Genomic DNA, 56,410 nt, shown 5'->3' on the forward strand with positions numbered 1-56,410 from the left:
GAGCGAGCCCGGCGAGTTGAAGGACTGGGTCACGGCGACATTGGTGTTGCCCGTGAAGTCCATGGTGCCGCTGTTGCTCAGGTTGGCCACCCGGAACTGGCCTTCGTTCAGCCAGACGGAGCCCATGTTGTTGAACGTGCCGAGGCTGCCAAAGCCGCCGACGCCGCCGTGGGTGCCGCCGGCGCCGTCGACGGTGCCGTTGTTGTCGAACGCGGCCCCGTCCATCCGGAGCATGCTGTTGAGGTTCAGCGTGACGGTGCCGTCGTTCTGCCAGGTCTTGCCGGCGGGCAGGATGACGTTCAGGCGGTTGCCGTTGCCGGGGAAACCCAGCGTGCTGAATTCCACCCGGGCGCCGCTGTCGGTGACGACGTGGGGCCCGGCAGGCAGGGTGGCGGCGTTGGCCTGCAGGTACACGTTGAGCACGCCGGCGTCATTGGTGTCATTGACCAGGAAATGGGTCTGGTACTGGCTGCCCGTGAAGCGGATCTGGCCATCGGCCTCGAGGCGCAGGTCGGTCGTGCCGCTGGAAGTCTTGGAAATCTGGATTCCGCCCAAGCTCGTGTCGAACACGATGTCGCCGTTGTCGCCGCCGCTGCTGGCGGTCGATACGGTCACGCTGGTGCTGTTGTCGATCGCCGTATTGAGCGTGTCTACGCTGAGCTGCGAGGGATTGCCGTCGGCCGAGTGGAAATTCGGACTGGTCCCGAGGTTTTGGCCGTCGAATGGCCCGCCGACGATGAAGATGTCGCTGGGGTCCAGCAGCCAGGTGCCCGCCTGGCCGGCGGCAGCGGAGGCGTCCACTCGCACGCCGTTGGCGTCCAGGTGCCGCTTCCCCGACGTTTCCACGAAGCCACCATCGCCGCCATTCGCGCCGCCCCTGGCCTCGATGCGGCCGTGGGCCCGCGTCGTGTCGTCGGCCCACACGATCACCCGGCCGCCGTCGCCCTTGTCGGTGGCGTTGGCGCGCAACTGCGCATCGGCCGCCACCCAGGTGACCTGCGCATTCGGGACCTCGGCGTTGCCGCCCTTGTAGCCGCCGCCGATGCGGATCTGCCCGCCGCCGGCGGTGTTGGAGGTGTCGATCACCGCGCCGGCCATCACGCCGACGGTGCGGCCCAGCACGTCCACCCGGCCGCCGGCGCCGGCCAGGCCCTGGGCCTGCGTGGTCCCGGCCGCCTCGGCATGGTCGGCGGCCTTGAGCACCACGCGCCCGCCTTCCACGCTCACCGCCTGGGCCTGCACCAGCCCGCTGTGCCGCAGCGTGCCGGCAAACACGCCGACCGCGTCGCCGCGCAGGGTGCCCAGGTTCACGGCCTGGTCGGACGGGGCCTGCACTTCGAACAGGATGCCTTCCAGCCCGCGGCCGGTCAGTTCCACCTTCTGGCCGGCCGCCAGCACCGTGGCGCCCTCCGGGCTCTGGATGACGGCCTGCGCGCCGGCCTGCACGTCGGTGCCGATCAGCACCACGTCACCGCCGCGGGCCAGCACCTGGCCGTCCACCCGCAGCGGGCCGGCCGTGCTGCCGTCGCCGAACCGCAGGCGGCCGGCGATGGCGTCGGCATCGCTCATGCGCAGGGTGGAGGCGGTGAAGCCCGCAGTGTCGACCACCGCACCGGCGCCCACCGCGATGCCGGCCGGGTTCACCAGCACCAGCCGGCCGTTGGACGACAGCGTGCCGAAGATGGCACTCGGGTCGGGCCCGACCACGCGGTTGATCGAGGTGCTGGTCACCCCAGGCTGGGCGAAGTGCGTGGACGTGCCCGACGGCACGCTGAAGCTCTGCCAGTTGATGGCCGAGTGGTTGCTGCCGGCCCCGTTCTGGGTGGTGACCACCAGCTTGCTGCCCTGCTGGCTGAGGACGGCGCTGCCATGGATGGCCTGGGCGCCGGTGGGCTGCGCGTGGGCCGTGCTGCCGGCAAATCCCGCGGCCATGGCCAGGGCCAGCAGCAGTGGACGATGGCCGCCAGCCCCCGTCTGGCACAGGGTACGGAAGGCAAAGGGAGTCTGGCGTCGCGACATGGCTGTGCGGCCCTCGTGAAGATCAATCGGATTCCGGGCCGGCGCACCGCCAATCGCAGCGCCCCGCCGTCGAGTTCGACGGTAGCATACCGTTACACCCCGGACAACCGAGCGCGAGGGCCGGCGAGCGGCCGCCCGGCCGGGCTTGAGGGACGCTGCGTCAAATGTCACACGCGTGTGCGCCCTCCTGAGGCAAGCTCGGACCGCCCATGAGCCTGTTCATCAGCATCGCTGCGTACTGCGACCCGGTCCTGGGGTTCACGCTGGCGCGGGCCCGTGCCGCGGCTGCCCGGCCGCAGGACCTGCACTTCGGCGTGTTCGACCAGAGCCTGCAGCCGCCGCCGGCTTCCACCTTCGGCCTGCTGGCGCCGGCGCGCCTGACCTACCAGCGCATCGATCCGGTGTTCGCCCGCGGCCCCTGCTGGGCCCGGGCACTCGCGATGGCCCTGTACGACGGGGAGGACTGGTTCCTGCAGCTCGATTCGCACATGGACTTCGAGCCCGGTTGGGACGAGCGACTGGTCGCGCAGGCCAGCGCGCTGGCGCCGGGCCGCACCGGCGTGGTGATCTCCTCCTACCCGAATGCGTTCGGCTTCGAGGACGGCCGTCCCGTGCCGCGGCCGGCCACCGGCAAGGTCCTGGCCCATGTGGTGAAGCCGGGCGTCGGCTTCGAGCCCGGCCACCCGGTGCTGGCGTTCGAGGCGCATCCGGTCGACACCGACCGTCCGGTCCCCGGCTTCCACCTCGGCGCCGGCTGCCTGTTCGCACCCGGCCGGTTCGCGCTGGAGTTCCCCTACGACCCCGCCCTGTACTTCCACGGCGAGGAGCAGGCGCTGGCGGTCCGGCTGTTCACCCACGGCTGGGACATCTTCCACATGCCCGGGCTGCCGGTCTCGCACCTGTACAACGACGGCCGCTCCGGCGTGCCGCCGCGCCCGCTGCATTGGGACGCCGCCCACGAGGCCGGGCGCAGCCAGAACTGGTGGGAGCTGGAGCAGCGCTCGCGCGCGCGGCTGGCGGCACTGGTGGGCGGGCAGCCGCTGGGCGCCTATGGCCTGGGCAGCGTCCGCACCCTGGCCGACTACGCCCGCTGGTGCGGCATCGACTACGCGGCGCGCACCCTGGCGCCGCAGGCCTGGCGTCCACTGGCGCCGATCTGAGGGTTCAGGCGCCGCCGCCGTCCATCAGCTCGGCCGCCAGGCACAGGTCGGTCCAAGCCTTGGCCTTGTCGGGCAGGTTGCGCAGCAGGTAGGCGGGGTGGTAGGTCACCACGACCGGCACGCCTTCGTACGCATGCACGCGGCCGCGCAGGCGGCCGATCGGCTCCTGCGATTGCAGCAGCGTCTGCACCGCGAAGCGCCCCATGGCCAGGATCACCCGCGGCTGCACCAGTGCCACCTGGCGGCGCAGGAAGGGCTCGCACTGGGCGACCTCCTCGGGCTGCGGATTGCGGTTGCCGGGCGGCCGGCACTTGAGCACGTTGGCGATGTAGACGTTGCTGCGGCGGTCCAGGCCGACGGCGCGCAGCATGTTGTCCAGCAGCTGGCCGGCCGGGCCGACGAAGGGCTCGCCCTTGAGGTCCTCCTGCTCGCCGGGCGCCTCGCCGATGACCATCCAGTCGGCGCGCGCCGGGCCCACCCCCAGCACGGTGTTGCGGCGCGACTCGCACAGGCCGCAGGCGCGGCAGCCGGCCACCGCGCTGGCCAGGCCTTCCCAGTCGAGGCTCGCGATGCCGGCCCGCTGGCCGTCGGCGATCGGCGCGGCAGGGGTCGTCGGGGCCGCGGGAGCAGCTCCGGCGGCGGGCGGACGCACCGGCGGTGCGATCCGTTGTTCCCGCTCGGCAGCGGCGCCGGCCAAGTCCTGCGCGGGCGCGGCCGTGGCCTCCGCCGGAGTGGCCAGGGCCGGCGGCAGCAGTTCCAGCCCCATCTCCCGGAGCATGGCCAGACGGCGAGGGTCGAGTTGCAGCGTCACAGCTTCAGGCTCATCACGATGGCGTCCTCGCGCCCGCCACCGGCCGCCGGGTAGTAGCGGCGGCGCTCGCCGACGCGCCGGAAACCGTTGCGCTCGTACAGCCGCTGCGCGCGCAGGTTGCCGACCCGCACCTCCAGCCACAGCCACTGCGCGCCCTGCCCGCGGGCCCAGATCGCCAGTGCTTCCAGCATCAGGCGGCCCCAGCCCTGGCCCTGCCAGGCCGGCGCGACCGTGATGTTCAGCAGGTGCACCTCGTCCACCCCCTTCATCGCCACGAAATAGCCCAGCACCCGGCCGCCGGCGCACAGCAGCTGGGCTTCGTAGCCCGAGCGCAGCGAGTCGACGAAGTTGCCGTGCGTCCAGGGGTGCTCGTAGGCGCTGCGCTCGATCGGCAGCACCTCGGACAGGCGGCCCGGCGTCATCGGTTCGAAAGCGGCCTCGCGGTCGTGCAGCAGGGCGCTCATGGCTGCATTCTGGCCCGGTCGGCCGCTGCGGCGCGGGCCGCCTCGCGCTCCGCCGTCGTTTGCGCCACCTTGTCACGCACGTACAGGGGCAGTGCCTGCTCGGCCGGCCGCCCCAGTCCCTGGGCCAGCAACTGCGGCGCCAGCGCCAGGATCGCGAGGGCGGTCGGCACGACCTCCACGCGGGTCGCGACCGCCGGCAGGCGGTCACCGTAGACGGCCAGCGCATTGCCCGCCAGGCAGGCGACGCCGGCGGCCTCGAGCGTCTCCGGCGCACCCAGCCGGATCGTGCCCTCGCGCTGCCAGCGCATGCCGTCGTGCCGGTAGCGGGCCGAATAGACCTCGTCCATCCGGGCATCGAGCACCGCCAGCACGTCGGCGGCGCCCAGGCGCTCGCGCGCCGCCTCGGCCACCGCCATCAGCGTCTCCACCGGCAGCACCGGCACGCCCGCGCCCAGTGCCAGCCCCTGGGCCACCGAGCAGGCGGTGCGCAGGCCGGTGAAGGAGCCGGGGCCGCAGCCGAAGGCGATCGCGTCCAGCGAGGCGACGTCCAACCCGCCTCGTTCCAGCAGGTCCAGCACCGCCGGGATCAGGGTGGACGAGGACTTGGCGCCGCCTTCGCCCTGCACGGACAGCGGCGCGGCGCCGGCGCGCACGAGCGCCACGCTCATCGCCTCGGTGCTGGTGTCGAAGGCGAGCAGGTTCACGGGCGGGGGAAGGGAAGGCAGGCGGGCAAGCGCAGGATTATCGGCCTCCATAATCGGCCGATGCGCCTCCCGCTGTTCCTGGCTGCTTGGCTGTGCGCCGCCGCCGCCGCGGCACAGGCGCTGCCGCCCGCCAGCCCGGCGATGCCGCCGGCGGTCCAGGGGCCGGCGTCAGGGGCGCCGGCGCTCCCTCCGGCCGTCGAAGCCGCACTGGCGCGGGCGCGGCTGCCGCGCGACGCCGTCACCCTGCTGGTCACCGACGTCGATCCCCGGCTGCCGCCGCGCCTCGCCCACCGGGCCGAAGTCCCGGTCAATCCGGCGTCCATCGCCAAGCTGGCCACGACCTTTGCCGCGCTGGAACTGCTGGGTCCCACCTTCACCTGGACCACGCCGGTCTATGCCGACGCGCCGGTGGTCGGGGGCACCCTGCAGGGCAACCTGTACATCCGGGGGCAGGGCGATCCGACCCTGGTGCTGGAGCGTCTCTGGCTGCTGCTGCGCCATGTGCGTGCGCTCGGGATCACCGGCATCGCCGGCGACATCGTGCTGGACCACGGCGCCTTCGAACTGCCGCCGCACGATCCGGCCGCCTTCGACGGCGAGCCGCTGCGGCCCTACAACGCGGCGCCCGACGCCCTGCTGGTCAACTACCGCAGCGCGGTCCTGTCGTTCGTGCCGCAGGCCGACGGCAGCGCGCGCGTGACGGCGGACCCGCCGCTGGCGGGCGTGCAGTGGCCACGCTCGGTGCGCCTGGGCGCCGGCGACTGCGGCGACTGGCGCGCCGCCCTGCAGGCGGACTTCAGCCTGCCGCTGCAGCCGCGCTTCGGCGGCGCGTATCCAGCGGCCTGCGGCGTCCGCCGCTGGGCGCTCGCCTTCGCCGATCCGCACAGCCATGCGGCCCGCGCGGTGGCAGGGCTGTGGCAGGAGATCGGCGGCACGCTGGGCGGGACGGTGCGCGACGGCAGCGTGCCGGCGTCCCTCGCGCCCCTGTTCGAGCAGGCTTCGCCGCCCCTGTCCGAAGTCATCCGCGACATCAACAAGTTCAGCAACAACGTGATGGCGCAGCAGCTGTTCCTCACGCTGAGCCTGCAGGCCGTGGGCAAGGGCAGCCGCGAAGCCTCGCGCGAACTGCTGGCCGGCTGGTGGCGAGATCGGATCGGCCCGCAGCCGCCGGTGTTCGACAACGGCGCCGGCCTGTCGCGCGAGGCGCGCATCAGTGCCGCGCAGCTTGCGCGCCTGCTGCAGCACGCCTGGAGCTCGCCGCTGATGCCGGAACTGCTGGCCTCGCTGCCGCTGTCGGGCACCGACGGCACCCTGCGCCGGCTGCAAGCGCCGGCGCGCGCGCACCTCAAGAGCGGCAGCCTGCGCGACGTGTTCGGCGTCGCCGGCTACGTGCACGGCATCGGCGGCCGCCGCTGGGTGGTGGTGGCCATTGCCAACCACCCCGACGCCGCCCGCCTGCGCCCGGCCATCGAAGCCCTGCTGGAGTGGACCGCGCAGCAACCGTAGGGTCGTGGGTGGTTTTTCGTTGGACCGCGCGGAATAACATGCAGCGCGGTCCCTCCTGTGAGGAGGAGCCGGCTTTGCCGGGCCTCCTCACACTGATCAAGCCACTGGAGAAAGTCGCTTGCGACTTTCTCCAGTGAAGCCCTTACCAGCGCTCGCGCAGCCGGTCGTAGGCGTAGTCGCCGAGGGTGGTGTGGCCCTTGGGCGCGAAATAGACCGGATCGGCGAACAGGGTGGTTTCCAGGTTGGCGCCGCCCAGCGTCCCGCCGTTGCACAGCGCCGAATTCACCTGGCCCGCGCCGATGCCGATGCCGGGGCCCGGATCCACCGAGTTGCACAGCACGCTGGTCACGTCGTCGAAGCCGTAGGTGGCATTGCCGCCGTCGGCGGTGACCAGGTTGATGTGCAGCGCGGCGTCGATGTAGAGGACCTTGGCGCCGAGATCGACGATGGAGATCAGCAGCTCGTCGTTGAAGCGGGTGGTCAGGCTCTCCAGCACGCCCTCGCGGCCGGTACTGCGCGCCCAGGGCGAGCGGCCGAGGTTGTACGGCCCGGCCACCGCGACGTGCTGGGCGCCGGCGTCGACCAGCCGGCGCACCTGCGCGCCCAGCGCGCGCCCGGCGGCCTCCACGTTGGCGGTGGCCTGGGCCTCGTCCTGGTTGCCCGCGATCAGCGCCGCGCCCTCCGCGATGATGTCGGCGACGCCCCCGGCCACCAGGATCAGGTCACCGCCGGCCGGCGACTCGCTGGCCAGGAAGGTGTCGATCTGCTCGGCGATCGTAGGCGTGGCCGCGTTGCCGGCCGCATCGGGCTTGCTGGTCACCCGTGCGCTGCCGATGGCGTAGCTGCTGCCGCCACCCGCGCTGGGCTGGATCGAGAGGCCGTAGCTGGCGGCGAGCTGCTCCGTCCAGTTGATGCCCCCGTTGTTGATGGTGTAGCGCGTTCCGCGCTGGCCCGCATCGGCGAAGGCATCGCCGAACACGACCAGCCGGTCGGGATTGAATTCGGACACCACCGATCCACCGCCGCAAGCGGCGAGCAGGAGCGGGGACACGCAGGCGGCCGTGAGCAGCGCACGGCGCAACCACTGGAAAGGCATGGGGGGATCTCCGTCGAAAAGCCGGCGCTAGTGTAACGAGCGGACTGGCGCGCGCCCCTGCGGCCCCGTTCAGGCCGCCGCGCGCTGCAGCCGGTCGCGCACGCCGTCCCATTCGGCGCCGGGCGGCGGCGCCTCGACCCAGATCAGCTGCACGCCCTCCTGGTCGAACTCGCGCAGCACGGCGAACAGCTGGCGCGCCGCCTCGCGCGCGTCCTCGGGCATGCGCCGGCGCAGCACGTGCGTGGAGCGGGTCTGCAGGATGGCGCGCGACCAGGTGGCGATGCCGCGCGCCTGCTCGCCGAGCAGGTCGAGGCCCGCCTGCAGCGCCGCGGCATCCATCAGCCGCACGCGGGCACGGGGCGCGTAGTGCGAGGCCAGCGTGCCGGACGCGCGCGGGGCGGCGTCCTCCAGTTCCCCCGGTGCCGCCAGCGGCTCGCCGCACGCGTCCCCGATCTGCTGCGCCGTGAGCACGCCCGGCCGCAGCAGCACCGGGCGCCCGCGGGTGCAGTCGACGATCGCCGACTCGATGCCGACCTCGCACGGGCCGCCATCGAGCACCAGCAGCGCCTCGCCGAACTCCGAGGCCACGTGGGCAGCGCTGGTGGGGCTCACCCGGCCGAAGCGGTTGGCGCTGGGCGCGGCCAGTCCCGCCACCGGCGGGTCGGCCTGGCTGCAGGCCTGCAGCAGCGCATGCGCCACCGGATGCGAGGGGCAGCGCAGGCCGATGGTGGCGTGCCCGCCGGCCGCCGCCTGCGCCACACCCTCGCGGCGCGGCAGGATCAGCGTGAGCGGGCCGGGCCAGAAGGCATCGATCAGGCGCTGGGCGAAGGCCGGCACGTCGGCGGCAAACCGCCCTACGGCCGCGCCATCGGGCACGTGGACGATCAGCGGGTGGTCGCTGGGCCGGCCCTTGGCGGCGAAGATGCGCGCCACCGCCGCATCGTTGCCGGCGTCCGCGCCCAGGCCATAGACCGTCTCGGTCGGGAAGGCCACCAGCTCGCCGGCCTGCAGGGCCGCCACGGCCAGCTGCAGCGCCTCGGGCTCGCGCGGGTCGCGGATCATCGCCTCAGAACGGCTCGATGCCCAGCAGCGAGCAGGCGCGCAGGGCCGTTGCCCGCGCGCCGGCCGCGTCGGGCGCCGTCAACGTCAGGTGGCCCATCTTGCGACCGGGCCGCGCATCGGTCTTGCCGTACAGGTGAAGGTGTGCGCCGGGCAGCGCCAGCACCTGCGTCCAGGGCGGTTCCTGGGGCGCTGCACCGTGCCTGAACCAGAGGTCGCCCAGCAGGTTGAGCATGATCGCGTGGCTGTGCTGGCGCGGCGCCACCAGCGGCAGGCCGGCCAGCGTGCGCACCTGCAGCTCGAACTGCGACACGTCGGCGCCCTCGATGCTCCAGTGGCCGCTGTTGTGCGGGCGCGGGGCGATCTCGTTGACGACCAGCGAGCCGTCCTGCAGCAGGAAGAACTCGACGCACAACACCCCGACGTAGTCCAGTCCTTGCGCAATGGCGCGCGTGGCCTCGACGGCCTGCTGCGCGGTGGCTTCGGGCAGCACCCCCGCGCCCGCCTCGGTGACGGCGAGGATGCCGCCGCGGTGCAGGTTGCGCTGTGGCGGCAGGTGCACCATGGCGCCGTCGGCGCCGCGGGCCACCACCACCGAGCATTCGGCCGCGAGCGGCAGCAGGCGCTCCAGCACGCAGGGCACGCGGTGCAGCTCGTCCCAGGCCCGCACCAGCGCCGCCCGGTCGGCCACGCGCACCTGGCCCTTGCCGTCGTAGCCCAGCCGGCACGTCTTGAGCACGCCGGGGAACAGCGGCTCCGGCGCTGCCTGCAGGTCGTCGCTGGAAGCGATCACCGCATGCGGGGCACAAGGCACGCCGCAGGCCAGGAAGTGCGCCTTCTCGCGGGCGCGGTCCTGCGCCACGGCCACCGCCGTATGGGCCGGGGCCACCCGCCGCTGTGCCGCCAGCAGCTCGAGCGCGCGCGCCGGCACGTTCTCGAATTCCGTCGTGATGGCGTGCGCGCGCGCGGCCAGCTCATCGAGGCCGGCGTCGTCGTCGTAGGCGGCGTGCACGTGGAAGTGGCTGACGCGGCCGGCCGGGCTGGCGGCATCGGGGTCCAGCACCGCGGTCGCGTAACCCAGTCGCTGGGCGGCGTGGACGAACATGCGGCCCAGTTGGCCGCCACCCAGCACGCCCAGGGTACTGCCGGGGAGCAGGGCCGGCTCTGCGGGCATGGTCATGCCGACGGCGGCAGCACGGTATCGCGCGCGGCCTGGGTCTGCCGGGCGCGGTAGTCGGCCAGCTGGCGGCGCAGGCCTTCGGCGCCGTTGGCCAGCATCGCGACGGCGAACAGCGCCGCATTGGCCGCGCCGGCCGCGCCGATCGCGAAGGTGGCCACGGGAATGCCCTTGGGCATCTGCACGATGCTGTGCAGCGAGTCCACGCCCTGCAGGTGGCGGCTGGGCACCGGCACGCCCAGCACCGGCACGGTGGTCTTGGCCGCGAGCATGCCGGGCAGGTGGGCGGCGCCACCGGCGCCGGCGATGATGGCCTTCAGCCCGCGGCCGGCCGCCTGCTCGGCATAGGCGAACATCTCGTCGGGCATCCGGTGCGCGGAAACGACCTTCGCCTCATGGGCCACGCCGAATTCCTGGAGAATCTGCACTGCGTGCTGCAGGGTGTCCCAGTCGCTGCCGGACCCCATCACCACGCCAACCTGGACAGGGGGCATGAAGTGCTCCTAAAGGCTGAATTCTAAGTTTAGGGACCCGCACTCCATGATCGACGTCACGATCGAGAACTTCGAATCCGAAGTCATCGCCGCCTCCGCCACCCAGCCCGTGCTGGTGGATTTCTGGGCGCCGTGGTGCGGCCCGTGCAAGGTGATCGGCCCCATCCTCGAGAAGCTCGAGGCCGAGTACGCGGGCCGCTTCAAGCTGGTGAAGATCAACTCCGACGAGGAGCAGCAGCTGGCGGCCGCGTTCGGCATCCGCAGCATCCCGACCTGCATCCTGCTGGTGAACGGCCAGCCGGTGGACGGCTTCATGGGCGCGCTGCCCGAGGGCCAGCTGCGCCAGTTCCTGGACAAGCACCTGCCCGAGGGCGAGCCACCTGCCGAAGAAGCCCTCCCCGACGAAGCCCCGCTCGATGCGCAGGACCGGCTCGAGCAACTGCAGCACGCCGTGGCCACCAACCCGGCGGACGACGACGCCCGTTTCGAGTACGTGAAGGCGCTGCTGCTGGCGGGCCGGCTGGCCGAGGCCACGGCGACGTTCGAACCGGTGGCCGGCAAGGCCGCGGGCATCCGCCGTCTCGACTCGCTGCAGCGCATGATCGACGCGATGGCCTTCGCCGCCGGGCAGGGCGACGCGGGCCCGGCGCTGGCCGCCCTGGAGGCACGCATCGCGGCCGACCGGCGCGACTTCGAGGCGCGGTTCGGCAAGGCACGCCTGCTGGCCGCGCAGCAGCGCTGGACCGACGCGATGGACGAGCTGCTGGAGATCCTGATGCGCGACAAGGGCTGGAACGAGGACGCCGCGCGCAAGACCTACATCGCCATCCTCGACCTCATCGAGCCGCCCAAGCCCGCGGTCGCCGAAGGCCAGATCCCGCCGGACGATCCGACGGTGGCGACCTACCGCCGGCGGCTGTCGAGCGTGGTCCTGTCCTGATCCCGGAAGCGGCGGCGGGCACGCCCGCACGCCTCAGCCCGTCAGCCGGTCGAGCGCCTCGCGGTACTTGGCCGCCGTCTTCGCAATCACGTCCTGCGGCAGGCGCGGTGCTGGCGGCGTCTTGTCCCAGGGCTTGCCGTGGATGCGCACCTGCTCCAGCCAGTCGCGCAGGTACTGCTTGTCGAAGCTGGGCGGGTTGCGGCCCTCGCGCAGCGCGTCCTCGTAGCCTTCCACTGGCCAGTAGCGCGAGGAATCGGGCGTCAACACCTCGTCCATCAGCACCACCCGGCCCTGTTCGTCGAGGCCGAACTCGAACTTGGTGTCGGCAATGATCAGCCCGCGCGCCAGCGCGATCCTGGCCGCCTCGGCGTAGAGCGCGAGGCTGAGGTCGCGCACCTTGGCCGCCACCTCGGGCCCGACCAGCTCGACGGTGCGCTCGAAGGTGATGTTCTCGTCGTGCTCGCCCGCCGCGGCCTTGGAGGCCGGCGTGTAGATCGGTTGCGGCAGCCGGCTCGAGTTGGTCAGCCCGGGCGGCAGCGGCACGCCGCAGACGGCCTGCGCCTGCTGGTACTCCTTCCAGCCGCTGCCGGCCAGGTAGCCGCGCACCACCGCCTCGATGGGCAGCGGGCTGAGCCGCTTGACCAGCATGGAGCGGCCCACCACCTGCTGGACCTCGGCCGAGCTCACCACGCTCTCGGGCAGCTCGCCGGTGAGGTGGTTGGGGCACAGGTGCGCCAGCCGGCCAAACCAGAACAGCGCCATGTGGGTGAGCAGTTCGCCCTTGCCCGGGATCGGCTCGCCCATGATCACGTCGAAGGCCGAGATGCGGTCGGTCGCGACCATCAGGATGCGGTCGTCGCCGACCGCGTAGTTGTCGCGCACCTTGCCGCGCGCCAGCAGCGGCAGCGAGGTGAGCGAGGAGGTGTGCAGGGCGGAGGTCATGGTGCGCTCGTGCGGTAAAGCAAAACGGCCCGCAGGAGCGCGGGCCGTTCGATTATCGCCAAGGGGGCGCCGTCAGTTCACCGTCTGCGCCAGCTCGCCGCGCTCGTACTTCTGCGCGACCACCTGCAGCGAGTGGCCCTTGATCTTCGGCGCCTGGCCCTCGCAGCCGAACTGCTGGTAGCGCTGGCGGCAGATCTGCTTGGCCGCCTCGCGGGCGGGCTTCATCCACTCGCGCATGTCGAACTTGTCGGGGTTCTCGGCCATGAACTTGCGCACCGCGCCAGTCATGGCCAGGCGGATGTCGGTGTCGATGTTGATCTTGCGCACGCCGTGCTTGATGGCTTCCTGGATCTCCTCGACCGGCACGCCGTAGGTCTCCTTCATCTTGCCGCCGTACTGGTTGATGATGGCCAGCAGGTCCTGCGGCACGGAGGAGGAGCCGTGCATCACCAGGTGGGTGTTGGGGATGCGGCGGTGGATCTCCTTGATGCGGTCGATCGCCAGGATGTCGCCGGTGGGCTTGCGCGAGAACTTGTAGGCCCCGTGGCTGGTGCCGATGGCGATGGCCAGCGCGTCCAGCTGCGTCTTCTTGACGAAGTCGGCCGCCTGCTCGGGGTCGGTCAGCAGCTGCTCGCGCGTCATGGTGGCCTCGGTGCCGTGGCCGTCCTCCTTGTCGCCGCGCATGGTCTCCAGCGAGCCCAGGCAGCCCAGCTCGCCCTCGACGGTGACGCCCAGCTTGTGGGCCATGTCGACCACCTTGCGCGTGACGTCGACGTTGTAGTCGTAGCTGGCGATGGTCTTGCCGTCGGATTCGAGCGAGCCGTCCATCATCACCGAGGAGAAGCCCAGCTTGATCGCGCCGGCGCACACGTCCGGGCTCTGGCCGTGGTCCTGGTGCATCACCAGCGGGATCTCGGGGTAGGCCTCCAGCGCGGCCTGGATCAGGTGCTTGACGAAGGGCTCGCCGGCGTACTTGCGGGCGCCGGCGCTGGCCTGCAGGATCACCGGCGCAGCCAGTTCCCGGGCGGCTTCCATCACCGCCTGGACCTGCTCGAGGTTGTTGACGTTGAAGGCCGGGATGCCATAGCCGTTGTCGGCGGCATGGTCCAGCAGTTCGCGCATGGAAACGAGGGGCATGGTGCAGTCCTGAGGAGTAGTGAAATGCGGCTTGGTGCGGGCTGGATTCACCCCGCGCCAGCTCGGGAAATTCTACCGGCTGGGTCTTGCGAAAGGGGCTTGTCGCACGGTCGCGCTGGACCATGCAGCCACTCGTTCAGGCCACCCGCAGGACCTTGAGCATGTTGGTGCCGCCGGGGGCACCCATGGGTTCGCCGCAGGTAATGGCGTAGATGTCGCCGGAGGCGACGATGCCGCGCTTCTTCAGGTGCGCCTCGGCATCGGCCAGCGCGGTGTCGCGCTCGGCGCTCTGGTCCATCAGCAGCGGTCGCACGTTGCGGTACAGCGCCATGCGGCGCTGGGTCGCCAGCCGCGGCGTGAGCGCGTAGATCGGGATGTGGATCGGGTAGCGGCTCATCCACAACGGCGTGGAGCCGGAGTCGGTCAGGGCCACGATCGCCTTGCAGCCCAGGTGGTAGGCAGTGAACAGCGCGCCCATGGCGATCGACTGGTCGATGCGCGAGAACTCCATGCCGCTGAAGTCGGCGTCGAGCTTGACGTCCTCGGCCATCTCGGCCTCGGCGCAGATGTTGGCCATCTCGATGATGGTCTCCAGCGGATAGCGCCCGGTCGCGGTCTCGGCGCTGAGCATCACGGCGTCGGTGCCGTCCAGCACCGCGTTGGCGACGTCGCTGACCTCGGCGCGGGTGGGCACCGGGTTGGTGATCATCGATTCCATCATCTGGGTCGCCGTGATCACCACCTTGTCGCACTTGCGGGCGGCCCGGATCATGCGCTTCTGCAGCGCCGGCACGGCGGCGTTGCCGACCTCCACCGCCAGGTCGCCGCGCGCGACCATGATGCCGTCGCTGGCCCTGAGGATGGCCTCCAGGTTGGGAATGGCCTCGGCCCGCTCGATCTTGGCGATCAGGCCGGGCTTGTGCCGGTATTCGGCCGCCGCCACGTTGCACAGCTGGCGCGCCATCTCCATGTCGGTGGCGGTCTTGGGAAAGCTCACCGCCACGTAGTCGGCCTGGAAGCTCATCGCGGTGCGGATGTCCTCCATGTCCTTGGCCGTCAGCGCCGGCGCCGACAGCCCGCCGCCCTGCTTGTTGATGCCCTTGTTGTTGGACAGCTCGCCACCGAGCTTGACCGTGGTGTGGACCTGGTCGCCGCGCACCTTGTCGACCGTGAGCACGATGAGGCCGTCGTTGAGCAGCAGCGTGTCGCCGGCGCGCACGTCGCGCGGCAGTTCCTTGTAGTCCAGGCCCACGCCCTCGGCGTTGCCCGCTTCGCTGCGCGCGGCGTCGAGCACGAACTTCATGCCCGGCTCCAGGTGGACCTTGCCGTCGGCGAACTTGCCGACCCGGATCTTGGGGCCCTGCAGGTCGGCCATGATCGCCACCTCGCGGCCGGCGCGCTGGCCCGCCTCGCGCACCAGCTGCGCCCGGTCGATGTGGTCCTGCGCCTTGCCGTGGCTGAAATTCAGGCGCACGACGTTGACGCCGGCGCGGATCATCTGCTCGAGCAGGCCGGGGTCGCTGGAGGCGGGACCGAGGGTGGCGACGATCTTGGTGGCGCGACGGGCCATGGGCAGGGATCCTCCTCAAAGGGGGTTGTCGGCATTCTCACACGCGGGACCGGCACGCGCCGGTTGCAGCACCTGTGCGCGACACGGCGTCAATCGACGCGGACACGATGGCCCCAGCGCAGGGCCCATGGCCCTGCGCCGCCACGGCATCAGCCGGCCGCACGCCGGGCGAGGACCTCGAACGCCGGCAGCGTCTTGCCTTCCAGAACTTCCAGGAACGCGCCGCCGCCGGTGGAGATGTAGCCCACGTCCTGGCCGATACCGTACTTGGCGATGGCGGCCAACGTGTCGCCGCCGCCGGCGATGCTGAATGCATCGGATCGGGCGATGGCGCGCGCGATGGTCTCGGTGCCGTGCGAGAAGGCCTCGAACTCGAACACGCCGACCGGGCCGTTCCAGACGATGGTGCCGGCGGCCATGAGCTGTTCGGCCAGTTGCTGCGCCGTCTGCGGCCCGATGTCCAGGATCAGGTCGTCGTCGGCCACGTCACGGACCGTCTTGGTGGTCGCCGGAGCGTCGGCCGCGAACGACTTGGCCGTCACCACGTCGACCGGAATCGGCACCTCGGCGCCGCGCGCGGCCATCGCCTCCATCACGGCCTTCGCCTCGCCGACCAGGTCCGGCTCGGCCAGCGACTTGCCGATCGGCAGGCCGGCGGCCAGCAGGAAGGTGTTGGCGATGCCGCCGCCGACCACCAGCCGGTCCACGTTCCTGGCCAGCGACTGCAGGATGGTGAGCTTGGTCGAGACCTTGGAGCCGGCCACGATCGCCGCCAGCGGCCGCTTCGGGTTGGCCAGGGCCTTGCCGATGGCATCGATCTCCGCCGCCAGCAGCGGTCCCGCGCAGGCCACCTTGGCGTGCTCGGCGATGCCGTAGGTGGACGCCTCGGCGCGATGCGCGGTACCGAAGGCGTCGTTCACGTAGATGTCGCACAGCGCGGCCATCTTCTTCGCCAGCTCGGGGTTGTTCTTCTTCTCGCCCTTGTTGACGCGGCAGTTCTCCAGCAGCACCAGCTCGCCGGGCTGCACCTGCACGCCGTCCACCCAGCCGGCCTTCAGCGGCACCGGCCGCCCGAGCAGCTCGGACATGCGCTGCGCCACCGGCGCCAGCGAGTCCTCGGGCTTGAACTCGCCCTCGGTCGGGCGGCCCAGGTGCGAGGTCACCATCACCGCGGCACCGGCGTCCAGCGCCATGCGGATGCAGGGCAGCGATGCGCGGATGCGCGTGTCCTCGGTGATGCGGCCCTGGTCGTCCTGGGGCACATTCAGGTCGGCACGGATGAACACCCGCCGGCCGGCCACCTGGCCTTGGGCGCACAGATCGGAAAAACGCAGCACGTTCATGGGACGCAACTCGACGATCGCCAGCAAGAAAGGGAACCGGGGATTGTAGGCAGCGCACCCGTGGCGGTGGGCCGCTGGCAGCGCGTCCGGGCTACCAGCCCAGCCCCAGGTGCAGCGGCAGGTACACCGCCATGCCGGCCACCAGCGTCATCAGCACGCTGCGCCGCCAGAAGAAGATCGCCACGCCGGCGGCGGTGGCGAACAGGCGGGCGTCCTGCCAGGTGGCGACCAGTTGTCCTTGCGTCATCACCACCTCGGGCAGCACCACGCCGGCGAGGGCAGCCACCGGCGCGTACTGCAGCGCCCGCCGGGCCCAGTCGGGCAGGGACCAGGGCCGTTCGAGGATGAAGAAGAAGCAGCGGCTGAGCACGGTGACGCCGGCCAGGCCGAGGATCACGGCCATGGTCCAGAGATCGGTGCCGCCCGGAACGTCGCTCATGCCGCGCGCTCCCGGGTGCGGGCGCCGCCGCGGCTTTCCAGCCAGAACGCAGCCAGCACGGCGATCGCGATGGCGGCCACAACGTTGAGCTTGAAGGGCAGCGCGTACGCCGCCACGGCGGCAGCGCCGGCGACCACCGCCGCCAGGATGCGCAAGGGCGTGTTGGCCAGCGAGCACATCACCCCCAGCAGGCACAGCACGCCGGCGAAGCCCAACCCCCATTGCGAGGGCACCAGGTTGCCCAGCGCCACCCCCAGCAGGCTGGGCATGATCCAGGCCACCCAGGTGATCGCATAGTTGCCGGCCAGGTAGGCCTCCTGCGCCACGCGCCCTTCGGCGTCGTCCGCCGGCAGCGGATGGCGCGCGGTGAACAGCGCATAGCTCATGTCCGCGGTCAGGAAGCCGTTGACCAGGCGCCGCCAGCGCGGCATGTGGATCAGGTAGTCGCGCAGGTGCAGGCTGAACACCACGAAGCGCAGGTTCACGCAGAAGCCGGTGGCCCAGATCACCCACATGGGCGCGCCGGCCACCAGCAGCGGGATCGCCGCCAGCTGTGAGCTGCCGGCGTAGACCAGCAGCGTCATGGCCGCCGCCTCCACCGTGCTCATGCCGGCATTGACCATGGCCACGCCGGTCATCAATCCCCAGGCCGCGATGCCGGGCGCGATCGGCGCGCTGGCGCGCACGCCGTCGCGGAACTCGGGGTGCCGCCGCACCGAGGCCCGCCAGAACATCAGGCGGCCCCGAAGCGCTGGCCGGGCGTGATCGCCGTGCCGTGCAGGAAGTCGGCGGCGGCCAGGCGCTTGCCGCCGGCGCGCTGCAGTTCGGTCAGGCGTAGCACGCCATCGCCGCTGGCGACCTCGATGCCGGTCGGGCCGACCGCCAGCACGGTGCCAGCGGCCACGCCGGCCGGCACGGCGCCGCCCGTCACCTCGGCGCGCCACAGCTTGATCGGCTCGCCGGCCAGCGCGCTGGCGGCGCCGGGGAAGGGATCGAAGGCGCGCAGGCGCCGCTCGATCACGATCGCCGGCTGCGACCAGTCCACCTGCGCCTCGGCCTTGTCGATCTTGGCGGCGTAGCTCACGCCCTCGGCCGGCTGCGGCGTGTGCACCAGGCCGCCGCAGGCGGCCAGCTCCAGCGCCTCGACGGCGAGCCGGGCGCCCAAAGTCGCCAGCCGGTCGTGCAGGGTGCCGGTGGTGTCCTGCGGCCCGATGGCAGTGCGCTCGGCCAGCAGCATGTCGCCGGTGTCGAGTCCGGCATCCATCTGCATGATGGTGACGCCGGTCTCGGCGTCGCCCGCCTCGATCGCGCGGTGGATAGGCGCCGCGCCACGCCAGCGCGGCAGCAGCGAGGCATGGATGTTCAGGCAGCCCAGCCGCGGCAGGTCGAGCACCCACTGGGGCAGGATCAGGCCGTAGGCGGCGACCACCATCGCGTCGGGCTGCGCCCGCTGCAGCGCCTGCTGCGCCTGGGCGGCTTCCTCGGGGTACTTGCCATCCAGGCGCAGGCTGCGCGGCTGGGCCACGGCGATGCCGTGCTGCTGGGCGAACTGCTTGACCGGCGAGGGCTGCAGCTTCAGGCCGCGGCCGGCCGGGCGGTCGGGCTGGGTCAGCACCAGGGGGATGTCGAAGCCGGCCGCGTGCAGCCGCTCCAGCGCGACGCGGGCAAAGTCGGGCGTGCCGGCAAAGACGAGCCGCATGGTGGGGTGGCGGGCGCTCAGTTGCGCTCGTTGGGTGCGTTGACGAATTCCATGCCCTGGTGCGAGCGCCGGACGATACCGCGGTCGTCGAGGTACACCCACCAGAACATGTCGCTGCGATCGGCGTCGCGCCAGCGATAGGTCAGCACCGGCCCCTGCCAGCTGCTGACGCCGTCCACCCGCGCCGGCGGGCCGAACTCGCGCTCGACGTCCGCACGGGTCCACTGGTCCGGCACGATGCGCCGGAAGTCCTCCGCATTCAGGACCTGGCGGACGCGCGCCACCCGCCCGGAGGCGTCGAGGTCCACCATCCACGCGAACTGGCCGAAGGGCTGCAGCGAGTACTGCAGCCGCTCGCCCCCGGGGATGGCGACCACGCGGGTGGGCGTCCCCAGCCGCGCGAGCACCTCCTGCTTGGGGGTGCCGGGCTGCACGTCCCAGCCGTGGAAGGGACTGGCGCAGGCCGTCACCAGCGCCGCCAGGCCCAGGCCCACCAGGGAACGACGCCGGGTCATGGCGATTCAGGCGCGCGCGGTCTCGCGGCGCGACTTGAGCATCTTGCTCTTGATGCGGTTGCGCTTGAGCGGCGAGAGGTACTCGACGAACACCTTGCCCAGCAAATGATCCATCTCGTGCTGGATGCACACGGCCAGCAGGCCCTCGGCCTCGATCGTGTGCGACGCGCCCTGTTCGTCGAGCGCGCTGACGCGCACCGCCGTGGACCGCTCCACGCCGTCATAGATGCCCGGCACCGACAGGCAGCCTTCCTCGTTGATCTGCCGCTCCTCGCTGGCCCAGACGATCTCGGGGTTGATCAGCACCAGCGGTTGGTCGCGCTCCTCCGACACGTCGATCACGATCACCCGCTCGTGCACGTCGACCTGGGTGGCCGCGAGGCCGATCCCGTGGGCGTCGTACATGGTCTCCAGCATGTCGGCGACGAGCTGGCGGATGCGGGCATCCACCGCTTGCACCGGCCGGGCGACGGTGTGCAAGCGGGGATCGGGGTAGCGAAGAATGGACAGCAGGGCCATGGAAGCACAGATGGGGGCTGTCGCTATTTTCGCCACTTTTGTGGGGCCGGTCTGCACGCCATCGCCATAAACGTTGCCCAATCAAGGGCTTGAATGCAGAATCGACAGTGACTTGTCAAGTTCTGTAGGAGGAGGAAAGATGATGGCGCAACGCGATGCCGTGGCCGCCCTCCCGCCGCTTGCGCGGCGCGCCGCCGCCATCCTGGCGGCCGCGGCGTTCGCGCTGCCGGTGCTGGCCCAGCCGGTGACACCCGGCCAGCGCGCCACGGCCCAGCAGGTGGCCCAGGCGGGCGTGCCGCTGAGCGAGCTCGCTCCCAACGCCCCGGACCGCTACACGGTCAAGCGCGGCGACACGCTCTGGGACCTGTCCAAGCTGTTCCTGTCCAGCCCCTGGCGCTGGCCCGAGCTTTGGGGCATGAACCTGCAGGACGTGCGCAACCCGCACCTCATCTACCCCGGCCAGCAGCTGGTACTGGAGCGCGAAGGCGGCCGCGCACGGCTGCGGCTGGCGCAGGGCGACGGTGCGCTGCCGACCGAGACCGTCCGCGTCTCGCCGCGCGTGCGCGTCCAGCCGCTGGCCGACACGTCGCTGCCCACGCTGCAGCCGCACCTGATCGAGCCCTTCCTGTCCGAGCCCATGATCGTGGACGAAGGCACGCTCGAACACGCGCCGCGCATCGTGGCGGCGCCCGAGAACCGCGTGCTGATCGCGCGTGGCGACCGCGTCTATGCGCGCGGCAGCGCCGAAGCGCCGCTGATGCTCAAGACCGGCGGCGGTGACGAGTACCGGGTGTTCCGCAATGCCGTGCCGCTGCGCGACCCGGTCACCCGCGCCGTGCTGGGCTACGAGGCGCAGTACCTCGGATCGGCGCGGCTGGTGCGCGGGGAAGACAAGGCGACGGTGCAGGAGCGAAGCGGCGACACCCGCGAGCTGCCGGTCGCGGCCACGTTGGACGTCGTCTCCGCGCGCAGCGAGATGCGGGTGGGCGACCGCCTGCTGCCCGACCCGGGCCGCCAGCTGGTCAGCTACACGCCGCGGGCGCCGGAAGGGCGCATCGAGGGCGCGGTGGTGTCCATGTATGGCGAGTCGGTCGCGCTGGCCGGCCAGAACCAGGTCGTGGTGATCAACAAGGGCACGGCCGACGGCCTGGCGCCCGGGCACGTGCTGGCCATCCAGCACACCGGCGCCACCTTGGTGGACCGCTCGCAACCGGGCGAGCGCACCGAGATCAAGCTGCCCAACGAACGCAACGGCCTGATGATGGTGTTCCGGCCGTTCGAGCGCCTGTCCTATGCCCTGATCCTGGAAACCGGCCAGGGCGTGAAGGTCGGCGACCGCGTCGTCAACCCGCGCTGAGCCTCGCGCCATGGAGCGCGACGAACTGGCGGGCTGGCTGCGGCTGGCGATGACGCCGGGCGTCGGGCCCACCGCCGCGCGCCGCCTGCTCGCCGCCTTCGGGCTCCCGCGCCAGGTGTTCGAGCAGTCGATCGACGCGCTCGCCAGCGTCGGTTCCGCCGCCCAGGTGCAGGCCCTGTGCCGGGAACCCCCGGGCTGGGCGCAGCAGGTCGAGACCACCTGGGCCTGGCTGCAGGCGGGCGACCCCGCGGCGCCGCGCCGCCTGCTCACGCTGGCCGACGCCGGCTACCCGCCGTCGCTGCTGCAGACCGAGGATCCCCCGCTGCTGCTGTACCTCCAGGGCCTGCCGCTCGTCCAGTGGCCACGGGCCATCGCCGTGGTCGGCAGCCGCAACCCCACCCCGCAGGGCGCCATCAACGCACGCCTGTTCGCGCGCAGCTTCGCGCAGGCCGGGCTGGCGGTGGTGTCGGGGCTGGCGCTGGGAGTGGATGGCGCCGCTCACGAAGGCGCCCTGGAAGGCGCGCCCGCCGGCGCGCTGGCCACCATCGCGGTGGTCGGCACCGGGCTGGACCGCGTCTATCCGCGCCGCCACCTGGACCTCGCGCACCGCATCGCCGGACGCGGGCTGCTGGTCTCCGAGTACCCGCTGGGCACGCGCCCGCTGCGCGAGAACTTCCCGCGCCGCAACCGCATCATCGCGGCGCTCGGCGAGGGCACGCTGGTGGTGGAGGCCGCGCTGCAATCGGGGTCGCTGATCACCGCGCGGCTGGCCGCCGAGCAGGGTCGGGAGGTGTTCGCCATCCCCGGCTCCATCCATTCGCCGCAGGCCCGCGGCTGCCACGAGCTGTTGCGCCAGGGTGCCAAGCTGGTGGAGACGGCGCAGGACGTGCTGGAGGAACTGGCGCCGCAGCCTCCGGCACCCCCTGCGAGCGCGCCGGAGCCGGCCGCGGAGCCGGGCCGCGAGCCGCTGCTGCTGCGCGCCATGGGCTTCGACCCGGTGGGCCTGGACGCCCTGATCGCGCGCACCGGCACCGGGGCCGCGGACCTGCAGGCGCAACTGCTCGAACTGGAACTGGCGGGGCAGGTCGCCCGCCTGCCCGGGGGCCTGTTCCAGCGCGTCGAGCGAAGCTGAGGGCCGCGATGCGCTGGCGCAACAGCGATCCGGCGCATCGCCCGGCGATGCTGAGCTCTGGGCTATATTGATTGCATGTTCGAAGTGCTGGTGTTTGTCTACGAGAACTACTGGCGAGGGGATGCATGCCCCGAACTGCAGCAACTGGGGCGCAAGCTCAGTGCCCACGGTTTCGAACCCGAGGAAATCCAGCAAGCCCTGGCCTGGCTCGATGGCCTGAACTTCGCGGCCCAGAGCACCTGCCTGTCGACCGCGGGCAACGCCTTCTGCGCCCCGTCCGCCGGCAGCCTGCGCGTCTACTCGGTCGCCGAGCAGGACCACCTCGGTGCCCAGTGCCTGGGCTTCCTCACCTTCCTGGAATCGGCCGGCGTGATGCCGCCGGCCATGCGCGAGATCGTGGTCGATCGCGCGATGGCCGCCCCGGGCGGCCCGGTCCCGCTCGACGACCTGAAGATCATCGTGCTGATGGTCTACTGGAGCATGGGCCAGGAGCCCGACGCGCTGGTGCTCGATGAGCTGTGCGACGACACCGTCGCACGCCTGCCCCACTAAGCCGGTCAAGGGAACAACCCACAAGGACAAGGCCCGCAACGCGGGCCTTGTTTCGTGTTGGAGCGAAGCGGTTACCCGGGCCTTGTTTTCTGCTGGAGCGAAGCGGATACCGAGCGAAGCGGTTCCCCGGCCCTCGTCGTTGTGACGTTCTGCCCTACGCCAGCAGCCGCTCCGGATTCGCGTCCAGCCGCGCCAGCGCATCGCGCGTGGCACGCACGGTGAGCGTCTCCTCCTCGGCGGGCAGCAACAGGCCGGCCTGCAGGTAGGAGGCCATGCGCCGCGTCTGCAGCAGGAAGCTGCGGCCCTCGGCCGACGCGAACAGGTGCAACTGGCCGCGCTGGCTGCGCCACACGTACTGCACCTGGTGCACCTGCCCGTTGTGGTCCAGCGTGAACCAGCTGCCCCGCTGCAGTTCCGCGGCCCAGGCCAGCATGGCGTCGCTGGGGCGCGAGCCGCCGTCGGCCACCACCTCGATCATGGAGGCGTCGATGCCCAGCATCATCTCCAGCGCCTCCTGGTCCAGCGGCAGGTCGGCCGAGGGGTCGTCGCTGACGAAGTCCTCCAGATGCGCCAGCCGCTTGCCGATCGCATCGATCTGCGCCTGCGGGATCGCCTCGGTCCGCGACATGAAGGCGTCGGCCAGCGTGTCGCTGATGACCTTGATGTGCTTTTCCTGGTCCGCCGCGGCCAGTCCCATCAGCGCCATGCCCTTGCGCAGCCGCTGCAGCAGCGCCGGCAGTTCCTGGATCACCTTGGCGCGCTCGGCCTTGTTCGGCTTCGCGCTGGCGGACCACACCAGGTCGGCCGCCGACTTCTTCAGCGCCACCGTCTCGGCGTGCTGCGGCCCCTGCCGCACGGCGGCCACGGCCAGCACCTCGGCCCAGACCTTGAACAGGAACTCGCGGATCTCGTCGCGCACCGGCACGTCGGCCAGCATCTTGCGCAGCTCGATGGTGTACTGGATCGTCATCGCCTCCTTCTGCTCGACCTGCTGCGCCACGCTGACCAGCCGCTGGGTGTCGCTCTTCTCGGTCAGGAACTTCGAGAGGAATTTCTGGAATTCGTCGTAGACCAGCTGGAACACGCGGCGGCCGGTCTCGGGGTACTGCTCGATCACCTGCACCACGCGCTTGATCTCGATCTCCAGCGCGCTGCCGCCGATGGCCGCCGCATTGAAGCCGAGCACGCAGGACCCCATGCGGTCGATCAGGAGCCGGGCCGGGTGTTCGAGGGTGCCGAAGAACTCCGGCTCGGCCAGCGCCACCCGCAGCACCGGCATCTGCAGCCGCGCGAACCAGACCCGGATGCCCGGCGGGATGCGCTCCTCGGACAGGATGCTCTGGAACATCAGCGCCACGATCTCGATGGTGGCCTTCTCGCCGGTGGTCGCCGCCTTCTTCTTGAGCTCGCCGGTGCGCTGGCGCAGGTCGTGGGCGACCCGCTCGACGGCGGCGTCGTCGTAGACCACCACTTCGCCGACCGTGTCGTCTCCGCCGGCACCGGTATCGATCTGCCGCGTGACCGCGCTGGCATGCCGGTCGATCGCCTCCGTGAGGGCCGGCGAAGGCGCGGCGGCTGCCTCCCGCGGGTCGAAGCCGGCCTTTTCGGTGAGCAGGCGCTTGAGCTGGCCGATCACGCCGGTGGCGCGCATGCGCGCACGGGCGAGCGGCGTGCTGGAGGTCATCATGCGCGTTTCGTCGGCGACGGCGCCGCCCAGCCCGCGCGTGTGGCCGCCGTAGGCCGATGCGGGGCCAGCGCGGCCGCCGCCAGCCGGTTCGCCGGCAAAGCCGGCGCCCGCCGCCGCGCCACCGCCGCCCGCTTGGCCCGCTGCACCCCCGCCGGGGCTGCCACCGGCACCGCTGCCGGCGACGCCAGCCGATGCGTATCCGCCAGTAGCTCCCCCGGGTGAGCCCGCCGTGGCGCCGCCAGCGAAGCTACCTGCGCCCCCACCGGCATGGCCGCCGCTGCCGCCAACACCGCTGCCGCCGTATGCGCCGCCGCCAACGTGGCCACCGGAACCGCCCGCTTCATGCGCGCCCCATCCGCCCGCGCCGGCCGTTCCGCCGGCACCTGCGCCGGGGGCACCACCGCCTGCACCGCCTCCGGGCACCGCGCCAGCAGCACTGTCTCCCACCCCGCCGGCACCCGTCGGAGCCGGGCGCGAAGCGGGGGGCGTGGCCGCGCCGCGCTTGACCCGGGCGCTCAGGTCGATGTCGGGCAGCACGCCGCGGCCGACCAGCAGTTCGTTGGTCGACCGGTAGGCCGCCAGCATGACCTCGGTCATGTGCTTGTGGATCAGCTCGTGCACCAGGATCCAGGTGGTGCGCGCGAGCCCGCTCGCCGTCCACTGCTCCACCGTGAGCTGGGCCACCGCCTCGGCGCGCAGCACGTCATGGCTGGCCAGTTCCTCGCCGTCCAGGTGCTCCATGCGCACCTTCAGCTCGTTGAGTTCCCAGGTGGCCTTCTCCACGACGGCCATGGCCAGGCGCGAGGAGACGATCTTGTTCTCCACCACGTCGTCGCCGATCAGCGCCAGGTCCAGCGCCTCCATGCGGGCGATGCCGGTGGCCGTGGGCGGTACCAGGGCCTTGCGCCAGGCCTTGGCGGTGGCCGTGGTCCAGTCCTTTCGCCGCTGCTCGAATTCCAGCATGGCGTCGCGCCGGTCCTGGGCCTCCCGGCTGCCGGCGGCGCTGTCCATCAACTCCAGCAACCGGGCCCGGATCGCATCCGACAGCGGCTGCAGCGAGCCTTCCAGCCGGGCGACGAAATGCTCGCGCGCCTGCCGCGCGACCACGCTGCTGGGGCTGGAAGGCTGGGCCTGGATCACCGCTGGCTCAGACCACCGCCCCCGCGTTGGGGTCGTTCGGGTCTTCCTTCCGCGGCGAGGACTTGACCAGGTCCTCCCGCTTGACGCCCAGCCACATGGCGATGGCCGCAGCCACGAACACCGAGGAGTAGATCCCGAACAGGATGCCGATCGTCAGTGCCAGGGCGAAGTAGTGCAGCGTCGGGCCGCCGAACAGCAGCATGGACAGCACCATCACCTGGGTCGAGCCGTGCGTAATGATGGTGCGGCTGATGTTGGCGGTGATCCCGTGGTCGATGATCTGCTCGGTGGTCATCTTGCGGAAGCGCCGGAAGGCCTCGCGGATCCGGTCGAAGATGACCACCGATTCGTTGACCGAATAGCCCAGCACCGCCAGCACGGCCGCCAGCACCGAGAGCGAGAACTCCCACTGGAAGAAGGCGAAGAAGCCCAGGATGATGACGACGTCGTGCAGGTTGGCGATGATGGCCGCCACCGCGAACTTCCATTCGAACCGCAGCGCCAGGTAGATGATGATGCCGGCGATCACCATTGCCAGCGCCTTCAGTCCGTCGGTGGCGAGCTCCTCGCCCACCTGCGGCCCGACGAACTCGGTCCGGAGCAGGGACACCGAAGGCTCGGCGGTCTTGAGCGCCGCAAGGACCTGCTCGCTCTGCTGGGCCGAGCTGACGCCCTTCTGGGCCGGGAGCCGGATCATCACGTCGCGCGCCGTGCCGAAGTTCTGCACCTGCACGTCGTTGTAGCCGAGGTCGGCCACCGTCTTGCGCACGCCCTCCACGTCGGCGGCCTGCGCGTAGCTGACCTGCATCACGGTGCCGCCGGTGAATTCCACCGACAGGTGCAGCCCCCGCGTGACCAGGAAGAACACCGCCAGCGCGAACGTGAGGAAGGAGATCACGTTGAACACCAGCGCATGCCGCATGAACGGGTAGTCGCGGTGGATCTTGAAGAACTCCATGGCTCTGCCTTACTCCGCCCGGGTTATAGCGCCGTCGGCGGCGGGACGCCAGACCGTGCCGATGGAAACCGACTTGAGCTTCTTGCGCCGGCCGTACCAGAAGTTCACCAGGCCGCGCGAGAAGAACACCGCGGAGAACATGGAAGTCAGGATGCCGATGCAGTGCACCACCGCGAAGCCGCGCACCGGCCCGGAGCCGAACGCCAGCAGCGCCAGGCCGGCGATCAGGCTGGTGACGTTGGAGTCCAGGATGGTGGCCCAGGCGCGGTCGTAGCCGGAGTGGATCGCAGCCTGCGGCGAGGCGCCGCCGCGCAGTTCCTCCCGCACCCGCTCGTTGACCAGCACGTTGGCGTCGATCGCCATGCCCAGCGTCAGCGCCATGGCCGCCATGCCGGGCAGGGTGAGGGTGGCCTGCAGCATGGACAGGATGGCCACCAGCAGCAGCAGGTTGACCGCCAGCGAGATGCCGGAGATCAGCCCGAACAGCATGTAGTACGCGCCCATGAAGGCCACGATGGCGGCAAAGCCCCAGGCCACGCTGTGGAAGCCCTTGGTGATGTTCTCGGCGCCCAGGCTGGGGCCGATGGTCAGCTCCTCGATGATCTCCATCGGCGCCGCCAGCGAGCCGGCGCGCAGCAGCAGCGCCAGGTCGTTGGCCTCGTTGACGGTCATGCTGCCGGAGATCTGGAAGCGCGTGCCCAGCTCGCCCTGGATCACCGGGGCCGTCAGCACCTCGCCCTTGCCCTTCTCGAAGAGCAGGATGGCCATGCGCTTCTTCAGGTTCTCGCGGCTGGTGTCGCGCATGATGCGGCCGCCCTTGGCGTCCACCGTCAGGTCCACCTTGGGTTGCTGGGTCTGCTGGTCGAAGCCGGGCTGGGCGTCGGTCAGGCTGTCGCCGGTCAGGATCACCTGCTTCTTGACGATCACCGGCCGGCCGTCGCGCTCGAGGTAGCGCTCCGAGCCGAACGGCACCGGGCCGGTGCCCAGTTCGGCGGCGCGGGCCTCGGAGCTCTCGTCCACCAGCCGCATCTCCAGCGTGGCGGTGCGGCCCAGGATGTTCTTGGCGCGCGCGGTGTCCTGCACGCCCGGCAGCTGCACCACGATGCGGTCCAGCCCCTGCTGCTGGATCACCGGCTCGGCCACGCCCAGCTCGTTGATCCGGTTGTGCAGGGTCATCATGTTCTGCTTGAGCGCCTGCTCCTGGATCCGGCGCGCGGACTCGGGCTTGATGGTGGCGACCAGCTTCCAGGCGTCGCCCTCCTGCGATTCGGTGGCCTGCAGGTCCTGGAACTGGTCCTGCAGCACGCGCCGCGCCGCGGCCAGGGTCGCCTGGTCGCGCAGCCGCACCTCGATCTGCTGCCCGTTGCGGCTGATGCCGCTGTGGCGCACGCCGGCCTCGCGCAGCTGGGTGCGCAGGTCGCCGGCGAAGGACTCGGTGCGCTGGGTCAGCGCCGCCTGCATGTCGACCTGCAGCATGAAGTGCACGCCGCCGCGCAGGTCCAGGCCCAGGTACATGGGCGCGGCGCCGATCGCCGACAGCCACTGCGGCGACTCCGACAGCAGGTTCAGCGCCACCACGTAGGGCGCGTCGTCGGGGTTGGGTACCAGCGCGTGCTGGATGGCGTCGCGCGCCTTCAGCTGGGTGTCGGTGCTGTCCAGCCGCACCTTGATTGAATTGACGTCCTGGGTGATGGCCTCCGGCCGGATGCCGGCGGCGGACAGGGCCTGCTCCACCTTGGCCAGGGTCGAGGCATCGACCTTGACGGTGGCCTTGCCCGAGGTCACCTGCACCGCAGGCGCCTCGCCGAAGAAATTGGGCAGGGTGTAGAGCACCCCCACCACGAACGCGACCAGCAGGATCGCGTACTTCCAGAGTGGGTATCTGTTCATGGTCTAGCCTGAACCTTGAGCGGCCCGCGAACCGGGAGTTCCCCCGCCGCGTGCCGCCGGCGCGGCCTTTACTTCAGGGTGCCCTTCGGCAGGACCTGCACCACGGCGCTGCGCTGCAGCTGGATCTCGACGCCGTTGGCGACTTCGACGCCGATGTAGGTGTCGCCCAGGCGGGTGACGCGGCCCAGCACGCCGCCGGCGGTGGCGACCTCGTCGCCCTTGGCCAGCGCTTCGATCATGGCGCGATGCTCCTTCTGGCGCTTCATCTGCGGCCGGATCATCACGAAATACAGCACCACGAACATCAGCACCAGCGGCAGCATGCTCATGAGCGACGACTGCATGTCGCCGCCGGCGGCCGGCGCGGTCTGGGCAAAGGCGGAAGAAATGAACACGGGGGCTCCAGCGGAAATTGCCGTTGTTGGCGAACACGGAACCCGGGCACGCAGCGGGGCGGCTGCGCCCGGGTGCGCAAGCACGGGATTGTAAGTCGGGGTGCGCTGCCGCCCCTCTGGCGGGGTCGGGCCGCCCCTCAGGCGGCGCGCTGCCCGGTCGCGGGCTGCTGCCAGCGCTGCATCAGCTCGTCCCAGCGCTGGCGGGCCGCGACGAGGTTGCGCTCCTTGACGTGGCCGAAGCCGCGGATCTGGTCCGGGATCGCGGCGATCTCCAGCGCCAGCCCGTGGTTGCCCGCGTCCAGACCGGCCAGCAGCTGCTCGACGCTGCGGCGGTACTCGCCGATCAGGGCCCGCTCCGTGCGGCGCTCCTCGGTGCGGCCGAAGACGTCCAGCGGCGTGCCGCGCAGGCCCTTGAGCCGCGCCAGCACCTTGAACCCCAGCAGCATGCCGGGCCCGTACTTGCGCTTGACCAGTTCGCCCTTGGCGTTCCGCTTGGCCAGCAGCGGCGGCGCCAGGTGGAAGTTCACCTTGTAGTCGCCCTCGAACTGGGCCGCGATGCGCTCCTGGAAGCCGGTCTCGGTGTGCAGCCGCGCCACCTCGTACTCGTCCTTGTAGGCCATCAGCTTGAACAGGTAGCGCGCCACCGTCTCGGCCAGCGCCGTCCTGCCCAGCGGCGCCTCGGCCGCGCGGACCTTCTCGACGAAGGCCTGGTACTCGGCCGCATAGGCGGCGTTCTGGTAGCTGGTGAGGAACTCGACCCGGCGCGCCACCAGCGTCTCCAGCGATTCGCGCTTCTTGAACTGGATCACCTGGGCCGGCGCCAGCAGGTCCTGCACCTGCGCCGGGTCGTGCGCGGCACGCCGGCCCCACTCGAAGGCCGCCTTGTTGTTGTCCACCTGCACGCCATTGAGCTCGATCGCGCGCAGCAGCGACTCGCGGCCGAGCGGGATCCAGCCCTTCTGCCATGCGTAGCCCAGCATCATGGGGTTGGTGTAGATGCTGTCGCCCATCAGCTTGGTGGCGGCCGCGTCGGCATTGAAGGCGCCCAGGCGCTCGCCGTCCACCGCCTTGCCGATCTCGGCGACGCAGGCATCGGCTGGGTTGACCCAGCCGGCGTTCTTGACGAACGCGGCCGTCGGCGTGCTGTGCGAGTTCAGCGCGACGTGGGTACGGCCCTGGCGCATGCGCAGCACGGTTTCCTTGCCGGCGGTGACGATCGGGTCGCAGCCGATGACCAGGTCGGCCGCGGCCATGCCGACGCGGGTGGTGTGGATGTCCTCGGGCCGGTTGCCTATCAGCACGTGGCTCCAGGTTGCGCCGCCCTTCTGCGCCAGCCCGGCGGCATCCTGCGTGACGATGCCCTTGCCCTCGATGTGGGCCGCCATGCCCAGCAGCTGGCCGATGGTGATGACGCCGGTGCCGCCGACGCCGGCCACCACGATGCCCCAGGGGGCCTGCAGCGGCGGCAGCGCGGGTTCGGGCAGTTCGCCGAGCTCGTACGGCGACGCCACCTTGGTCTTGGCCTTGCCCTTGAGCTTTCCGCCCTCGACGGTGACGAAGCTCGGGCAGAAGCCCTTGAGGCAGCTGGTGTCCTTGTTGCAGGTGCTCTGGTTGATGGTGCGCTTGCGCCCGAACTCGGTCTCCAGCGGCTCGACCGACAGGCAGTTGCTCTGCACGCTGCAGTCGCCGCAGCCTTCGCACACCAGGTCGTTGATTACCACCCGCACGGCCGGGTCCACCATGGTGCCGCGCTTGCGGCGGCGCCGCTTCTCGGTGGCGCAGGTCTGGTCGTAGACGATGGCGGTGCAGCCGGGGATCTCGCGGAATTCGCGCTGGATCCGGTCCAGCTCGTCGCGGTGCTCCACGCCCACGCCCGGCGGCAGCTTGGCCACCGTGTACTTCTCCGGCTGGTCGGTCACCACCACCAGCTTCTTCACGCCTTCGGCCACCAGCGACTGCGCGATCTGCAGCACCGAGTGGCCCTCCGGCCGCTCGCCCACCTGCTGGCCGCCGGTCATCGCGACCGCATCGTTGTAGAGGACCTTGTAGGTGATGTTGACGCCGGCCGCGATCGACTGCCGGATCGCCAGCAGGCCGCTGTGGAAGTAGGTGCCGTCGCCCAGGTTGGCGAACACGTGCGGCTCGTTGGTGAACGGCTGCTGGCCGACCCAGGGCACGCCCTCGCCGCCCATCTGGGTGAAGCCGATGGTGGAGCGGTCCATCCAGGTCGCCATGAAGTGGCAGCCGATGCCGGCCATGGCGCGCGAGCCCTCGGGCACCACGGTGGAGGTGTTGTGCGGGCAGCCCGAGCAGAACCAGGGCAGGCGGTCGGCCTTGACCTCCAGCACCTGCATGGCGCGCTCCTTGGCCTCCAGGATCGCCAGCTTCGAGTCGATGCGCACGCTGGTGTTGGCGTCCAGCCCGAGCTTGCGCAGCCGGCGCGCGATGGCGCGAGCGATCAGCGCCGGCGTCAGGTCGGCGTTGGCGCGCAGCAGGGTGTTGGCCGTGGGATTGGCGCGCGACCACTCGCCGCCGGCAAAGCCGTCCTCGCCCTCGTCGAACTTGCCGACCACGTTGGGCCGCACGTCGTCGCGCCAGTTGTACAGCTCCTCCTTGAGCTGGTACTCGATGACCTGGCGCTTTTCCTCGACCACCAGGATCTCGCGCAGCCCGGTGGCGAACTCGCGCGCGGTCTGCGCTTCCAGCGGCCACACCACCGTGACCTTGTGCAGCCGGATGCCCAGGCGCCGGCATTCGTCCTCATCGAGACCGAGGTCGGCCAGCGCCTGGCGCGTGTCGTTGTAAGCCTTGCCGCTGGCGATGATGCCCAGGCGGTCATTCGGGCCCTCGATCACGTTGTAGTTGAGGCGGTTGGCGCGCACATAGGCCAGCGCGGCGTACCACTTGTAGTCGAACAGGCGCGCCTCCTGCTCCAGCGCCGTGTCGGGCCAGCGGATGTGCACGCCGCCCGGCGGCATCGCGAAGTCCTCCGGCAGGCGGACCTGCACCCGCTCGGGGTCGATCATCGCGGTGGCGCTGGACTCGACGATCTCCTGGATCGTCTTCATGCCGGTCCACACGCCCGAATAGCGGCTCATGGCGAAGGCGTGCACGCCCAGGTCCAGGATCTCCTGCACCGTGGTCGGGAAGAACACCGGCAGGCCGCAGGCCTTGAAGATGTGGTCGCTCTGGTGGGCGGCGGTGGAGCTCTTGGCGACGTGGTCGTCGCCGGCCACCGCGATCACCCCGCCCCAGGGCGTGGTGCCGGCCATGTTGGCGTGCTTGAAGACGTCCGAGCAGCGGTCCACGCCGGGGCCCTTGCCATACCAGATGCCGAACACGCCGTCGAACTTCTGCGGCGCCCTGGGCGCGAAGCCCAGTTGCTGGGTGCCCCAGATGGCGGTGGCCGCCAGTTCCTCGTTGACGCCGGGCTGGAACACGATGTTCTGCGCCTTCAGGAAGGAACTGGCCTTCCACAGCGCCTGGTCGTAGCCGCCCAGCGGCGAGCCGCGGTAGCCACTGATGAAGCCGGCGGTGTTCTTGCCGGCCAGGGCATCGCGCTGGCGCTGCAGCATGGGCAGCTTGACCAGTGCCTGCACGCCGCTCATGAAGGCCCGCCCGTAGTCGAGCGAATACTTGTCGTCCAGCGTGACGGTCTCGAGCGCCTTGCGAATGTGTTCGGGCAATGGGGCGTTCACTCGCTTGTCTCCTGCTCTGTCGGCCAGCCGCACAGTGTAGGCCGGGGTGCCAGATATGTCTTTGCTTTTGATGCCCGCGAGGGGCTAGGATGAGAAAGCTTCTTTCTCGAAACGGGCAAACATGGAAAGACTCGACAAGTTCGACCTCCGCATCCTGGAACAACTCCAGGCCGACGCCCGCCTGACCAATGCCGAACTGGCCCAGCGCGTGGGGCTGTCGGCCGCGCCCTGCTGGCGCCGGGTGCGGGCACTGGAGCAGGCCGGCTACATCAAGGGCTACCACGCCGAGATCGACCGCCAGAAGATCGGCCTGGGCGTGCTGGCCTTCGTGCGGCTGGACGCCGACCGCAACACCGGCGAGCGCACGCGCGAGATGGAGGAGGCGATCCGCCGGATCCCGGAGATCGTCTCCTGCCACTACATCAGCGGCGCCGGCACCTTCGAGCTGCAGGTGGTCTCGAGCGACCTGGACGCCTTCTCGCTGCTCGCCCGCAAGGTGCTGATCAACCTGCCCAACGTGAAGGACCTGCACACCAGCTTCTCGCTGGGCGAGGTGAAGGCCAGCAGCGCGTGGCCGCTGGCGCACCTGCGGGCGGAGTGAGGGCCTGTTCCGGGCGCGTGCCGTGCAAGGAGCGCCTCAGCGCGGCCACAGCGCCCACATCCGCAGCGGCTGCTTGAGACGCCCGGCCAGTTCGCCGGCCTCCGGGCCCCAGCCGGCGAACCAGTCGGCCCGCACCGCGCCCACGATGGCGCTGCCGGTGTCCTGCGCCAGCACCAGGCGCTGCAACTGCACGGCCGGGCCGCTGGAGGCGAGCCACACCGGCGTGCCGTACGGGATGCTGTCCCTGTCCACCGCAATCGAGCGGCCGGGCGTGAGCGCCACGCCCTGCGCCCCGCGCGGGCCGAAGCCGGCATCCAGTTCGTCCAGCGGCTCCTCGCGGAAGAACACGGTGCGCGGGTTGCTCCACAGCATCTCCTGCAGCCGCTGCGGGTTGTCGCGGGCCCAGGCCTTGATGCCGGGCCAGGAGGCGTCGCGCAGCGCACCCTGCTGCAGCAGCCAGCCGCCCACGCTGCGGTACGGCTGCTCGTTGCTGCCGGCGAAGGCCAGCCGCACCAGCCGCTGGCTGCCGTCGGCCTCGGTCAGGCGGACCCGGCCCGAGCCCTGGATCTGCAGCATCAGCGCGTCGAGCGGATCCGCCAGCCAGGCGATCTCGCGCCCGCGCAACTGCGCCCTGGCCTCCGGCAGGGTGTCGATCTCCTGCCGCGTGTACCAGGGCCGGCGTGCCGACAGGGTGGCGGGCGGCCGGTACAGGGGCACGGTGTGGCGCGCCGTGGGCACGCGCGAGGCCTCCAGCAACGGCTCGTAGTAGGCGGTGAGCAGCCCTTCCGCCGGCCCCTGCAGCGACTCGATCCGGTACGGCTGCAGCCGCTGGCGCATCCACGCGCGCTGTTCCTCGGCGCTGGCGATGGAGAGCTGCCGCACCTGCGGGCACAGCGGGACGAAGGCGGCCGGCGGGCGCTCGCAGCTGCGCAGCCAGGCGTTCCAGGCCTCGTGCAGCGCATCCTGGTCGAACCCGGGCAGCTCGCTCCAGGGCACCGGCTGCCAGCGGCTCTTGCCCTGCAGCAGGGGCGTGGCCGGGACCGGTTCGGCGGCCGCCGGCACCGGCGTCGACGGGGCCGGCGGCGGCTCCTCCGGCAGCGGCACGGAAGCGCAGCCGGCCAGCATTCCTACAATCGCCGCCAGTGTCCAGGCTCGTCTCATGCTGCTGATTCTGCTGGAAGCCCTGCTGGCGCTCGCGGCGCTGGTGCTGATCGTGTGGTGGACCATGTTCTCCGGCCGGCCCAAGGGCGAGCCGCCGCGCGACGAGGACGAGCAACCGCCGCCCAAGGGCTAGCCGGCTCAGGACGCGGGCGCATCCCGCAGCAGGTTGGCCAGCTCCACGGCCGACTTCACGTCCATCTTGTCGAACACCCGGGAGCGGTGCACTTCCACCGTGCGCACGCTGATGGCGAGCTGGTCGGCGATCAGCTTGTTGGGCAGGCCGCGCGCCACCAGGTGCATGACGTCGCGCTCGCGGTCGGTCAGCTCCGCCAGCCGCGCCGCCAGCCGGCTGTGCTCGCGGCGCTGCGCCAGCACCTGGGCCGAGCGCTCCAGCGCCTGCTCGACCCGGTCCACCAGCGCGTTGTCGGAGAACGGTTTCTCGCAGAAGTCGAAGGCGCCGCGCTTGACCATCGCGACCGCGGTCGGCACGTCGGCATGGCCGGTGAGGAAGATCACCGGCAGCACGTCGACCAGCCCCCGCTCGGCCATGCGGTCGAACAGCGCCAGCCCGCTCATGCCCGGCATGCGCACGTCCAGCAGCAGGCAGCAGGGGTGCGAGGGCACGAAGCCGCGCGCCAGCAGGTCCTCGAACTCCTCGGCCGCGGCGTAGCGCTCGCTGGCGAGCTGGCGCGTGCGCAGCAGCCAGCCGAGCGCCTCGCGCACGCTCTCGTCGTCGTCGACGATGAACACGGTGGCATCGGGAGCGGGCTGCATTCAGGCGGCGGTGGTGGTGGCGGCAGCCGCCGGCGCGGAAGCGGTCTCGGCGGCGCCGGTGGGCAGGGTGAACCGGAAAATCGTACCGCGCGGCCGGTTGGGCTCGAAGGCGAGGAATCCCCCATGCTGTTCGACCACCGTGCGGCACAGGGACAGGCCCAGGCCCATGCCTTCGGCCTTGGTGGTGAAGAAGGGCGTGAAGAGGCGCTCGCGCACCTCGTCCGGGATGCCGGGCCCCTGGTCGGCCACCGAGAACTCGAGCCAGCCGGTGACGGCCGCCGAGCCCGCATTGGCTTCCGCACGGCGCACCTGCAACTGCAGCGAGGGGTGCGCCACGCCGGCCTCGTCCATGGCCTGCATGGCATTGCGCGCCAGGTTCAGCAGCACCTGTTCGACCATGGTGCGGTCGCACAGCACCGGCGGCAGGCCGGGTTCGATGCGCGTGTCCACCCGCACGCCCAGCTTGCGCGCCTGCAGCGCGACCAGCGGCAGCACCGCGTCCAGCAGGTCGCGCGGGGCCACCGGCTCGCGCGCCTGCTCGCGCCGGCGGATGAAGTCGTGCACGCTCTTGATCACCTTGCCGGCGCGCTCGGCCTGTTCGGCGATGCGCCGCAGCGCCAGCTGCAGGTCGCCGTGCGCCGGCCCGGTCGACGCCGCGCCGTGCGCCAGCAGGTTGAGCGAGCCGTTGGCATAGCTGGCGATCGCCGCCAGCGGCTGGTTCAGCTCGTGCGACAGCAGCGAGGCCATCTCGCCCACCGTGGCCAGGCGGGCGGTCGCCTGCAGCCGCTCCTGGCTGGCACGCGAGAGCTCCTCGACCCGGCGCTGCTCGCTGATGTCCAGGAAGGCGCTCATCCAGCCGGTCTGCACGCCGTGGGCGTTGATCAGGGGCGCCTCGATGATCAGCACCGGGAAGCGCGAGCCGTCCTTGCGCATGAACACCGACTCGAAGCCTTCGCGCGGCGGCACGTGGCGGCCGGCCAGCCGCACCTCCTGCCGCTGCTGGTACTCGCCGGCCCGCTCGGGCGGCCAGTAGGGCGCCGGCGTGCCGTGCCCCAGCAGCTCCTCGGCGGAAAAGCCCACCATCGAGCAGAACGCGGGGTTCACGTAGGTGATGCGCCCGGCCAGGTCGCGCGCTCGCAGCCCGGTGACCAACGAGTCCTCCATCGCCTTGCGAAAGGCCAGGGCGTCGGCCAGGTCGTTCTCGGCCTGGAAGCGCTTGCGCATGTCCTTGCCCAGCAGGAACAGCACCGACAGCAGCGCGATCGACATCGCCGTCACCAGCGCGGTCAGCACGTTGGGGAACAGGTCCGGCTCGGCGCGCCAGCTGTCCATGCGCAGCACCAGCGTGTTGCCGGGCAGGTCCAGCAGCTGCTGCGCCGTGAACACGCGGGTGCCGCGGCGCGTGCCGCCGTGCACCGCCAGCCGGGTGCCGTCGGCCTCGGTGAAGGACACGTCCTGGCCGCGCGTCAGCGGCGCCCCGACCAGCGACGACAGCATCTCGCCCAGCGCGTAGGTCGCGACCACGTAGCCGGCCGGCTCGCCGCCGCTGGCCAGCGGCAGGCACAGCTCCATCACTTCCAGGCCCAGGCCGTCGGGCTGCGGCAGGAAATAGCTGATGCCGTAGCCGGGCCCGCTGACGCGGCGCGCATTGGCGCAGGCCAGGGCCACGTGCTGCTGCGCGGACGGGCGGTCGATGCGGGCGAACACCGGCGCACGGAACGGCGTCTCCGCGTGCGCCAGCACGCCCAGCTGCTCGTCCCGCCATTCGATGCGCAGCAGCTCGCGGCGCTCGTGCAGCAGCTGCTGCGCGTCGCGCACCCAGCGGTCGGGAGAGGGAGTGCCGGCCTGCAGGGCCTGCAGCGACTGCACATTGCGGGTCAGGCCCGAGCGCAGGTCGCCGACCGCCTCGGCGGCGTCGCGCTCCAGCCGCGACTGCAGCTGCGAGACCTCGTAGCGGCCGGCCAGCCAGACCAGGGTGCTGAGCAGCACCGCCACCAGCGCGACCAGCAGCGCCCACAGGCCCCAGCGCGGCAGGCTGCCGGCGCCGCGCGGCGCCGGCGCCGGGCCGGCGCCCACCGGTTCGTTCATAGCACCCGGTGCTCCAGCGCCGGCAACTGGCGGCGCCAGGCGCGCAGCCGCTCGCCATCGAGCTCGGCCACCACCAGGCCTTCGCCCTCGTCGGCGCGGCAGGCCGCCACCTGGCCCCAGGCGTCGACCACCATGCTGTGGCCCCAGGTGCGGCGACCGTTCTCGTGCCGGCCGCCCTGGGCCGGCGCCACCACCCAGGCCAGGTTCTCGATGGCACGGGCGCGCAGCAGCGCCCCCCAGTGGGCCTGGCCGGTCACGAAGGTGAAGGCGCTGGGCACCAGCAGCAGGTCGGCGCGCAGGGCGCGGTACAGCTCGGGGAATCGCAGGTCGTAGCAGACCGACATCCCCACCCGCCAGGCCTCGCCGTCGCGGGCCCGCAGCTCGAACGCCACCGGCTGGCGCCCGGGCTCGATCACGCGCGCCTCCTCGAAGCGGATCTGGCCGTTGTCGAACCAGAACAGGTGGATCTTGTCGTAGCGCGCCACGCACTCGCCGGCCGGCGAGAAGGCCAGGCTGGTGTTGCGCACGTGGCGCTCGTCGCCCGCCACCAGCGGCAGCGTGCCGCCGACCAGCCACAGCCCGTGCTCGCGCGCGGCCTGGGCCAGGAAGGCCTGGATCGGCCCCTCGCCGGGGTTCTCGCGGAAGGCGAGCTTGTCGGTCTCCTGGTGCCCCATCAGGCAGAAGTACTCCGGCAGGACCACCAGCTCGCAGCCCTGCGCGGCCGCCTGGCCGATCAGGCGGCTGGCGGCGGCGAGGTTGTCGTCCAGCCGGGTGCCGGACACCATCTGGACTGCGGCGACTTTCATCGGCTGGCCTCCTTCGGGTCTGCGGGGCGCGCCGCCGGCGCGCCGGACTCGGCCGCGGCGGCCTGGCGCGACAGCTTGGTCACGCGCGGGTCGGTCCAGCTGCCGTCGATGTGGAACTGCTGCGTGGCGGCGCGCGCCAGCGGCTCGCGCAGGAACACCTGCGCCAGGAAGGTGCCGATGCCGATCGCCGGGTTGATCGCCGCCGCCACCAGCGAGGCCGTGCCGGCGTTGATCTCCGGCACCACCACCACCCGGATGTCCTGGGTCTCGCGCGCCAGGTCGGCCTTGCCTTCCATCAGCACCGCGGCGCTGGTGCCCTTCATCTGCAGGTTGTTGGTGGCCGCCACGCCCTGCTGGATGGTGATGTCGCCGCGCAGGAAATCGAACGAGAAGCCCTGGCTGAAGACGTCGCGGAAGTCCAGCGCCAGCCGCCGCGGCAGCGCCTGCAGGCTGAGCACGCCCAGCAGCTTGGCCAGGCCCGGGTCGGCCTTGAGGAACTGCCCGCCGCGCACGTCCACGTGGAAGGTGCCCTGCAGCGAGGGGTAGTCGAGGTCCATCGGCGAGCCGACCCAGGCGACCTGGCCTTCCATGCGGCCGTCGCCGCGCCGCACCACGTCCTTCATCCCGAAGCGCGCCAGCAGCTGGCCGGCGTCGCGGATGTCGAGCTTGAAGTTCATGACCGTGCGCCGGCGCTCTGGCGGCACCCGCGGCGGCCGCGGCCCGCCCGGCGCCGCGGCCTGGGCGTTGATCTCGGCCCAGTTGCCGGTGGCGTTGAACTCCGCTTCCGGCATGGCCAGCGAGAGCTTGTTGAGCCGCCACTCGCGCACGCCGCCTTCACGGACCACGGCACCGCCGCCGCGGTTGATGGCCTCGATCTCCAGCCGGCCCAGCTTGCGCCCGCGCAGCTCGAAGTCGTCGACCACGACGTCCAGCGCCGGGATGCTGGAGGTGGCCTGGCTGCCCAGCAGGGCGGCCTCGACCGCGCTGGCCTGCGCCGCCGCGATGGAGGCCCGGGCCAGCCGCGCATGCAGCCGGCCCGCGCCGTTGCCCGCCGGCTGGCGGTACTCCACGTAGCCGCTCAGCTCGTCGGCGTCCACGTTGCCGCGCCAGACCAGGCCCTCGCGCGAGCCACCGACCACCACGTTGTGCAGCGTGCGCCCCTCCACCGTCAGCTGGCTGGCCCGCAGCGCGATCAGCGTCGGCAGGTAGCCCTGGGCCGCCGACGGGCCGCGCTCCGGACGGGCTACCCCGGTGCCGCTCGCCGCCGGGGCGGCACGGGCCGCAGCAGGCGCGGGGGCGGGCGCTTCGCCCAGCACCTGCTCCCAGGCGTCGACGCTGGTGGCGCCCAGCCTCACGTTGGCCGTGACGCCCTGCGGCGGCAGCACCGCGGTCTCGCCCGGCGCCAGGCCGATGGCGACGGAACCGCGCAGCACCTGCGGCTCGCTCGCGCCCACGTCGCGCACGTACTGGATGGCGGCCACCCGGCCGATCTCCACCGTCAACCGGTCCTGCAGCGCGCCGGCCGGCGCATCGCGCAGCAGCGCCGTCTCGTAGCGCAGGGGCAGCGCGGCCTCGACCGGCTTGGCCAGCGGCGCCGGCAGGTCCAGCTTCAGGCCCTGCAGGCTGCTGGTGACCAGCAGTTCGGGCGTGCCGCCACGGCGGAACGCCAGCGTCACCGAGTAGGGCGAGGCGCCGCTGGCGTGGGCCGCCAGCCGCGAGACGAAACCCAGTTCCCGCGCCTGCCGCAGGCCGTCGGCGCTGGCGGTGCCCTGGGCGCGGATCAGGACCGCCGGCTCGTTCGCACCGCTGCGGCTGCCGCCCTCGATGCGCACGTCGCCACCGAGCGAGCGCGCCTGCGTGCCCACCAGCGCGAAGCCACGCTCGCTGAAGGTGACGGCGCCGCGGGCGCGCTGCAGCAGCGGGCTCTCGGGCGTCATCTGCACGTCGTTGCCGGCCAGGGTGACGGTGCCCTGCACCTTGCTGCGCTCGATGCGGGCGATCGGCAGCGACAGCCGCAGCTTCACGTCGGCCGGGCCGGTGCCGGTGGCCTGCGACATGGCGTCCTGGGTGAGCGCCGCCAGCGGCGAGCGCTGCACCAGCCCCAGCGCCTCGGCCAGCGGGCCCTTGACCTCGCCGGTGACGCCCACCGTGGTGTCGGACAGGTCGGGGATCTCGGCCGTCGCCTTCACGCGCAGGTTGGGCGCATTGGTGAACACCCCGCTCGCGTCCTCCACCCGCATGCCGGCGCGATCGAACACCAGCCGGCCCGACAGCTTCGCCAGCGCCGGCCAGGCCGGGCCGTTGCCCTTGACCACGCTCTTCGGCACGAACGCGTAGGTCGCGTTCTTCACGTGGCCGGTGACGTGGAACTCGCCCGGCGCGTGGTCGAAGGGGAAGCCGCGCAGGTCGCCCCGTACGCGGAAACGGCCGTCCGTGACCTGGGCCTGCAGCACGGACTCGCGCACGTAGTCACGCGCCTCCTTGGGCACGCCCAGCGGCAGGTAGCGCCACACGCGGGCGCCGTTGGCATGCGACAGGCTGGCCTGCAGGTCCAGCACGCCGGGGAAGCGGTGCGCCGGGTCGTCGCCGGTGCGCCAGCTCGCCTGTCCTTCGCCCTGGGCGTCGGCGTTGGCGAACTTCAGGTTGCTGGCGTTGAAGCGGATGCGCTCGCCCTTGATCTCCCACTGCGCGTCGGCCGTCAGGCGATCGAGCGGCAGCAGCGGATCCTCGAACACGCCGGGCAGCTCCAGCGCCCCGGCATGGACGGCGACGCGGGCCTTGCCGCCGGTCTCGTCGAAGTCGAACTCGATGCCGGCATTGCGCACGCCGGGCGTGCCGGCCGCCGCCTGGGCGCTCACGTGCAGGCCGGCGATGCGGCCCTTGGCCTGGTACTTGCGCGGCGCCGGCCACTCGCCCTGCCAGCGCAGCTGCAGGCCCTCGACCAGGCCTTGCGGGGCGTGGCGTTCCAGCGCTGCGTGGGTCTTCCCGCCCAGCGGCAGGCGCCCGGCGAGCTGGCCCAGGACCGCCAGGTCCAGCCGGTCGGCCCGCAGTTCGCCGGCGCTGCCGCGGCGCGAGCCCGGCTCGCTCCAGGACACGGCGATGTCGCCGGCTGGCCAATGCTGGCCCCCGGCCGTGGTGAACTGCAGCTGGCGGGCCTGCAATTCGAAGCCGTCGGCCGACCGCTTGCCGGCGAGCCGCCCGTCCACCGTGGCCAGCGCCAGCGGCTGCAGCCCGGGGCCCAGCGTGGTGGACACGCCGGCGGCAGCCACGTCCAGCGCGCCGCCGGTGACCTGGCCGTCGGCCACGTCGACCCAGGCGCGCACCGCGCCATGGCCGCCGTGCAGCTCGACGCCCAGCGGCGGCACGTGGCGGCGCAGTTCGCCGAGGTCGACCCGGCGCAGGTCCGCATGGAGCTGCCCGTCCCACGCCTGCCAGCGGCCCGGATGGGTGGACAGCAGCGGATGCCGGAAGATGCCCTGCACGGTGAAGCGCTCGCCCCAGGGCGCCGGCGGCGTCGCGTCCAGCCGCAGTGCGTGGCGCCGGCCGCTGTTGCGCACCACCACGTCGACCCCGGCCAGCTCCAGCGGCGGCGCGCCGCGCATCTCGTCGGTCCAGTGCAGGGTGCCGCCGCGCACCACCAGCTCGCCCTGGCGGAACACCCAGTCGGCGGCGTTGCCGCCACCGCCGGGCTCGGCGCCGGCAGCACTCGAGAGATCCAGCCCCGCGACCCAGACATGGCCGTCGGCGGATCGGCGCACCTCCAGCACCGGCCGCTCGATGTACAGCTGGTCGAATCCCAGGTTCCATAGCGAGCGCGGCGACAGTGCCGCCACCACGCGCGGCAGGCGAAGCGCCTCGCGTCCCTGCGCGTCGAGCAGCACCACCGATTCGAGCTGCAGCGACGGCACCAGTCTGCCCGGCCCGGCGCTCAGCGCACCGATGCGGACCGGAACCCCCAGCACGCGAGAGGCCTGGGCTTCCAGCGCGGGGCGCATTTCGCCGATTCGCGGCACAATCCACGCGTGCAGGGCGCCCAGGCCCAGCGCCAGCAGCAGCCAGGCGGCTGCCAGGAGCCACAGGAACCACTTCGCGCAGGCGGCATAGACCTTCAGCGGGCCCGAGGGAAGCGGCGGCGAATCGTTCATGAAGACTACAAAGTGGCAGGAATTATGAGCCGCGGCGCAGGACCGGCTCGCACCGGCCGGAATCCGTCGCAGGACACGGCGACGGCTCCAGCCGATCAGATGCCGCACGGCGCCGGGGGTTCCGCCCATTCGCGCTTCGCCCAGCGCATCCGCCGCCGCTACGAAGCCGAGCTCGCCCTGCTGCCGCCGGGCCTTCCCACCCGCGAGTCGCTGCAAGCCACCTACGCGGCGCTGTGTGCGCGCGGCCACGCCCTGCCGGCGGCCCTGCGCATCCTGCGCCAGCTGGTGGTCGAGCGCCTGCTGCGGCTCGACTGCGAACAGCAGGCCCCGCTGGCCGACGTGACCGGCGCCATGACCGAGCTGGCCGAATTCGCGCTCGACACCGCCTGCCGCCAGGCCGTCGAGGACTTGGAGGCGGTGCACGGCGCACCCACCGGCGCCGACGGCAGCCCGGCCCGGCTGTGGGTCATCGGCATGGGCAAGCTCGGTGCCCGCGAACTCAACGTCTCCAGCGACATCGACCTGGTCTATGTCTACGACCAGGACGGCGAAACCGCCGGCGTCGACGGCCGCGGGCGCATCAGCCACCAGGAGTTCTTCGCCAAGGCGGTGCGGGCGGTGTTCGCGATGGTGGGCGAGACCACCGAGCACGGCTTCGTGTTCCGGGTCGACCTGGCCCTGCGTCCGAACGGCAATTCCGGCCCGCCGGTGGTGTCGCTGGACGCGCTGGAGGAGTATTTCCTGGTGCAGGGCCGCGAGTGGGAGCGCTTCGCCTGGCTCAAGAGCCGGGTGGTCGCGCCGCGCAGCGCGATCGACGGCGGCTCGGCGCAGGCGCTGCGCGGCGTGGTGCTGCCCTTCGTGTTCCGGCGCTACCTGGACTACAGCGTGTTCGACGCCCTGCGGGTGCTGCACCGGCAGATCCGCGAACACGCCGCGCGCCGCAGCGCCGGCCGCCCCGAGCGCGCCAACGACGTCAAGCTGTCGCGCGGCGGCATCCGCGAGATCGAATTCATCGTGCAGCTGCTGCAGGTGGTGCGCGGCGGCCAGTTCCCCGAGCTGCGCACCCGCCCCACGCTGCAGGCGCTGGAGCGGGTGGCGGCCGCCGGCCTGATGCCGCCCGACACCGCGCAGCAGCTGGCGCAAGCCTACGAATTCCTGCGCCGGGTCGAGCACCGCATCCAGTACCTGGACGACCAGCAGACCCACGTGCTGCCCATGGGCTGCAACGACGACGAGGACGACGGCGACCTCGGCTGGATCGCCCGCACCATGGGCTATGCCGACTGCTGCCCGTTCCTGCACGAGCTGGACCGGCATCGCGAATTCGTCGCGCAGGAGTTCGACAAGCTGCTCGGCGAGCCGCAGGCCTGCAGGAGCTGCAACGGCGGCAAGGGCGGCCCGGCACCGGCGCCGGACCTGGAGACGCTGCTGGAGCAACTGCCCGCGCAGTTGCGCGAGCGGGTCGCGAGCTGGTGCGGCCAGCCTCGCGTGCAGGCCCTGCGCGACGATGCGCGCCAGCGCCTGTCGCGCCTGATCGCGCGCACCGGGCAGTGGGCATCGGAGGGCCGTGTGAGCGAGGAAGCGGCGCTGCGGCTGGCCGACTGGCTGGAGCCGCTGCTGCGCCGCGAGAGCTACCTGGCGCTGCTGCTGGAGCGCCCGCGCGTGCACGAGCGTCTGCTGGCCCTGCTGGGCGCGGCGCGCTGGCCGGCCCGCTACCTGCTGCGCCACCCGGGCGTGATCGACGAGCTGGCCAGCGAGGCGCTGTTCTCCGAGCGCTTCGTGCCCGGCGACTTCGAGCAGGAACTGGAGGAACGCCGGCGCGCGCTGCAGCGCACCGGCGAGGACGACGACGAGGCGCTGCTGAACCTGCTGCGCCGCGCCCACCATGCCGAGGTGTTCCGCACGCTGGCCCGCGACATCGAGGGCCGGCTGACGGTGGAGCAGGTCGCCGACGACCTGAGCGCGCTGGCCGACGCCGTGCTGCGCGTCACCGCGCGCTGGTGCTGGGGCCGGCTGAAGAACCGGCACCGGGAGGAGCCGAGCTTCGCCGTGATCGGTTACGGCAAGCTGGGCGGCAAGGAGCTGGGCTACGGCAGCGACCTGGACATCGTGTTCGTGTTCGACGACGAGGACGAGCGCGCGCCCGAGGTCTACGGGGCCTTCGTGCGCAAGCTGATCAACTGGCTCACCACCAAGACGGCCGAGGGCGACCTGTACGAGATCGACACGGCGCTGCGGCCCAACGGCAGCTCCGGGCTGCTGGTGACCACCTTCAGCGCCTACGAGCACTACCAGCAGGGGCGCGGCAGCAACACCGCCTGGACCTGGGAGCACCAGGCCATGACCCGCGCCCGCTGCGTGCTGGGCGAGCCCGCGCTGGCGGCGCGCTTCGACGCCGTGCGCGAGGCGGTGATCACGGCGCCGCGCGAGGACGCGGCGCTGCGCCACGAGATCGTCGCCATGCGCGAGCGGGTGCGCTCGGCGCATCCGGTCAGGCCGGGCCGCTTCGACGTCAAGCACAGCGAGGGCGGCATGGTGGACGCGGAGTTCGCGGTGCAGTACCTGGTGCTGGCCCATTCGGGCGCCCACCGCGAGCTGATCCCCAACGTCGGCAACATCGCGCTGCTGCAGCGCGCCGAGGCGGCCGGCCTGCTGCCGGCCGGTGTCGGCCAGCAGGCCGCCGCGGCCTACCGCGAACTGCGCCGGGTGCAGCACAGCGCCCGCCTGAACGAAGAACCCACCCACCTCGCGCCCGAGGCCGCGGCCACCCAGCGCGACGCGATCCGGGCGCTCTGGACCGCCGTGTTCGGCTGAACAGGCGGGAGAGGCGGCCCGCGCCGCGCGATGGTAGGCTCGCGGGCTGCCCGGCGGCAGCCGGCCCCGAGGCGGGCCGACGACGGCCCGGCCGGGCTGCACCAGGGAAGGATCCGATGAGCCCACTCCGACCGCTCGCGGCGGCCGCCGCGCTGCTGGCGCTGGCCGGCTGCGCCTTGCCGCGTCCGCCGGACATGGTCGAAGCCCCGGTCCCGGCCCAGTGGCGGGCTCCGCTGCCCCACGGCGGCCGCCCCGCCGACCTGCAGCGCTGGTGGGGGCAGGTCGGCGATCCACTGCTGCCGCAACTGATCGCCGCGGCACAGGACGCCAGCCCGACGGTCAGCGCGGCCGGCGCACGCATCGCCCAGGCCAGGGCCGATCGCGCTGCGGCACGGGCCGCGCTGCTGCCGAGCCTGGACGCCAGCGCTTCGGTCAGCCGCGGCAACCAGCAGGCCGCCCTGCCGGGCACGACGGTGACCGTGAGCCAGGTCGGCGCCCAGACCGCCTGGGAGCTGGACCTGTTCGGCGGCCGCAGCGCCAGCCGCGACGCGGCGCAGGCCCGCCTGGCGGCGGCGCAGGCCGGCTGGCACGAGGCCCGGGTGGCGGTGGCCGCAGAGACCGCCGCCAGCTACGTCGGCTGGCGCACCTGCCAGCAGCAGCTCGCCGTGGCCATCAACGACGCGCGCTCGCGGGCCGAGTCGGCCCGCCTGATCGAACTGAGCACGCAGGCGGGCTTCACCGCGCCGGCCAGTGCCGCGCTGGCGAGGGCCAGCGCAGCCGAGGGCGCCGCACGCGAACGCCAGCAGCGCGCCGCCTGCGAAACCGAACTCAAGGGCCTGGTGGCACTGACAGCGATCGACGAACCGTTGCTGCGCGAGCGGCTTGCGGTCGCCGGCGCGGCGCCAGCCGCGGCCGTGCCGGAGCCGGTGCCGGCCGTGCCGGCGCAACTGCTGGCGCAGCGGCCGGACGTGTTCGCCGCCCAGATGGAAGTGGCCGCCGCCAGCGCCGAGGTCGGCGCGGCCGAGGCCGATCGCTACCCGCGCCTGTCGCTGTCCGGCTCGATCGCGGCCGGCAGCGTGCGGGTGGCGGGCGGCAGCGGCGATGCGCAGACCTGGTCCATCGGCCCGCTGGCGCTGTCGCTGCCGGTGTTCGATGCCGGCCGCCGCGCCGCGAACGTGGAGGCCGCGAAGGCCCGCTACGCGCAGGCTGCGGCGCAGTACCGCGCCCGGGTGCGGCAGGCGGTGCGCGAGGTGGAGCAGGCGCTGGTCGCGCTGGACAGCGCGCGCTCGCGCAACGGCGACGCGCTCATGGCGGCCGAGGGCTACCGGGCCTCGTTCGCCGCCACCGAGGCGCGCTACCGCGCCGGGCTGGCCAGCCTGGTGGAACTGGAGGACGCGCGCCGCACCATGCTGGCCGCCGAGACCGCGCTGGTCAGCCTGCAACGCGAGGGGCTGGGCGCGTGGATCGACCTGTACCGCGCCGCCGGCGGCAACTGGACCGAGGCCACGCCGCCGCCCGCAGGGCAAGAAGAAGAAAGGCAGAACCCATGAGGATGTCCAGGCGTGCATGGGCCGCGGTGGCGGTCGTGCTCCTGCTGGTGGCGCTGGCCGCCGTGCTGCTGGTCCGCCGTGTCGGCAACGCCGAGGCGGACAAGGCCGCCGCGGCACCCAGGCCGGCGCTCACCGTCACCACGACCACGCCGCAGGCCACCACGCTGCCGGTGCGGCTGGCCGCCAACGGCAACATCGCGGCCTGGCAGGAAGCCAGCATCGGCGCCGAAGCGGGCGGCCTGCGCATCACCGAGGTGCGCGTCAACGTCGGCGACCGGGTCGCCAAGGGGCAGGTGCTGGCCACCTTCGCCTCCGACACGCTGCGCGCCGAGCTGGCGCAGGCGCGTGCCAGCGTGGCCGAGGCCGAAGCCGCGGCTGCCGATGCCGCTGCCAACGCCGAACGCGCGCGCAGCCTGCAGGCGACCGGCGCGCTGAGCGCCTCGCAGATCGCCCAGTACCTGACTGCCGAGCAGACCGCGCGAGCCCGGGTGCAGGCCGCGCACGCCCTGTTCGAGGCGCAGCAGGTGCGGCTGTCGCAGTCGACCGTGCAGGCGCCCGACGGCGGCGTGATCTCGGCCCGGCTGGCCACCGTCGGCCAGGTGGTGGCGCCCGGCACCGAGCTGTTCCGGCTGATCCGCCAGGGCCGGCTGGAGTGGCGCGCCGAAGTCACGGCCGACGAACTCGGGCGGCTGGGCCCGGGCACGCCGGCCACGGTGACGGCCGCCAGCGGCGCCAAGCTGGCGGGCAAGGTGCGCACGCTCGGCGCCACGGTCGATCCGCAGACCCGCATCGCCATCGTCTACGTCGACGTCACGCCCGAGCCCGGTGCCGCCAACGGCAGTGCGCGCGCCGGCATGTTCGCGCGCGGCGAGTTCGACCTCGGCCGCACGCCGGCGTTGACGGTGCCGCAATCGGCTCTGGTGCTCCGCGAGGGCTTCAGCTACGTGCTGCGCGTCGGGCCGGACGACCGGGTGGCGCAGCTCAAGGTGCAGACCGGCCGGCTGGCCGGCGACCGCATCGAGATCACCGGCGGGCTGCCGCCGGACGCGCGCATCGTCGCCAGCGGTGCCGGCTTCCTGAACGACGGTGACCTGGTGCGCGTCGTCGAGGGCGCGGCCGCGCCGCAGGCCGGCGCCTCCGCCGCCAACGGCAACGGCACCGCCCGCTAGGAGCCTGCGCGTGCTGAACGTCTCGTCCTGGTCGATCCGCAACCCGATCCCGGCGCTGCTGCTGTTCCTGCTGCTGACCTTCGGCGGCCTGCTCGGCTTCCAGTCCATGAAGGTGCAGAACTTCCCGGACATCGACCTGCCCACCGTGGTGCTCACCGCCTCGCTGCCGGGCGCCGCGCCGGGGCAGCTGGAGACCGACGTCGCCCGCAAGCTGGAAAACGCGATGGCGACGCTGCAGGGCCTCAAGCACCTGTACACCAAGGTGCAGGACGGCACCGTCAGCATCACCGCCGAATTCCGGCTGGAGAAGCCGGTGCAGGAGGCGGTGGACGACGTGCGCTCGGCGGTCTCGCGCGTGCGCAGCGACCTGCCGGCCGACCTGCGCGACCCCATCGTCAACAAGCTGGACCTCGCGGCCCAGCCGATGCTGGCCTTCACCATCGCCTCCTCCCAGCTGGACGAGGAGGCGCTGTCCTGGTTCGTCGACAACGAGGTCACGCGCAAGCTGCTGGCGGTGCCGGGGGTCGGCGCCGTCACGCGCGTGGGCGGCGTCAACCGCGAGATCCGGGTGGCGCTCAACCCGATGCGCATGCAGGCGCTGGGCATCACCGCGGCCGACGTGTCGCGCCAGCTGCGGCAGGTGCAGACCGAGAGCGCCGGCGGCCGCACCGACCTGGGCGGCGGCGAACAGCCGGTGCGCACGCTGGCCACCGTGCGCACCGCGGCCGAGATCGGCCGCATCGAGATCGCGCTGCCGCCGGCGGCCGGGGCGCCCGGCCGCAGCATCCGGCTGTCGGACGTCGCCACCGTCACCGACACCATCGCCGAGCCGCGCGCGGCGGCCCTGCTCGACGGCCAGCCGGTGGTCGGCTTCGAGGTCTCGCGCAGCCGGGGCGAAAGCGAGATCGCGGTCGGCGAGGCCGTGCACCGGGCACTGGACGAGCTGAAGGCGCGGCACCCCCACATCCGGCTGACGCAGGCGTTCGACTTCGTCACCCCGGTGCAGGAGGAATACGAGGGCTCGCTGCACCTGCTGTACGAGGGCGCCCTGCTGGCGGTGCTGGTGGTGTGGCTGTTCCTGCGCGACTTCCGCGCCACCTTCGTGTCGGCGGTGGCGCTGCCGATGTCGGCCATCCCGGCCTTCCTGGGCATGTACCTGCTCGGCTTCTCGATCAACATCGTCACCCTGCTGGCGCTGTCGCTGGTGGTCGGCATCCTGGTGGACGACGCGATCGTGGAGGTGGAGAACATCGTGCGCCACCTGCGCATGGGCAAGACCCCGTACCAGGCGGCGATGGAGGCGGCCGACGAGATCGGGCTGGCGGTGATCGCCACCACCTTCACCCTGATTGCGGTGTTCCTGCCCACCGCCTTCATGAGCGGCATCGCCGGCAAGTTCTTCAAGCAGTTCGGCTGGACCGCGGCGCTGGCGGTGTTCGCCTCGCTGGTGGTGGCGCGCGTGCTCACGCCCATGATGGCGGCCTACCTGCTCAAGCCGGTGGTGGGCACCCACCGCGAACCGGGCTGGATGGCGCCCTACATCCGCACGGTGCAGTGGGCGCTGCGGCACCGGCTGGCCACCTCCATCGCCGCCGGCGTGTTCTTCTTCGGCTCGCTGGCCTTGACGCTGCTGCTGCCGGCCGCCTTCATCCCGCCGGACGACAACTCGCAGACCCAGGTCTACCTGGAGCTGCCGCCCGGCTCGACGCTGGAGCAGACGCTGCGCGTGGCCGAGCAGGCGCGGCTGGCGATCGCCGAGGTGCCGCACGTGCGCAGCGTCTACACCACCATCGGCGGCGGCAGCGCCGGCACCGACCCGTTCGCCAACGTGGGCGCGGCCGAGCCGCGCAAGGCCACGCTGACCATCCTGCTGGACCCGCGCGGCGAGCGCCCGCGCAAGCAGCCGATCGAGAGCGACATCCGACACGCGCTGGAGCCGCTGCCGGGCGTGCGCAGCAAGGTCGGCCTCGGCGGCTCGGGCGAGAAGTACATCCTGGTGCTCAGCGGCGAGGACCCGCAGGCACTGGCCGCCGCCGCGATGGCGGTGGAGAAGGACCTGCGCACCATCCCCGGCCTGGGGCAGATCGCCTCCACGGCGAGCCTGATCCGGCCCGAGATCGCCGTGCGGCCCGACTTCGCGCGCGCGGCCGACCTGGGCGTGACCAGCAGCGCGATCGCCGAGACGCTGCGCATCGCCACCACCGGCGACTACGACGTGGCCCTGCCCAAGCTGAACCTGTCGCAGCGGCAGGTGCCCATCGTGGTCAAGCTGCAGGACGACGCCCGGCGCGACCTGTCGCTGCTGGAGCGGCTCGCGGTGCCCGGGGCGCGCGGCCCGGTGCTGCTGGGGCAGGTGGCGGCGCTGGAGCTGACCGGCGGGCCGGCGGTGATCGACCGCTACGACCGCTCGCGCAACATCAACTTCGAGATCGAGCTGTCCGGCCAGCCGCTGGGCGAAGTGGCGGCGGCCGTGCAGGAGCTGCCGGCGGTGAAGAACCTGCCGCCGGGTGTGTTCGTGCGCGAGGTCGGCGACGCCGAGGTGATGGGCGAACTGTTCGCCAGCTTCGGGCTGGCCATGCTGACCGGCGTGCTGTGCATCTACGTGGTGCTGGTGCTGCTGTTCAAGGACTTCCTGCACCCCTTCACCATCCTGGCGGCGCTGCCGCTGTCGATCGGCGGCGCCTTCGTCGGGCTGCTGCTGGCCAACGCCACGCTGTCCATGCCCTCCCTGATCGGGCTGATCATGCTGATGGGGATCGCGACCAAGAACTCCATCCTGCTGGTGGAGTACGCCATCATGGCCCGCACCGAACGCGGCATGAGCCGCTGGGACGCGCTGCTGGACGCCTGCCACAAGCGGGCCCGGCCCATCATCATGACCACGCTGGCGATGGGCGCCGGCATGCTGCCGATCGCGATGGGCATGGGCGGCGCCGACCAGAGCTTCCGCTCGCCGATGGCGATCGCGGTGATCGGCGGGCTGATCACCTCCACCGTGCTGAGCCTGGTGGTGATCCCGGTGGTCTACACCTACGTCGACGACATCGAGCAGTTCTTCCGCCGCCAGGTGCGCCGGCTGCGGCACAAGGAGCCGCACGGGGCGGCGCAGCCCGGCACGCAGCCCTGAACGGCGTCAGGCCGCGAGCGACTTGCGCACCACCGGCGAGCGCAGGCCGCCCGCCACCCGGTTCCAGGCGTTGATGACGGCCACCGCCATGGTCAGCTCCGCGATCTCGCGCTCGCTGAAGTGCGGCTGCAGCGCATCGAAGTGCTCGCGCGGCGCGTGCGTCTCGCCCATGCGCGTGAGGCTCTCGGCCCACTGCAGCGCGGCGCGTTCGCGCTCGCTGTAGAACGGCACCTCGCGCCAGGTCGACACGCTGTTCAGGCGCTGCAGGTCGCCGTCGGCGGCCAGGAACTCGCGCCCGTGCATGTCGACGCAGTAGGCGCAGCCGTTGATCTGCGACACGCGCAGGTCGACCAGGGCGATCAGGCCCTTGCCGAGCGAGGTCTCCTTCAGGCGCGTGCTCAGGGCCAGCAGGCCCTGGAACAGTTCGGGAATCACGCGGGGATAGTTGGCAATGCGGGTGTCCATGGGGTGCTCCTTGGTTGGGGGTTCACAGGCAAGACGGGCCGGCTCACCGGCTTGTGACAGCGGCGGCGCGCGCGAGCTTGTCGGGATTGCGCTGCACGTGGATCGCGGCGATGCGCTCGCCCTCGAACTCGAAGGCCTGCACCGATTCCAGCGCCCCGGCGACGAAGCGGGCCAGGCCGGGCTCGCCGTTCACGCGCACCACGCGGTAGTCGACCTGGCCGTCGAAGCGGCGGTTCAGGGCGAAATACACCATGGCGAGGCGGCGCGCGCCGCGCAGCACGAAGCCGAAGGAAGGCACCTTGCCGCCGCCGTCGCCGACCAGCGCCGCCTGCTCGGTGAGCAGCGCCCGCATGCCGTCGATGTCGCCACGGCCCGCGGCGTCGGCGAAGGCCTGGACCAGGCGGCGGTGGCTCTCCGGGCTGACGGCAAAGCGCGGGCGGCTGGCCTGCACGCGCTCCGACGCCCGGTGCACCAGCTGGCGCACCGCCGCCTCGCTCTTGCCCAGCGCCTGCGCGAGTTCGCCGTAGTCCATGTCGAACACCTGCCGCAGCACGAAGGCGGCTCGCTCCTCCGGCCCGAGCTGCTCCAGCACCTTCAGCAGCGCCACCGACACATCCTCGGCGCGCTCCAGCAAGCCATGCGGCGTGTCCTCGTCGATCGGTTCGACCAGCGGCTCGGGCAGCCAGAGCCCGGGGTAGCGCTCGCGCTCCACCCGCGCCGCGCGCAGGCGGTCGATGGCGAGCCGGCTGACGACGGTCACCAACCAGGCTTCCGGATTGCGCAGCCCTTCGGTATCGGATTCGTTCCAGCGCAGCCAGGCGTCCTGCAGCACGTCCTCGGCGTCGGCGGCCGAGCCCAGCATGCGGTAGGCGATGCCCAGCAGGCGCCGGCGGTGGCGCTGGAACAGTTCGGTTCGGTGGTCCATGCCGGCAAGACGGCGGGACGCGGGCGCCTGTGACAGCCGCTCAGCGGCCGGCGCGGATCTTCCCCACCAGGGCCGTGGTCGAGTAGCCGTCGACGAAGGGAATCGCCACCGCCCGGCCGCCCCAGCTTTGCAGCAGCGCGGTTTCGGCCAACTTCGCCATGTCGTAGTCGCCGCCCTTGGCGTAGATGGCGGGGCGCAACTCGGCCAACAGCTGCACCGGCGTGTCCTCGTCGAACCAGGTGACCAGGTCGACGGAGGCCAGCGCCGCCAGCAGCGCGGCGCGGTCCTGTTCGTTGTTCAACGGCCGCTCCGGGCCCTTGCCCAGGCGGCGGGCGGAGGCGTCGGTGTTGACCGCCACCACCAGGCTGCCGCCCAGCGCCCGCGCCTGTGCCAGGTAGCTGGCGTGGCCGCGGTGCAGCACGTCGAACACCCCGTTGGTGAACACCACCGGCTGCGGCAGCGCCGCGACGGCGGCGGCGGCCTGCGCGCGCGCGACGATCTTGCGCAGGAAGTCGGGCGCCGCCGGCGCGGCCATCAGGCGGCGCGCGGGGCGGAGGCGGCGGACACCAGCGAGGCCGCCATTTCCTTTCGGAAGCGGTTGAGCTCCTGCACGCTCTTGAAGCTGCGGTCCATCAGCAGGCTCAGGTTGTGCAGGATGCGCTCGACCACCTTGCCTTCCCAGGCGGCATCGAAGGCGATCTGCTTGTCCAGCCAGTGCTCCAGCCACTCGGGGTTGGGCAGCCGGCTCTGGATGGTGTCGCGCGGGAACAGGGCCTTGTTGACGTGCAGGTTGGTCGGGTGCAGCGCCTGCGCGGTGCGGCGCGCGCTGGCCATCAGCACGCCGATCTTGGCGAAGGCCGCCTTGGCCTCGCCGCCGAACTTGTTGATGGCGCGCTTCATGTAGCGCAGGTAGGCGCCGCCGTGGCGTGCCTCGTCCTGGCTGAGCGTGGTGTAGATGTGCTTGATGACCGGCTCGGTGTGCCACTCGGCGGCGCGCCGGTACCAGTGGTTCAGGCGGATCTCGCCGCAGAAGTGCAGCATCAGCGTCTCCAGCGCGGGGGCCGGCTCGAACTCGAAGCGCACCTCGTGCAGCTCCTGCTCGGTGGGCACCAGCTCCGGCCGGAAGCGGCGCAGGTACTCCATCAGCACCAGCGAGTGCTTCTGCTCCTCGAAGAACCAGATCGACATGAACGCGGAGAAGTCGCTGTCGTCGCGGTTGTCGCGCAGGAACATCTCGGTGGCCGGCAGCGCCGCCCACTCGGTGATGGCGTTCATCTTGATGGTCTGCGCCTGCTCGTCGGACAGCCGCGAGGCATCGAAGCGGTCCCAGGGGATGTCCTTGTCCATGTCCCAGCGGACGGATTCGAGTTGCTTGAACAGTTCGGGGTAGAGCATGGCGGCAATCACGGAGTTGCCCGGATTTTAAGCGGCGGTGTGACGCTGGCGCGGCGCTTGCTACAGAATGGGGACATTCACGGGAGCCCGCGATGTACCGATGTCTTGCGATCCTGGTGGCCGGGGCCGCTCTGCTGCACGGACCGGCAGCTGCCCAGTCGGCGGCGTCGTCCGCCCAGCCAGTGACCTCCGCCGCCTGCCCGGCCCTGCTGCAGCAGCAGTTCCCGCGGCTGCAGGACGAGAAGCCTCAATCGCTGTGCCAGTACGCTGGCAAGGTGCTGCTGGTGGTGAACACCGCCAGCTACTGCGGCTTCACGCCGCAGTACAAGGGCCTGGAGGAGCTGTACGGCCGTTACCGCGACCGCGGCCTGGTGGTGCTGGGCTTCCCGTCCAACGACTTCGCGCAGGAGCGCGGCAGCAACGGGGAGATCGCCGAGTTCTGCGAGAACACCTACGGCGTGAAGTTTGCGATGTTCGCCAAGAGTGCGGTGCGCGGCAGCGACGCCAACCCGCTATTCAAGACGCTGGCGGCCAGGACCGGCCAGCAGCCCGGCTGGAATTTCAACAAGTACCTGGTTGGCCGCGACGGGCAGGTGGTGGCCCACTACCCGAGCCGCACCACGCCGCAGGACAAGGCCCTGGTCGCCCGGATCGAGCAGTTGCTGGCCGCGCCCTAGCGCTCTACAAATCCTTACCGGGCCGGATGCGCGCCATGGAACCCGGATCGGCGCGGCGTATCCATAGGCACAAGGATTTCAGTTGCTGCTGCGAAGCCTTTCGGATGCTGGTCATCCGACTGCAATCCCGGTGACGGCTCTTCTCCTCCTCCCTCCCTCCCTCTTCGTCACGGGGCGCTTCGCGGCTTTTTCTTTTCGGCGCGCGGCGGTGGGCATGGCCCACCGGCGTAGCGTCAGCAGGCCCGCCGGCGCGGGTCAGGCCGGTTGGCTTTCCTGGAAGCTCGCGCGCTGCATCAGCTTGGCCTGGAGCTTCTCCAGGTTGGCATGCGGCGTGCGCCAGTCGATGTCGGGGAAGCGGAAGTCCAGGTAGCCCAGCGCGCAGCCGACCGCGATGTCGGCCAGGCTGAAGTGGTTGCCGGCGCAGAACGGCTTGTCGGCGAGGCCCTGGCTCATGGCCTTCAGGCTCGCCTGCACCTTGCCGAGCTGGCGGTCGATCCAGGCCTGGCTGCGCTGGGCCTTGCTGCGGCCGGGCCAATTGGCTTCCAGCCGCGCCAGGATGGCCGCGTCGAGCACGCCGTCGGCCAGCGCCTCCCAGGTCTTGACCTCGGCCCGCTCGCGGCCCACGGCCGGGATCAGCTTGCCGACCGGCGACAGCGTGTCCAGGTATTCCACGATGACGCGCGAGTCGAACAGCGCCTCGCCGCCTTCCATCACCAGGCAGGGCACCTTGCCCAGCGGGTTGGACTCCGCGATCGTGGTGTCGGCGGCCCACACGTCCTCCTGCACGAACTGGTAGTCCAGCTTCTTCTCGGCCATGACGACGCGCACCTTGCGCACGTAGGGGCTGGTCACGGCTCCGATCAGTTTCATGGGGCTCTTGCTCGTGGGGAACACCGGGCCGATTCTAGGCGGAGCGGGTGCTGCGGCTGTGGCAGGCCGGCTACAGGGCGGGGGGCCGGGCGCGCCGCGATCGCACGCCTACAATCCGCCTTCCCATGACGCCGCTGTCCACCATTTCCGCGCTGTCGCCGCTGGACGGCCGCTACGCCGCCCGCCTGTCGGCGCTGCGGCCGCTCATGAGCGAGCAGGGCTACATGCACCGCCGGGTGCAGGTCGAAGTCTGCTGGTTCATCGCGCTGTCGGATGCCGGCTTCGCCGAATTCAAGCCGCTGACGCCGGGCGCGCGGACGTACCTGCTGGGGCTGGTGAAGAACTTCTCCGAGGCCGACGCGCTGGCGATCAAGGAGATCGAGAAGACCACCAACCACGACGTCAAGGCCGTGGAGTACTGGATCAAGTCCAAGTTCGAGGCCCGGCCCGAGCTGATGGCCGCCGCCGAGTTCGTGCATTTCGCCTGCACCAGCGAGGACATCAACAACACCAGCCATGCGCTGCAGCTCAAGGGCGCGCGCGAGCACGTGCTGCTGCCGGCGCTGGACGCGCTGGTCGCCAAGCTGCGCGAGATGGCGCATGCGTACGCCGAAGTGCCCATGCTCAGCCGCACCCATGGGCAGACCGCCAGCCCGACCACGGTCGGCAAGGAGATCGCCAACGTGGTGGTGCGGCTGGCCGGCGCGCGCGAGCGCATCGCCGCCGTCCGGCTGCTCGGCAAGATGAACGGCGCGGTGGGCAACTACAACGCCCACCTGGCGGCCTGGCCCGGGTTCGACTGGGAAGCCTTCGCCCGCAAGGTCGTGGAGACGCCCGAGCCGCTGGGCCTGGGCCTGGCGTTCCAGCCGTACAGCATCCAGATCGAGCCGCACGACTACATGGCCGAGCTGTTCGATGCGGTGGCGCGCGCCAACACCATCCTGGTCGACTGGGCGCGCGACGTCTGGGGCTACGTCAGCCTGGGCTACTTCAAGCAGAAGCTGCGCGCCGGCGAGATCGGCTCCTCGACCATGCCGCACAAGGTCAACCCGATCGACTTCGAGAACGCCGAGGGCAACCTGGGGCTGTCGAACGCGCTGCTGCGTCACCTGTCGGAGAAGCTGCCGGTCTCGCGCTGGCAGCGCGACCTGACCGATTCAACGGTGCTGCGCAACATGGGCGTTGCGCTGGGCTATGCGACGCTGGCGTACCACTCGCTGGGCATCGGCCTGGCCAAGCTGGAACTGAACGAGCCCGCGCTGGCGGCCGACCTCGACAAGGCCTGGGAAGTGCTGGCCGAGCCGATCCAGACCGTCATGCGGCGCTACGGCGTGCACGGCGCCTACGAGAAGCTCAAGGAAGCCACGCGCGGCAAGCAGGTGCGCCCGGAGGACCTGCACGCGCTGGTCCGCTCGCTGGACATCCCGCCGGCCGAGCGCG

General features: G+C 71.8%; 46 protein-coding genes (1 of these 46 cut by a window edge). 14 read left to right on the top strand and 32 right to left on the bottom strand.

The window, feature by feature from the left end:
- Positions 1-1,932: filamentous hemagglutinin N-terminal domain-containing protein (locus VEC03_RS00590; protein ID WP_324912181.1), on the bottom strand; the 1,932-nt coding region annotated here is incomplete at its 3' end.
- Between the two features lie 296 nt (positions 1,933-2,228).
- Between VEC03_RS00590 and VEC03_RS00595 the strand changes: the two genes are divergently transcribed.
- Positions 2,229-3,179 (top strand): GlcNAc-transferase family protein, encoded by a 951-nt coding sequence (locus VEC03_RS00595; protein WP_324912182.1) that lies wholly within the window; start codon positions 2,229-2,231, stop codon positions 3,177-3,179.
- Between the two features lie 4 nt (positions 3,180-3,183).
- Here the strand turns inward: VEC03_RS00595 and VEC03_RS00600 are convergent, their stop codons facing one another.
- From VEC03_RS00600 to tsaB, 3 genes are read right to left on the bottom strand one after another with little or no spacing between them, the layout of a single operon-like run.
- On the bottom strand, positions 3,184-3,984 hold the full coding sequence (locus VEC03_RS00600) for a uracil-DNA glycosylase (protein WP_324912235.1): 801 nt from the start codon (positions 3,982-3,984) through the stop codon (positions 3,184-3,186).
- A gap of 2 nt (positions 3,985-3,986) precedes the next feature.
- Positions 3,987-4,454 (bottom strand): ribosomal protein S18-alanine N-acetyltransferase, encoded by a 468-nt coding sequence (gene rimI / locus VEC03_RS00605; protein WP_324912183.1) that lies wholly within the window; start codon positions 4,452-4,454, stop codon positions 3,987-3,989.
- The gene (gene tsaB / locus VEC03_RS00610) at positions 4,451-5,158 is read right to left on the bottom strand and encodes a tRNA (adenosine(37)-N6)-threonylcarbamoyltransferase complex dimerization subunit type 1 TsaB (protein WP_324912184.1); all 708 of its coding nucleotides are present in this window, start codon (positions 5,156-5,158) and stop codon (positions 4,451-4,453) included. Before tsaB ends, rimI begins: the two co-directional genes overlap by 4 nt.
- Before the next feature lie 60 nt (positions 5,159-5,218).
- Here tsaB and dacB point away from each other — a divergent pair, with 60 nt between their 5' ends.
- Positions 5,219-6,664 carry a D-alanyl-D-alanine carboxypeptidase/D-alanyl-D-alanine endopeptidase gene (dacB, locus tag VEC03_RS00615; protein ID WP_414708437.1) on the top strand — a complete coding sequence of 482 codons (1,446 nt, stop codon included), beginning with the start codon at positions 5,219-5,221 and terminating at the stop codon, positions 6,662-6,664.
- A gap of 142 nt (positions 6,665-6,806) precedes the next feature.
- Here dacB and VEC03_RS00620 read toward each other — a convergent pair whose 3' ends face one another.
- The 4 genes from VEC03_RS00620 to purE all read right to left on the bottom strand — a co-directional run bounded on the left by VEC03_RS00620 (position 6,807) and on the right by purE (position 10,490).
- Positions 6,807-7,760 carry an SGNH/GDSL hydrolase family protein gene (locus tag VEC03_RS00620; RefSeq protein WP_324912185.1) on the bottom strand — a complete coding sequence of 318 codons (954 nt, stop codon included), beginning with the start codon at positions 7,758-7,760 and terminating at the stop codon, positions 6,807-6,809.
- A 69-nt stretch (positions 7,761-7,829) separates the two neighbouring features.
- Entirely contained in the window at positions 7,830-8,822 is a 993-nt protein-coding gene (locus tag VEC03_RS00625) for an L-threonylcarbamoyladenylate synthase (protein WP_324912186.1), read from the bottom strand.
- 4 nt (positions 8,823-8,826) lie between these two features.
- Entirely contained in the window at positions 8,827-9,999 is a 1,173-nt protein-coding gene (locus VEC03_RS00630; RefSeq protein WP_324912187.1) for a 5-(carboxyamino)imidazole ribonucleotide synthase, read from the bottom strand.
- Positions 9,996-10,490, bottom strand: a complete 495-nt coding sequence (gene purE / locus VEC03_RS00635) for a 5-(carboxyamino)imidazole ribonucleotide mutase (protein WP_324912188.1) — start codon at positions 10,488-10,490, stop codon at positions 9,996-9,998. The genes VEC03_RS00630 and purE overlap by 4 nt, the downstream gene beginning before the upstream one ends.
- Before the next feature lie 46 nt (positions 10,491-10,536).
- On the opposite strand from purE, the gene trxA reads away from it, so the two are divergent.
- A complete protein-coding gene (trxA, locus tag VEC03_RS00640; RefSeq protein WP_324912189.1) occupies positions 10,537-11,430 on the top strand; it encodes a thioredoxin in 894 nt (297 codons plus the stop codon).
- A 33-nt stretch (positions 11,431-11,463) separates the two neighbouring features.
- Here the strand turns inward: trxA and VEC03_RS00645 are convergent, their stop codons facing one another.
- The 9 genes from VEC03_RS00645 to def all read right to left on the bottom strand — a co-directional run bounded on the left by VEC03_RS00645 (position 11,464) and on the right by def (position 19,594).
- Complete coding sequence (locus tag VEC03_RS00645; RefSeq protein ID WP_324912190.1) at positions 11,464-12,372, bottom strand: phosphoribosylaminoimidazolesuccinocarboxamide synthase; 909 nt, start codon at positions 12,370-12,372, stop codon at positions 11,464-11,466.
- Positions 12,373-12,444: 72 nt separating this feature from the next.
- Positions 12,445-13,509: a class II fructose-bisphosphate aldolase gene (gene fba, locus VEC03_RS00650; protein WP_324912191.1), complete on the bottom strand. Its 1,065-nt coding sequence runs from the start codon at positions 13,507-13,509 to the stop codon at positions 12,445-12,447.
- Between the two features lie 136 nt (positions 13,510-13,645).
- A complete protein-coding gene (gene pyk / locus VEC03_RS00655; protein WP_324912192.1) occupies positions 13,646-15,079 on the bottom strand; it encodes a pyruvate kinase in 1,434 nt (477 codons plus the stop codon).
- Positions 15,080-15,228: 149 nt separating this feature from the next.
- Entirely contained in the window at positions 15,229-16,422 is a 1,194-nt protein-coding gene (locus VEC03_RS00660; RefSeq protein WP_324912193.1) for a phosphoglycerate kinase, read from the bottom strand.
- Between the two features lie 91 nt (positions 16,423-16,513).
- Positions 16,514-16,861, bottom strand: a complete 348-nt coding sequence (locus VEC03_RS00665; RefSeq protein WP_324912194.1) for an AzlD domain-containing protein — start codon at positions 16,859-16,861, stop codon at positions 16,514-16,516.
- Entirely contained in the window at positions 16,858-17,595 is a 738-nt protein-coding gene (locus tag VEC03_RS00670) for an AzlC family ABC transporter permease (protein WP_324912195.1), read from the bottom strand. Before VEC03_RS00670 ends, VEC03_RS00665 begins: the two co-directional genes overlap by 4 nt.
- Positions 17,595-18,560 carry a methionyl-tRNA formyltransferase gene (gene fmt / locus VEC03_RS00675; protein ID WP_324912196.1) on the bottom strand — a complete coding sequence of 322 codons (966 nt, stop codon included), beginning with the start codon at positions 18,558-18,560 and terminating at the stop codon, positions 17,595-17,597. The genes VEC03_RS00670 and fmt overlap by 1 nt, the downstream gene beginning before the upstream one ends.
- Before the next feature lie 17 nt (positions 18,561-18,577).
- Positions 18,578-19,075: a hypothetical protein gene (locus VEC03_RS00680; RefSeq protein WP_324912197.1), complete on the bottom strand. Its 498-nt coding sequence runs from the start codon at positions 19,073-19,075 to the stop codon at positions 18,578-18,580.
- A 6-nt stretch (positions 19,076-19,081) separates the two neighbouring features.
- A complete protein-coding gene (def, locus tag VEC03_RS00685) occupies positions 19,082-19,594 on the bottom strand; it encodes a peptide deformylase (RefSeq protein WP_324912198.1) in 513 nt (170 codons plus the stop codon).
- A gap of 139 nt (positions 19,595-19,733) precedes the next feature.
- Here def and VEC03_RS00690 point away from each other — a divergent pair, with 139 nt between their 5' ends.
- The 3 genes from VEC03_RS00690 to VEC03_RS00700 all read left to right on the top strand — a co-directional run bounded on the left by VEC03_RS00690 (position 19,734) and on the right by VEC03_RS00700 (position 22,635).
- Positions 19,734-20,951 carry a LysM peptidoglycan-binding domain-containing protein gene (locus VEC03_RS00690; protein ID WP_414708438.1) on the top strand — a complete coding sequence of 406 codons (1,218 nt, stop codon included), beginning with the start codon at positions 19,734-19,736 and terminating at the stop codon, positions 20,949-20,951.
- Positions 20,952-20,961: 10 nt separating this feature from the next.
- Entirely contained in the window at positions 20,962-22,083 is a 1,122-nt protein-coding gene (gene dprA, locus VEC03_RS00695; protein WP_324912200.1) for a DNA-processing protein DprA, read from the top strand.
- Between the two features lie 75 nt (positions 22,084-22,158).
- A complete protein-coding gene (locus VEC03_RS00700; protein WP_324912201.1) occupies positions 22,159-22,635 on the top strand; it encodes a DUF494 domain-containing protein in 477 nt (158 codons plus the stop codon).
- A gap of 154 nt (positions 22,636-22,789) precedes the next feature.
- Here VEC03_RS00700 and VEC03_RS00705 read toward each other — a convergent pair whose 3' ends face one another.
- The 5 genes from VEC03_RS00705 to VEC03_RS00725 all read right to left on the bottom strand — a co-directional run bounded on the left by VEC03_RS00705 (position 22,790) and on the right by VEC03_RS00725 (position 32,403).
- Complete coding sequence (locus VEC03_RS00705) at positions 22,790-25,462, bottom strand: DUF1631 family protein (protein ID WP_324912202.1); 2,673 nt, start codon at positions 25,460-25,462, stop codon at positions 22,790-22,792.
- A gap of 7 nt (positions 25,463-25,469) precedes the next feature.
- The gene (gene secF, locus VEC03_RS00710; RefSeq protein WP_324912203.1) at positions 25,470-26,420 is read right to left on the bottom strand and encodes a protein translocase subunit SecF; all 951 of its coding nucleotides are present in this window, start codon (positions 26,418-26,420) and stop codon (positions 25,470-25,472) included.
- Between the two features lie 9 nt (positions 26,421-26,429).
- Positions 26,430-28,310: a protein translocase subunit SecD gene (secD, locus tag VEC03_RS00715; protein WP_324912204.1), complete on the bottom strand. Its 1,881-nt coding sequence runs from the start codon at positions 28,308-28,310 to the stop codon at positions 26,430-26,432.
- A 68-nt stretch (positions 28,311-28,378) separates the two neighbouring features.
- A complete protein-coding gene (gene yajC, locus VEC03_RS00720) occupies positions 28,379-28,705 on the bottom strand; it encodes a preprotein translocase subunit YajC (RefSeq protein ID WP_324912205.1) in 327 nt (108 codons plus the stop codon).
- 137 nt (positions 28,706-28,842) lie between these two features.
- Positions 28,843-32,403, bottom strand: coding sequence for an indolepyruvate ferredoxin oxidoreductase family protein (locus tag VEC03_RS00725; protein ID WP_324912206.1), 3,561 nt, complete (start codon positions 32,401-32,403; stop codon positions 28,843-28,845).
- Positions 32,404-32,524: 121 nt separating this feature from the next.
- Between VEC03_RS00725 and VEC03_RS00730 the strand changes: the two genes are divergently transcribed.
- A complete protein-coding gene (locus VEC03_RS00730; protein ID WP_324912207.1) occupies positions 32,525-33,004 on the top strand; it encodes an Lrp/AsnC family transcriptional regulator in 480 nt (159 codons plus the stop codon).
- A 36-nt stretch (positions 33,005-33,040) separates the two neighbouring features.
- On the opposite strand, the gene VEC03_RS00735 is transcribed toward VEC03_RS00730, so the two are convergent.
- Positions 33,041-34,165: a murein transglycosylase A gene (locus tag VEC03_RS00735; protein WP_324912208.1), complete on the bottom strand. Its 1,125-nt coding sequence runs from the start codon at positions 34,163-34,165 to the stop codon at positions 33,041-33,043.
- Between VEC03_RS00735 and VEC03_RS00740 the strand changes: the two genes are divergently transcribed.
- A complete protein-coding gene (locus tag VEC03_RS00740) occupies positions 34,164-34,298 on the top strand; it encodes a hypothetical protein (RefSeq protein WP_324912209.1) in 135 nt (44 codons plus the stop codon). The genes VEC03_RS00735 and VEC03_RS00740 overlap by 2 nt on opposite strands.
- Before the next feature lie 5 nt (positions 34,299-34,303).
- Here the strand turns inward: VEC03_RS00740 and VEC03_RS00745 are convergent, their stop codons facing one another.
- Genes VEC03_RS00745 through VEC03_RS00760 form a run of 4 tightly spaced genes read right to left on the bottom strand, consistent with a single transcriptional unit; the run spans position 34,304 to position 41,978 of the window.
- Positions 34,304-34,939, bottom strand: a complete 636-nt coding sequence (locus VEC03_RS00745) for a response regulator transcription factor (protein ID WP_324912210.1) — start codon at positions 34,937-34,939, stop codon at positions 34,304-34,306.
- A complete protein-coding gene (locus VEC03_RS00750; protein WP_324912211.1) occupies positions 34,940-37,027 on the bottom strand; it encodes a two-component system sensor histidine kinase NtrB in 2,088 nt (695 codons plus the stop codon).
- A complete protein-coding gene (locus VEC03_RS00755; RefSeq protein WP_324912212.1) occupies positions 37,024-37,833 on the bottom strand; it encodes a carbon-nitrogen hydrolase family protein in 810 nt (269 codons plus the stop codon). Before VEC03_RS00755 ends, VEC03_RS00750 begins: the two co-directional genes overlap by 4 nt.
- A complete protein-coding gene (locus tag VEC03_RS00760; RefSeq protein ID WP_324912213.1) occupies positions 37,830-41,978 on the bottom strand; it encodes a YhdP family protein in 4,149 nt (1,382 codons plus the stop codon). Before VEC03_RS00760 ends, VEC03_RS00755 begins: the two co-directional genes overlap by 4 nt.
- Before the next feature lie 99 nt (positions 41,979-42,077).
- Between VEC03_RS00760 and glnE the strand changes: the two genes are divergently transcribed.
- From glnE to VEC03_RS00780, 4 genes are all read left to right on the top strand, one after another.
- Positions 42,078-44,792 carry a bifunctional [glutamate--ammonia ligase]-adenylyl-L-tyrosine phosphorylase/[glutamate--ammonia-ligase] adenylyltransferase gene (gene glnE, locus VEC03_RS00765; protein ID WP_324912214.1) on the top strand — a complete coding sequence of 905 codons (2,715 nt, stop codon included), beginning with the start codon at positions 42,078-42,080 and terminating at the stop codon, positions 44,790-44,792.
- 116 nt (positions 44,793-44,908) lie between these two features.
- The gene (locus VEC03_RS00770; protein ID WP_324912215.1) at positions 44,909-46,342 is read left to right on the top strand and encodes an efflux transporter outer membrane subunit; all 1,434 of its coding nucleotides are present in this window, start codon (positions 44,909-44,911) and stop codon (positions 46,340-46,342) included.
- Entirely contained in the window at positions 46,339-47,511 is a 1,173-nt protein-coding gene (locus tag VEC03_RS00775) for an efflux RND transporter periplasmic adaptor subunit (protein ID WP_324912216.1), read from the top strand. The genes VEC03_RS00770 and VEC03_RS00775 overlap by 4 nt, the downstream gene beginning before the upstream one ends.
- A gap of 13 nt (positions 47,512-47,524) precedes the next feature.
- Positions 47,525-50,638, top strand: coding sequence for an efflux RND transporter permease subunit (locus tag VEC03_RS00780; RefSeq protein WP_324912237.1), 3,114 nt, complete (start codon positions 47,525-47,527; stop codon positions 50,636-50,638).
- A 6-nt stretch (positions 50,639-50,644) separates the two neighbouring features.
- Here the strand turns inward: VEC03_RS00780 and VEC03_RS00785 are convergent, their stop codons facing one another.
- Genes VEC03_RS00785 through VEC03_RS00800 form a run of 4 tightly spaced genes read right to left on the bottom strand, consistent with a single transcriptional unit; the run spans position 50,645 to position 53,423 of the window.
- The gene (locus tag VEC03_RS00785; RefSeq protein ID WP_324912217.1) at positions 50,645-51,103 is read right to left on the bottom strand and encodes a carboxymuconolactone decarboxylase family protein; all 459 of its coding nucleotides are present in this window, start codon (positions 51,101-51,103) and stop codon (positions 50,645-50,647) included.
- Between the two features lie 43 nt (positions 51,104-51,146).
- Positions 51,147-52,028 (bottom strand): RNA polymerase sigma-70 factor, encoded by an 882-nt coding sequence (locus tag VEC03_RS00790; RefSeq protein WP_324912218.1) that lies wholly within the window; start codon positions 52,026-52,028, stop codon positions 51,147-51,149.
- Positions 52,029-52,068: 40 nt separating this feature from the next.
- Complete coding sequence (gene rfaE2 / locus VEC03_RS00795; RefSeq protein ID WP_324912219.1) at positions 52,069-52,563, bottom strand: D-glycero-beta-D-manno-heptose 1-phosphate adenylyltransferase; 495 nt, start codon at positions 52,561-52,563, stop codon at positions 52,069-52,071.
- Complete coding sequence (locus tag VEC03_RS00800) at positions 52,563-53,423, bottom strand: ferritin-like domain-containing protein (protein WP_324912220.1); 861 nt, start codon at positions 53,421-53,423, stop codon at positions 52,563-52,565. Before VEC03_RS00800 ends, rfaE2 begins: the two co-directional genes overlap by 1 nt.
- Before the next feature lie 92 nt (positions 53,424-53,515).
- On the opposite strand from VEC03_RS00800, the gene VEC03_RS00805 reads away from it, so the two are divergent.
- Complete coding sequence (locus VEC03_RS00805) at positions 53,516-54,100, top strand: glutathione peroxidase (protein WP_324912221.1); 585 nt, start codon at positions 53,516-53,518, stop codon at positions 54,098-54,100.
- 255 nt (positions 54,101-54,355) lie between these two features.
- On the opposite strand, the gene VEC03_RS00810 is transcribed toward VEC03_RS00805, so the two are convergent.
- Positions 54,356-54,970: a glutathione S-transferase C-terminal domain-containing protein gene (locus VEC03_RS00810; protein ID WP_324912222.1), complete on the bottom strand. Its 615-nt coding sequence runs from the start codon at positions 54,968-54,970 to the stop codon at positions 54,356-54,358.
- A 125-nt stretch (positions 54,971-55,095) separates the two neighbouring features.
- On the opposite strand from VEC03_RS00810, the gene purB reads away from it, so the two are divergent.
- A protein-coding gene (gene purB / locus VEC03_RS00815) for an adenylosuccinate lyase (protein ID WP_324912223.1) crosses the window boundary here: on the top strand, positions 55,096-56,410 show its 5' portion. It continues 68 nt past the right edge of the window; 1,315 of the gene's 1,383 nt are visible here — the first part of the coding sequence; the start codon lies at positions 55,096-55,098; the stop codon falls past the right edge of the window.

Origin of the sequence: Ramlibacter sp. (assembly GCF_035627355.1) — a bacterium.
Classification (GTDB): domain Bacteria; phylum Pseudomonadota; class Gammaproteobacteria; order Burkholderiales; family Burkholderiaceae_C; genus Ramlibacter.

Coding starts and splice junctions, on each gene's coding strand:
- VEC03_RS00805 (WP_324912221.1), top strand. CDS start 53,516: ATGTACCGATGTCTTGCGATCCTGGTGGCCGGGGCCGCTCTGCTGCAC.
- VEC03_RS00775 (WP_324912216.1), top strand. CDS start 46,339: ATGAGGATGTCCAGGCGTGCATGGGCCGCGGTGGCGGTCGTGCTCCTG.
- rimI (WP_324912183.1), bottom strand. CDS start 4,454: ATGAGCGCCCTGCTGCACGACCGCGAGGCCGCTTTCGAACCGATGACG.
- VEC03_RS00810 (WP_324912222.1), bottom strand. CDS start 54,970: ATGAAACTGATCGGAGCCGTGACCAGCCCCTACGTGCGCAAGGTGCGC.
- glnE (WP_324912214.1), top strand. CDS start 42,078: ATGCCGCACGGCGCCGGGGGTTCCGCCCATTCGCGCTTCGCCCAGCGC.
- VEC03_RS00745 (WP_324912210.1), bottom strand. CDS start 34,939: ATGCAGCCCGCTCCCGATGCCACCGTGTTCATCGTCGACGACGACGAG.
- VEC03_RS00690 (WP_414708438.1), top strand. CDS start 19,734: ATGATGGCGCAACGCGATGCCGTGGCCGCCCTCCCGCCGCTTGCGCGG.
- fmt (WP_324912196.1), bottom strand. CDS start 18,560: ATGCGGCTCGTCTTTGCCGGCACGCCCGACTTTGCCCGCGTCGCGCTG.
- dacB (WP_414708437.1), top strand. CDS start 5,219: ATGCGCCTCCCGCTGTTCCTGGCTGCTTGGCTGTGCGCCGCCGCCGCC.
- VEC03_RS00595 (WP_324912182.1), top strand. CDS start 2,229: ATGAGCCTGTTCATCAGCATCGCTGCGTACTGCGACCCGGTCCTGGGG.
- VEC03_RS00740 (WP_324912209.1), top strand. CDS start 34,164: ATGCTGCTGATTCTGCTGGAAGCCCTGCTGGCGCTCGCGGCGCTGGTG.
- fba (WP_324912191.1), bottom strand. CDS start 13,509: ATGCCCCTCGTTTCCATGCGCGAACTGCTGGACCATGCCGCCGACAAC.
- VEC03_RS00750 (WP_324912211.1), bottom strand. CDS start 37,027: ATGAACGAACCGGTGGGCGCCGGCCCGGCGCCGGCGCCGCGCGGCGCC.
- VEC03_RS00760 (WP_324912213.1), bottom strand. CDS start 41,978: ATGAACGATTCGCCGCCGCTTCCCTCGGGCCCGCTGAAGGTCTATGCC.
- VEC03_RS00770 (WP_324912215.1), top strand. CDS start 44,909: ATGAGCCCACTCCGACCGCTCGCGGCGGCCGCCGCGCTGCTGGCGCTG.
- VEC03_RS00625 (WP_324912186.1), bottom strand. CDS start 8,822: ATGATCCGCGACCCGCGCGAGCCCGAGGCGCTGCAGCTGGCCGTGGCG.
- rfaE2 (WP_324912219.1), bottom strand. CDS start 52,563: ATGGCCGCGCCGGCGGCGCCCGACTTCCTGCGCAAGATCGTCGCGCGC.
- VEC03_RS00670 (WP_324912195.1), bottom strand. CDS start 17,595: ATGTTCTGGCGGGCCTCGGTGCGGCGGCACCCCGAGTTCCGCGACGGC.
- trxA (WP_324912189.1), top strand. CDS start 10,537: ATGATCGACGTCACGATCGAGAACTTCGAATCCGAAGTCATCGCCGCC.
- VEC03_RS00645 (WP_324912190.1), bottom strand. CDS start 12,372: ATGACCTCCGCCCTGCACACCTCCTCGCTCACCTCGCTGCCGCTGCTG.
- dprA (WP_324912200.1), top strand. CDS start 20,962: ATGGAGCGCGACGAACTGGCGGGCTGGCTGCGGCTGGCGATGACGCCG.
- VEC03_RS00700 (WP_324912201.1), top strand. CDS start 22,159: ATGTTCGAAGTGCTGGTGTTTGTCTACGAGAACTACTGGCGAGGGGAT.
- VEC03_RS00800 (WP_324912220.1), bottom strand. CDS start 53,423: ATGCTCTACCCCGAACTGTTCAAGCAACTCGAATCCGTCCGCTGGGAC.
- VEC03_RS00665 (WP_324912194.1), bottom strand. CDS start 16,861: ATGAGCGACGTTCCGGGCGGCACCGATCTCTGGACCATGGCCGTGATC.
- VEC03_RS00755 (WP_324912212.1), bottom strand. CDS start 37,833: ATGAAAGTCGCCGCAGTCCAGATGGTGTCCGGCACCCGGCTGGACGAC.
- VEC03_RS00790 (WP_324912218.1), bottom strand. CDS start 52,028: ATGGACCACCGAACCGAACTGTTCCAGCGCCACCGCCGGCGCCTGCTG.
- VEC03_RS00660 (WP_324912193.1), bottom strand. CDS start 16,422: ATGAACGTGCTGCGTTTTTCCGATCTGTGCGCCCAAGGCCAGGTGGCC.
- VEC03_RS00735 (WP_324912208.1), bottom strand. CDS start 34,165: ATGAGACGAGCCTGGACACTGGCGGCGATTGTAGGAATGCTGGCCGGC.
- VEC03_RS00785 (WP_324912217.1), bottom strand. CDS start 51,103: ATGGACACCCGCATTGCCAACTATCCCCGCGTGATTCCCGAACTGTTC.
- secF (WP_324912203.1), bottom strand. CDS start 26,420: ATGGAGTTCTTCAAGATCCACCGCGACTACCCGTTCATGCGGCATGCG.
- def (WP_324912198.1), bottom strand. CDS start 19,594: ATGGCCCTGCTGTCCATTCTTCGCTACCCCGATCCCCGCTTGCACACC.
- secD (WP_324912204.1), bottom strand. CDS start 28,310: ATGAACAGATACCCACTCTGGAAGTACGCGATCCTGCTGGTCGCGTTC.
- VEC03_RS00620 (WP_324912185.1), bottom strand. CDS start 7,760: ATGCCTTTCCAGTGGTTGCGCCGTGCGCTGCTCACGGCCGCCTGCGTG.
- VEC03_RS00680 (WP_324912197.1), bottom strand. CDS start 19,075: ATGACCCGGCGTCGTTCCCTGGTGGGCCTGGGCCTGGCGGCGCTGGTG.
- purE (WP_324912188.1), bottom strand. CDS start 10,490: ATGCCCCCTGTCCAGGTTGGCGTGGTGATGGGGTCCGGCAGCGACTGG.
- VEC03_RS00730 (WP_324912207.1), top strand. CDS start 32,525: ATGGAAAGACTCGACAAGTTCGACCTCCGCATCCTGGAACAACTCCAG.
- pyk (WP_324912192.1), bottom strand. CDS start 15,079: ATGGCCCGTCGCGCCACCAAGATCGTCGCCACCCTCGGTCCCGCCTCC.
- VEC03_RS00630 (WP_324912187.1), bottom strand. CDS start 9,999: ATGACCATGCCCGCAGAGCCGGCCCTGCTCCCCGGCAGTACCCTGGGC.